Raw genomic sequence first — 57,671 nt, forward strand, 5'->3', positions numbered from 1 at the left:
TTCTACAGCATTACACACTGCTGTCAACACCTCTTTTCTCCGCTTTCGACCGAGAAGATCGAACCGTTGAAAGCACCAGAAAAACCGGCATTTCCAACTCTTTCCAGGCTTCGATGAACTGAAGCGATCTACTATCGAAACCTACTTAACTCATTGAATCTCAAGAAGTTTTCCGTTTCGACTGCGCCGGAAGTGGGGCGAATTATAGAGACTCAGAATTCGCCGTCAACCCCTTATTTCAACTTTACTCAGATTTAAGCGTAATCCGTGCAAAAGCCTTCTTGCCCGCCTGGCAAACGTGGGTTGCGCCCAGTACATATATAAAGGAACGATCAACCACCTCACCATCTACACGCACACCACCGGAAGCCAACAGATCACGAGCAGCCGCAGAGTTCTTCACCAGTCCTGCCTTATTAAGGACAGCAGCAATCGGCATATCCTCGGCAGCAGTCAGTTCGACCTCTGGGAGATCATCCGGCAACTCACCATCCTTCATACGGTTACCCGCACCACGGTGAGCATTGGCCGCAGCCTCTTCACCATGGAAGCGCGCAACAATCTCTTCGGCCAGCTTGATCTTGATATCACGCGGGTTGGCACCCGCTTCAACATCAGCACGGAAAGCATTGATCTCATCCATCGAACGGAAGCTGAGCAACTCGAAGTAGCGCCACATCAACGCATCAGGAATCGAGACCAGCTTGCTGTACATGACACCCGGCGCTTCCTGGATACCGACGTAGTTGCCCAGCGACTTGGACATCTTCTTCACGCCATCCAGACCTTCAAGCAACGGCATCGTCAGGATGCACTGCGCTTCCTGGCCATAACCACGCTGCAGCTCACGCCCCATCAGCAGGTTGAACTTCTGATCGGTACCACCCAGCTCAACGTCAGCGCGCAAAGCAACCGAGTCATAACCCTGCACCAGCGGATAGAGGAATTCGTGAATGGCAATCGGCTGATTGGTGGTGTAGCGCTTATCGAAGTCATCACGCTCGAGCATACGAGCAACGGTGTACTGCGAAGTCAGACGAATAAAGTCCGCCGGCCCCATCTGATCCATCCAGGTGGAGTTGAACGCAACTTCGGTTTTCGCCGGATCAAGAATCTTGAACACCTGAGTCTTGTAGGTCTCGGCGTTTTCCAGAACCTGCTCACGGGTCAATGGAGGGCGAGTGGCGCTCTTGCCGCTCGGATCACCGATCATTCCGGTGAAATCACCAATAAGGAAGATCACCTGATGCCCCAGTTCCTGGAACTGGCGCAGCTTATTAATAAGCACAGTGTGACCAAGGTGCAGGTCCGGCGCAGTTGGATCGAAGCCGGCCTTGATTCGCAGCGGCTGGCCACGCTTGAGCTTTTCGATCAGCTCGGACTCGACCAACAGTTCTTCCGCACCACGTTTAATCAGCGCTAGCTGCTCTTCAACCGACTTCATAACAGACCCGCAAGGCTCAGATTCAAAGGGAACCAACCATACAAGATCGCGCACCAAATACAAGTTTTGCCCGGCACACGGACACCAATCCACGGACAGGGCGTCCGCAGACTTGCTTCAGAGATGATTTGGTTATATTTTATACAGTTATTTCATCTTCATCATGTCATTCATCTTTTCCAATTCATCTTTTTCAAAGTCAAATTACTTATGACCACTGAACCGTCTAAAGCGCCACCGCTTTACCCGAAGACCCACCTGCTCGCCGCAAGTGGTATCGCCGCCCTTCTCAGCCTGGCGCTCCTGGTGTTTCCATCCAGTGATGTTGAAGCCAAAAAGACAACGCTGAGCCTTGAACTGGAAAGTCCTGCTGAACAACTGACACAAGATCAAGACGCTGCCGACGCAGCTCAAGCCACAAATGAGTCCGTAGCCTCCCCTTTCGCGCAGATCGAAAACAGCGCCGAAGAGACGCAGGAAACCGCTCAGACTGCACCAGCGCCGACACCGGTAGCTGAAGAAAAGAAGGCCCCAAATCACAGGGAAGTGATCGTCTCCAAGGGCGATACGCTTTCTACACTGTTCGAGAAAGTCGGCCTCCCGGCCGCGGCCGTCCATGAAGTGCTGGCCAGTGATAAACAAGCCAAGCAGTTCAGTCAGCTCAAACATGGCCAGAAACTCGAATTCGAATTGAATCCACAAGGTCAGTTGACCAACCTGCACAGCAAGATCAGCGACGTTGAAACCATCACCCTGACCAAGAATGACAAGGGTTATGTGTTCAACCGCGTTACCGCCAAACCGACTGTTCGCACCGCTTATGTACACGGTGTGATCAACAGCTCGCTGTCGCAGTCCGCCGCCCGCGCAGGCCTGTCCCACAGCCTGACCATGGACATGGCCAGTGTCTTTGGCTACGACGTCGACTTCGCCCAGGATATCCGCCAGGGTGACGAGTTCGATGTGATCTATGAACAGAAAGTGGTCAACGGCAAAGCCGTTGGCAACGGTCCGATCCTGTCCGCCCGCTTCACCAACCGCGGCAAGACTTACACCGCCGTGCGTTACACCAACAAGCAAGGCAACAGCAGCTACTACACCGCCGATGGCAACAGCATGCGCAAGGCGTTCATCCGTACACCGGTGGACTTCGCCCGCATCAGCTCTAAATTTTCCATGGGCCGCAAACACCCGATCCTCAACAAGATCCGTGCCCACAAAGGCGTCGACTACGCCGCTCCACGCGGTACGCCGATCAAGGCTGCCGGCGACGGCAAAGTGCTGCTGGCCGGCCGTCGCGGCGGTTACGGCAACACCGTAATCATCCAGCACGGCAACACTTACCGTACGCTGTATGGACACATGCAGGGCTTCGCCAAGGGCGTGAAGACCGGCGGCACAGTTAAACAGGGCCAAGTGATCGGTTACATCGGCACCACCGGCCTGTCCACCGGCCCGCACCTGCACTATGAGTTCCAGGTCAACGGTGTCCACGTCGATCCATTGGGCCAGAAGCTGCCGATGGCCGACCCGATCGCCAAATCCGAACGAGCTCGCTTCCTGGCGCAGAGCCAGCCACTGATGGCTCGTATGGATCAGGAAAAAGCCACCATGCTGGCTTCGAGCAAACGTTAAGCCATGGCTCTGTATATCGGCGTGATGTCCGGCACCAGTCTCGACGGGCTGGACATCGCCCTGATCGAGCAATCCTCGGCGATCAATCTGGTCGCCACGCACTACATCCCCATGCCTGACACCCTGCGCGCCGAGCTGCTTGGCTTGTGCGCCAGCGGCCCTGACGAAATCGCCCGCTCGGCGATTGCCCAGCAGAATTGGGTGAAGCTCGCCGCGCAAGGGATCCATACCCTCCTCGAACAGCAACAGCTCAAGCCTGAAGCCATTCGCGCGATCGGCAGCCACGGCCAGACCATTCGCCATGAACCGGCGCGCGGTTTCACCGTACAGATCGGTAACCCCGCCCTGCTCACTGAACTGACCGGCATCACCGTCGTCAGCGACTTCCGTAGCCGCGATGTAGCCGCCGGTGGCCAGGGAGCCCCGCTGGTTCCGGCCTTTCATGAAGCGTTGTTCGAAGAGCGTACAGGTAACCGTGCGGTCCTGAATGTCGGCGGTTTCAGCAATCTCAGTCTGATTGAGCCGAACAAGCCTGTAGCCGGTTTCGACTGTGGGCCGGGGAATGTGCTGATGGATGCCTGGATTCATCAGCGCCGGGGCGAGAACTACGACCGCAACGGGCAATGGGCAGCCAGCGGCAAAGCTGAGCCCACCCTGCTGAAAGCCCTGCTCAGCGATCCGTTTTTCGTGACGCAAGGCCCGAAGAGCACCGGCCGCGAAGTCTTCAACCTGCCCTGGCTGGAGCAACACCTTTCGCGCCTGCCAGTGTTCCCGGCGGAGAACGTGCAAGCGACGCTGCTGGAGCTCACCGCACTGACTATTGTCGACTCACTGCAAAGCGCTCAGTCCGACACTCGGGAACTGCTGGTCTGCGGCGGTGGCGCTCACAACGCCACACTGATGAATCGTCTGGCCGGGCTGCTGCCGAACGCCAAGGTCGCCAGCACGTCGACTCATGGCGTTGATCCGGACTGGGTCGAGGCCATGGCCTTCGCCTGGCTGGCTCACTGCTGTCTGGAAGGCATCGCCGCCAATCGCCCGAGCGTCACCGGCGCCAAAGGCCTGCGTGTACTCGGCGCCATCTACCCCAACTGACAAATTGCAGATAACAAAACGCCGCAGAACCGTGAGGCTCTGCGGCGTTTTATTGTGTTCGGTGAAACGCGATCAGATCGAGAACGAGGAGCCGCAACCACAAGTGGTGGTGGCATTCGGGTTCTTGATCACGAAACGCGAACCTTCCAGACCTTCCTGATAATCCACCTCGGCACCTGCCAGGTACTGGAAGCTCATCGGATCAACCACCAGACTGACGCCTTCGCGCTCGACGATGGTGTCATCCTCGGCCACATCCTCATCGAAGGTGAAGCCGTACTGAAACCCTGAACAACCGCCGCCCGTAACGAATACGCGCAGCTTCAAGCGATCATTCCCCTCTTCATCGACCAGGCTCTTCACCTTGTGCGCGGCACCTTGAGTGAATTGCAAAGCCGTGGGGGTGAAGGATTCGACGCTCATGCTGACTATCTCCCGGCGTTACGCCGCCATAATGCGTGATGACGCGCATTATCCGCTTGTCCTAGAAAATCGGTCAACTATTGTTACGGTATATCAATAAAGCTGATCCACTCACCAGAATGCAAAAAGGCCCGTCAGACGGGCCTTTTTACCAAGCAAGATCGGTCGTTACGGCAGCATGCCAGCGTGGGACAGGCCCAGACGCTCATCCAGCCCGAACAGGATGTTCATGTTCTGCACGGCCTGACCCGACGCGCCCTTGACCAGATTGTCGATCACAGAAAGCACCACCACCAGATCGCCATCCTGCGGACGGTGAACCGCGATGCGGCAGACGTTGGCGCCACGCACGCTGCGGGTTTCCGGGTGGCTGCCGGCCGGCATCACGTCGACGAACGGCTCATTGGCATAACGCTTCTCGAACAGCGCCTGCAGATCCACCGAGCGGTCCACCACGGTCGCGTAGAGCGTGGAGTGAATGCCACGGATCATCGGCGTCAGGTGCGGCACAAAAGTCAGACCGACATCCTTGCCCGCCGCACGACGCAGCCCCTGACGAATTTCCGGCAGATGACGGTGACCTTTGACCGCATAGGCCTTCATGCTTTCCGACGTCTCGGAGTACAGCGAGCCTACGGCAGCACCACGACCGGCACCGCTGACACCGGACTTGCAGTCGGCGATCAGGTGCGAAGCGTCGGCAATACCCGCCTCAAGCAACGGCAGGAAACCCAGCTGCGTCGCGGTCGGATAGCAACCCGGCACCGCGATCAGGCGTGCTTTCTTGATCTGCTCGCGATTGACTTCCGGCAAGCCGTAAACCGCCTCGTCCAGCAGCTCCGGCGCGCCGTGCGGCTGGCCGTACCACTTGGCCCATTCATCGGCGTCCTGCAGACGGAAATCAGCCGACAGGTCGATGACCTTGGTGCCGGCCGCCAGCAGTTCGCCAGCCAGTGCGTGGGCAACGCCGTGGGGAGTGGCGAAGAACACCACGTCGCAAGCGCCCAGGGTCTTGATGTCCGGCACGCTGAATGCCAGACCGTCGTAGTGACCGCGCAGGTTCGGGTACATGTCAGCCACGGCCAGACCGGCCTCGGATCGGGAAGTGATGACCACCACTTCTGCCTGCGGATGCTGTGCCAACAGACGCAGCAGTTCGACACCGGTGTAACCCGTGCCGCCGACGATACCGACCTTGACCATAAACCTGCCCTCAACGAACCCACTGGAAAGCCGTCGATAATAGGGGCCGCGCGCCCCTGCGACAACCGCCAAGGTGACGTGCGGACGCTCAAGCCTCTACTATCCGGCCTACCGTGAATCAGGGAATAACCAAAAATGCTCTATCTGTGGATCAAAGCGCTACATATCGTCAGCATCGTGTGCTGGTTTGCCGGGCTGTTCTATCTTCCGCGACTGTTCGTTTATCACGCGCAAAGTGAAGACACGATCAGCAAGGAACGCTTCAGCATCATGGAGCGCAAACTCTATCGCGGCATCATGGGCCCGGCGATGATCGCCGCGCTGATCTTCGGCGGCTGGCTGATCTACCTGAACCCGAGCATCTTCAGCAGCGGTGGCTGGATCCACGCCAAACTGACCCTGGTCGTGCTGCTGATCGGTTACCACCACATGTGCGGCGCGCAGGTAAAACGTTTTGCCCGTGGCGAGAACACCCGCAGCCATGTCTTTTATCGCTGGTTCAATGAAGTGCCGGTTCTGCTATTGCTGGCTATCGTAATTCTGGTCGTGGTCAAGCCGTTCTAACTTCAACAAATACAACTTTCCGGGGTACTTCCGATGTCGCTGCCCGCTCTGCTCGAACAACGTCTGCGTCTGCCCGTAGTGGCAGCACCGATGTTTCTGATCTCCAATCCTGAACTGGTGCTGGCGTGCTGCCGTAACGGCGTGGTCGGCAGCTTTCCGGCGCTGAATCAACGCGAAAGCAGCGGATTCAAGGCCTGGCTGGAGCAGATCGAAGCGGGACTGGCGACACTGGAGAACCCGGCGCCTTATGCCGTGAATCTGATTGTTCACAAGAGCAATCCACGTCTGGAGGCGGACCTGAACATCTGCGTCGAACACAAAGTCCCCATCGTCATCACCAGTCTTGGTGCCGTGAAGGAACTGGTAGACGCCGTGCACAGCTACGGCGGTCTGGTCTTCCACGACGTGACGACCCGCCGCCATGCCGAGAAAGCCGCCGAGGCCGGTGTCGATGGCTTGATCGCCGTCGCGGCCGGTGCCGGTGGGCACGCCGGGACCTGGAGCCCGTTCTCGCTGATCGCCGAGATCCGCGAGTTCTTCGACAAAACCCTGTTGCTTGCAGGATGTTTGAACCATGGGCATGAGATTCTCGCCGCACAACTGCTCGGCGCGGATCTGGCCTACTTCGGCACACGATTTATCGGCACCACTGAAAGTCATGCGCCTGACGCCTACAAGCAGATGCTGCTGACTGCCAAAGCCGCCGACATCATTCATACTCCTGCCGTGTCCGGTGTACCGGCCAGTTTCATGCGCCAAAGTCTGGAGGCCGCCGGTTTCGACATGGCAGCCCTGCAAGGCAAGGGTGAAGTGAATTTCGGCGACAAGCTCAAGCCGATCAACGACGAAGCCAAGGCCTGGAAAACCGTGTGGTCCGCGGGTCAGGGCGTAGGCCAGATCGACGATCTGCCAAACGTGGATCAACTGGTGGCGCGTCTTGATGCCGAATACCGTCAGGCCCTGGAGCACGCAGCGCAACTGCCGAAACGCTGGCCACGCTGAATGAAACCCGGCCAGTCGCTGTCTGACTGGCTTTAGACTCAATTTATCTCGCGACAAGGATGCCTCGGCCATGAGCGAACCCCGTTACAAGATCGTTTTCGACGGCGCGCTCCAGCCCGGCGTCGATATCACCACGGCCAAGCTCAACCTGGCCAATCTGTTCAAAAGCGATGTTGCCGCCATCGAGCGTCTGTTCAATGGCCGCACCGTCGCGCTCAAGCGTGATCTGTCGCACAGCGATGCGCAGACTTATCTGCAAGCGCTGGGCAAGACCGGGATCGATGCCCGGATCGAAACGGAAACGCCCATCGAACTGAATCTGTCGGATGTCCACGAGCAAGGCGCCGCCGTCACCGAACCCGACTCGCCTTACGCGCCTCCTCGCGCCGCCGTCGGTGAAAGCCTGCCGGCATTCGCGCCTCTAAAGCCGCTCAGCGTCGAAGGCCGGATCGGCCGTTTGCGTTACCTGGCATGGTCGATGGTGTTGAGCCTGGTAGCCCTGCCAATCGTCAGCGTATTCGCGCTGATCGGCCTGGGCCTGGTGAGCGCCGACTCGACCACCGGCCTGATCATCGGCGGCCTCCTCGCCTTCTTCCTGTTTTTGGCCTTCGCGATTGTCGGGATCCTGTTCAGCATCCAGCGCCTTCACGATATTGGCTGGTCCGGCTGGCTCTGGCTGCTGACGCTGGTGCCTTTCGTGGGCAGCTTCTTCCCGCTGGTGATCATGGTCGTGCCGGGCAATACCGGCGCCAACCGCTACGGTCCACCCCCTCCGCCGAACAGTACCGCAGTCAAAGTGCTGTGCTCTTTGTGGATCGTGTTTATCGGGCTGTTTTTCATGGCCGGCATGCTGGGCGGGATTACCGCCATCCAGGAAGAGTACGAAAGCAGTCTTGAAAGCAGCTATGAGAGCGGTTCGGTGACCACCGATGAAATCGAGGTCGAAGTCGAACCCGCCGCGAATTCGGCAGACGATGCAGCCGAAGCCGCCCTCGCCCCTGTAGACTCTGCGAAAGAATGAACAACGCTCCCCGCCGTGACACCTGCGTCGACGGCGCGGCGCTGTTGCGATGGAGATTTGCATGACCCGTTACGCTCTGATCACCGGCGCCTCCAGTGGCATCGGCCTGGCGATGGCCGAAGCCCTGGCGCGCCGTGGCCGCAGCCTGATTCTGGTGGCTCGCCAGCGTGATCAGCTGGAAAGCATTGCGATTGAACTGACCCAACGCTTCGGCGTGGAGGTGCTGTTCCGCGCCTGCGACCTCGGTGAGCCGCTGCGCCTGTCCGGTTTCCTGCTGGAGCTGGAAGAAGGCGACCGGCAGATCGATCTGCTGGTCAATTGCGCCGGCATCGGTACTTGCGGCCCGTTTCTGGCCCAGGACTGGATGACCGAACAGGACCTGATCGAAGTGAACATCCTCGCCCTCACCCGCCTCTGCCATGCCATCGGCAACAGCATGGCGTTGCAGGGCGGCGGGCAGATTCTCAATGTCGCGTCGGTGGCGGCCTTCAACCCCGGGCCCTGGATGAGCACCTACTACGCCAGCAAGGCGTATGTTCTGCACTTCTCGGAAGCACTGCGGGTGGAATTGAAGAAGTGTGCGGTCAAAGTGTCGGTGCTCTGCCCCGGTCCGACCCGCACCGCGTTCTTTCGCACCGCGCAACTGAACAACGACAAACTCAACGCCAGCAAATTGCTGATGAGCCCCGAGGAGGTCGCGCTGTATACCGTGCGCGCCCTGGAGAAAAACCGCGCAATCATCATTCCCGGACGCCGAAACCGCTGGTTCGCCTTTCTGCCACGGCTCGGTTCGCGCTGGCTCAATCGCACGATTATCGGCATGGTCAACAAGGCTTACTGCCCGCGCTGAAAAGTCCTACGGCAAAACACTGGGCGGCCTTATCACCCTATGAGTACACTCAGGCCAGCCCAAACAACGGAGAAAACAGCTGTGGATACTCTGTTCACCAAGATCATCAACCGGGAAATCCCGGCGAAGATCATTTACGAGGACGACCAGGTTCTGGCGTTCCACGATATCGCCCCACAGGCACCAGTGCATTTTCTGGTGATCCCGAAGAAACCGGTGCGCACCCTCAATGACCTGACCGAAGACGACAAGGCACTGGCCGGGCATATCCTGTTCACCGCCCAGCGTCTGGCGCTGGAGCTGGGCTGCGAGGAAGGCTTCCGGGTGGTGATGAACTGCAATGAAATGGGCGGGCAGACGGTCTACCACATTCACATGCACGTTCTCGGTCAACGCCAGATGAACTGGCCGCCGGGCTGATTGAACCCAGAGATCGGTGGGAGCGCCCCGCTCCCACATGACCCAGCGCAAACCTTCCACGGCCGATTCGGTTAAACTGGCCGCCGAGATTCTTCCCGGAGGTCAGCATGACTACCCAACGTCACTACTCGCCCATTGATCGTCTTCTGCTGCAAGCCGATGCCGCGATGCGTACCTTGCTGCCCTTCAGCGGCCAGCCGTACCGTCCGTCGCCAGCGATCGTGCAGCCCGATGTGCAGATGAGCGATGAAGACACCCGCCACGTCGCCGGTCTGATGCGCATCAACCACACCGGCGAAGTCTGCGCCCAGGCGCTGTATCAGGGCCAGGCGCTGACCGCCAAGCTGCCACAGGTGCGCGAGGCCATGGAGCATGCGGCCGAAGAAGAGATCGATCATCTGGTCTGGTGCGAACAGCGCATTCACCAGTTGGGCAGCCACACCAGCGTGCTCAACCCACTGTTCTACGGCATGTCGTTCGGGATCGGTGCAGTCGCCGGGCTGATCAGCGACAAGGTCAGCCTCGGGTTTGTCGCCGCCACCGAGCATCAAGTCTGCAAGCATCTGAACGAGCATCTGGAGCAACTCCCGGCCGAGGACGAAAAATCCCGGGCGATTCTGGAACAGATGCGTATTGATGAAGAGCATCATGCGGAAAGTGCACTGGAGGCTGGTGGTTTCCGCTTTCCGGCTCCGGTGAAGTTCGGCATGAGCCTGTTGGCCAAAGTGATGACCAAGAGCACTTACCGGATCTGAAAAACACCCGTAAAAAAGGCGACTGCCGCAAAGCAGTCGCCTTTTTTTGTGCCCGGATTTCTTAGCTCGGCATATTGCGCGCGTAGAAGATTTCCAGCATTTCGTGCTTCACACGCTCGGCCACCTGAGCGCGTTGCTCGGAAGACAGGTTGCTGGTGGCATCGCCGAACAGGTAGTTGTCCAGTTCGAAGTTCTTCAGCAGCATTTTGGTGTGGAACAGGTTTTCCTGGTACACGTTCACGTCGGTCATCTGGTACGCGTCGCGAGTGTCATCGGAAAGGTAGTTCTGGATCGAGTTGATCTCGTGGTCGATGAAGTGCTTGTTGCCTTCAACGTCACGGGTGAAGCCGCGCACACGGTAATCCACGGTCACGATGTCCGAATCGAACTGGTGAATGAGGAAGTTGAGCGCTTTGAGCGGTGAAATGACACCACAGGTCGACACATCGATGTCCACACGGAAGGTCGCGATACCGGCATCCGGATGGATTTCCGGGTAGGTGTGCACCGTGATGTGGCTCTTGTCGAGGTGGGCCAGGATGATTTCGGGCAATGGGCCCGGGGACTCTTCGATCTGGCTTTCGGTCGGGGTCACCGGCTCTTCCGAGATCAGAATCGTGACGCTGGCACCCTGAGGCTCATAGTTCTGACTCGCAATGTTCAGAATGTTGGCACCAATGATTTCGACAACTTCCGTGAGGATCTGCGTCAGGCGTTCGGCGTTGTACTCTTGATTGATGTACTCGACGTAAGCCTGCTGGTCTTGCGGGGTTTCCGCGTAGCAGATGTCATAGATGTTGAAGCTCAAGGTCTTTGTCAGGTTATTGAACCCGTGGAGCTTGAGTTTGCTTTTCACCGTTAAAAACTCTCTATGTATGCGGCACGGCCGCGTGATCAAGCATGCCCGTCAAGTGCGAACAACGCACCTGCGTAGGACGGTTAACACCTCTTCGCGATGGCGATTTTGGTTATCTGTTCAGGCGGATGACCCGTCGATTGACTGATCACGGCCCTGAAAAAAGTGGCGCATTATGCAGACGTCAGCGGGGGATCGCCAGAGTCTGCACTGCTTTTATGATAGTTGAATGTCGGCTCAGCCGAGTTCAACGATTTCGTAGTCGTGGGTGATCGCTACGCCAGCCGCGCCGAGCATGATCGAGGCCGAGCAATACTTCTCCGCAGACAGTTCGATGGCGCGTTTGACCTGGGCTTCTTTCAGGCCCCGGCCCTTGACCACGAAGTGCATGTGGATCTTGGTGAACACTTTCGGATCTTCGGTCGCGCGTTCGGCATCCAGAAAGGCTTCGCAGCTTTCAACGGCCTGACGGGACTTCTTCAAAATGCTGACCACGTCGAAATTGCTGCAACCGCCGACACCCAGCAGGAGCATTTCCATGGGGCGGACACCCAGGTTACGACCACCGGCGTCCGGCGGACCGTCCATGACCACGACATGACCGCTGCCGGATTCGCCGAGGAACATGGCTTCGCCAGCCCATTGGATGCGTGCCTTCATCGCCAAGACTCCACTGTAGAAAAAAGGGTCGCCAGCTTAGCACAGGGCCCCGCCCGGACAGCGAGCAGGTTCCTAGGACGAATGCACCTTCAGCGTAGGTGATTTCTCGAAATTTCGACGAAGTGTCTGGTAAGCTGGCGCCAATTCACTGGCGCCTTCGCCAGACTGTGTAGCGACCGCCTCAGCGCCTCATATAAAAACCAAATATAACCGTGCAGTCTTTTCGGGATACAACCATGGTTGGTATTACCCCCACACCCAAAATCAAGAACCTCGACAAGCTGCTGATGCATTGCCAGCGCCGCCGTCACGCGGCCAAGAGCAACATCATCTGCGCCGGAGATCGCTCCGACACGCTGTATTTCATCATCCGCGGTTCGGTCACGATCCTGATCGAGGACGACGACGGCCGCGAAATGATCATTGCGTACCTGAATGCCGGGGACTTCTTCGGCGAGCTGGGTCTTTTCGAAGAGGCCGGCCAGGAACAGCAGCGCAGCGCCTGGGTGCGGGCCAAGGTTGAGTGCGAAGTCGCGGAAATCAGCTACGCCAAGTTCCGCGAATTGTCGCAACAGGATCCGGACATTCTTTACGTGCTCAGCGGACAAATCGCACAACGTCTGCGCAACACCACACGCAAGGTCGGCGACCTGGCGTTCTTCGACGTTACCGGCCGTGTCGCTCGCTGCCTGCTGGAGCTGTGCAAGCAACCGGACGCCATGACTCACCCGGACGGCATGCAGATCAAGGTGACCCGTCAGGAAATCGGCCGGATCGTCGGTTGTTCGCGAGAGATGGTCGGTCGCGTGCTCAAGGATCTTGAAGAACGCAACCTGGTGGATGTGAAAGGCAAGACCATGGTGGTCTTCGGCACTCGCTGAGTTCTCAATCTCAGCCGGCGTAGATCTGCGCCAGCATCAAACGAAAGAGTTCATCAAGGCGTGCCAGTGCATGGGGCGCCGGGAATTTTTCGTGCAGAGCGATGTGGCTGGCGGCACGCACCCGCTGCTCCAGGCCACACGCCTCGTTGAATCGGTTGACCGCCGCGACCATCGACTCACGTTCGTCATCCACCAGCATCGCCCCGTGCACCAACCCCACCGGACGCTGACCACCCTGACTCTGGCGCCAGCGCTGAGCGGTGCCGACCATCTTGCGACCGTCGAGATTGACGTTGAAGCGACCGTCGCAAAACGCACCGTCGATTTCACCCAACGACGAAGTGCCGCCCAACTCATCCAGCAACTCACAAATCGGATCACACAGACGCCGGTAACCGGTTTCGATACGGTTCAGATCGCCTTCGCTGCGAGGCGGTGCATAGACCAGTGCAATATTGATGGTCGACGCCGATTGCGGAACCGGTTCGCCACCGGTTTCACGCAGCAACACCGGCCAGCCGGCAGCAGCGGAGACTTCACAGGCGTGATCGAATCCGGGCAATCGATTCAAACGGCGCGGCATGACCAAAGCGCGGTCGCTGGGCTGCCAGAACAGCAGACCGAATTCAGCGTCGCCGGCGCAGACAGAGGCCAGCAGATCCTGTTCGGCTTGCAGGCCGGCTTCGATGGTCAGGGAAACTGGAGTCATAAAGAAGTCCGTTAGACGATCAGTCTGTGGTGAATCTTATGGCCTCTTCGCGAGCAAGCCCGCTCCCACATCAGGAATGCATTTCTCCTGTGGGAGCGGGCTTGCCCGCGAATGAGTCGACTCGGTCTGAATGAATCAGTCGAGGGTCGAACCGCTCACCGGAACGCCGCGTTCAGGGAAGAACAGACGCTGCAGTTCAATGCCCGGGCTTTCGGCGCGCATGAACGCTTCGCCGACCAGGAACGCGTAAACGTCGCTGATTTCCATAAGCTCGACATCGGCACGGTTGAGGATCCCGCTCTCGGTGATGACCAGACGATCGCGCGGGATGCGCGGCAGCAGGTCGAGGGTGGTTTCCAGGCTCACGTCAAAGGTGTGCAGGTTGCGGTTGTTGACCCCGACCAGCGGCGTGTCGAGAGTTTTCAATGCGCGCTCCAGTTCATCGCCGTCGTGCACTTCCACCAGCACATCGAGGCCGACGTCCTTGGCCACCGACGCCAGTTCGGCCATTTTCACGTCATCCAGCGCGGAGACGATCAACAACACGCAATCGGCGCCCAAGGCACGGGCTTCGACGATCTGGTACGGATCGATCATGAAATCCTTGCGGATCACCGGCAGCGAGCACGCAGCGCGGGCCTGTTGCAGGTAGGCATCGGCGCCCTGGAAATAGTCGATATCGGTCAGCACCGACAGGCAGGTCGCCCCGCCCTTCTCGTAGCTTTTGGCGATCTCGGCGGGAACGAAGTTCTCGCGGATCACGCCTTTGCTCGGCGACGCCTTCTTGATTTCGGCGATGACCGCCGGTTGTTTCTTCTTGGCCTGCGCCAGCAATGCCTGGGCAAAACCACGGGGTGCATCGGCCGCCTTGGCCAGACTTTCCAGCTCGCTCAGGCTCACACGAGCGCTACGCTCGGCGACTTCCTGAACCTTGCGGGCCAGAATGTTTTCCAGAACCGTCGGTACACTCATCCCTCATTCTCCACTTTGAATACCGCGGTAAAGGCACCCAACTCCTCGAGTTTTTCCCGAGCAAGACCGGTGTGCAGAGCGTCGTGGGCCAGTGCCACGCCCTCTTTCAGACTTGTCGCCAGGTCGGCGGCGTACAGCGCCGCACCGGCATTGAGCACGATCATTTCGGCAGCCTTCTGGCCGTTCTCGGTCTTGCGCTTGCCCAGTGCATCGCGGATCAGCGCCAGCGACGCTTCCGGGCCTTCGACCGACAGGCCGTGCAGGCTCTGGCTCTTCATGCCCAGATCTTCCGGCTCGACCCAATATTCGGTGATCTGATCGTCCTTCAGCTCGGCGACAAAGGTCGGCGCCGCCAGACTGAACTCGTCCAGACCGTCCTTCGAATGCACCACCAGCACGTGCTTGCTGCCCAGACGCTGCAAGACTTCAGCCAACGGCCGGCACAGCGCCGGGGTGAACACGCCCACCACCTGATGTTTCACACCGGCCGGATTCGTAAGCGGGCCGAGCATGTTGAACAGGGTGCGCAGACCGAGATCGCGGCGCGGGCCGGCGGCGTACTTCATGGCTTTGTGGTGAGTCTGGGCAAACATAAAACCGATGCCGACGTTATCGATGCAGCGCGCCACCTGAACCGGGGTCAGGCTGAGGTAGATGCCGGCGGCTTCCAGCAGGTCGGCACTGCCGCTCTTGCCCGACACCGCACGGTTACCGTGCTTGGCCACGGTGCAGCCAGCAGCAGCGACCACAAAGGAAGACGCGGTCGACACGTTGAAAATATTCGCCCCGTCACCGCCGGTGCCAACCACATCGACCACGCCGTCGAGGGTCTTGAGTTCGACCTTGTCCGCCAGTTCGCGCATCACCGACACGGCGCCGACGATCTCGTCGATGCTCTCGCTCTTCATGCGCATGGCCATCATGAACGCGCCGATCTGCGCGTCCGTGCATTGGCCGGTCATGATTTCGCGCATCACGTCGCGCATTTCATCGGTGCTGAGGTCAAGGTGATCGACGATACGGCTCAGGGCTGTCTTGATATTCATGGGAAGTCCTTAGCGCGTGCCGCCGGTTTGTTTGAGGAAGTTGGCGAACAGTTCATGGCCCTGCTCGGTGAGGATCGATTCCGGGTGGAACTGTACGCCCTCGATGTTCAGGGTCTTGTGACGCAGGCCCATGATTTCGTCGACCGAACCGTCATCGTGCTGGGTCCACGCGGTCAGCTCCAGGCAATCGGGCAACGTTTCGTGTTTAACGATCAGGGAATGATAGCGGGTGACGGTCAGCGGGCGGTTCAGCCCGGCAAACACACCCTTGTCCTCGTGGAATACCGGACTAGTCTTACCGTGCATCACCTGGCGGGCGCGGACAACGTCGCCGCCAAAAGCCTGACCGATGGACTGGTGGCCGAGGCAAACGCCGAGGATCGGCAGTTTGCCGGCGAAGTGCTTGATGGCTTCGATGGAGATACCGGCTTCGGTCGGTGTGCACGGGCCCGGGGATACGACGATGCGCTCAGGTTTGAGCGCTTCGATTTCGGCGATGGTCAGTTCGTCGTTGCGCACCACCTTGACCTCGGCACCCAGCTCGCCGAGGTATTGCACAACGTTGTAAGTAAAGGAGTCGTAGTTGTCGATCATCAGCAACATGGCGTTTCGAACCTCTTGAATTCTGACTTGAAGACAGCCTTCGGATGACTTGCCAGGGCGCTGCACACGGTCAGACGCGCAGGTCGCGTCGGCACAGCGGCATTTCAAACGGGCAAGGAAGGCAAAGCGATACAGATCCGGCGGGGCCGGCAGAATAGATTCAGGCGCGCCAACGCCAGCGGGCGTGTGCCTTGATGACTTGATCCAGAAGTTTGCTGGTGATCAACACGGGGAAGGTCTCGTTCATACGTTTCGGCACAGTAACTTAGCTGGGCGGAGCGTGCAATATGGCCGGGGCCGTGGGGGATAAAACAATGGGAGGGTTGACGACCGATGGCAAATCGCCGGAAGTTTTTGGTACTGTCGTTTCGTTCACTACAACAATAAATAAACGGACTTGCTCATGATCAAACAGAAGTTGTTTGTACCGCTCGCCGGATGCTTGCTCGCGATGGCCTGCGCCCAGGCGAACGCCGCACCCAATCCTTATTCGAATTTCGTGGTCTTCGGCGACAGCCTCAGCGATGCGGGGACTTTCACCGACAGCGGCGGCCCGGCCGGCGCCACCGAACGCTACACCAACCGTACCGGTCCGAACTATCAGGACGGCAGCGGTGAGTTCTACTCGCTCAACGCCACGCAATTGCTCGGTGGCCGCCTCGGCTTCACCCCCGATCAAACCGCCTCCTCGTCCTCAGCGGTACGTGCCGGCCAAGGCCAGCCGGACGGTAACAACTGGGCTGTGGGCGGCTACCGCACCGACCAGATTCTCGACTCGATCACCAGCCAGTCCGCCACTGGCGAACGTACCCGCGCCGGTTATCTGCCGTCGAACGGTTTCCGTGCCGACCCGAATGCCCTGTATTACCTGACCGGGGGCGGCAACGACTTCCTCCAGGGCCGTGTCACCAGCCTGCCTCAGGCGAATGCCGCTGCTGATCGACTGGTCGACAGCGTACGCACACTGCAAGGTGCCGGCGCCCGCTACATCATGGTCTGGCTGTTGCCGGACATCGGCCTGACGCCAGCCATCAACGGTTCGCCGCTACAAGCCTTCACCTCGCAACTCAGCGCCCAGTTCAACACCGAACTGGTCAGCCAGTTGCAGAGCGTCAATGCCAACGTCATCCCGCTGAACGTCCCGGTTCTGCTCAAAGAGGCATTCGCCAATCCGGCGCAGTTCGGTCTGGCGACCGACCAGAATCTGGTCGGCACCTGCTTCAGCGGCAACAGTTGCACGGAGAACGCGCGGTACGGGATCAACAGCGCCACCCCGGATCCGACCAAGCTGATCTACAACGATGCCGTCCACCCGACCGAAGCCGGGCAGCGCCTGATTGCCGATTACGCCTACTCGCTGCTGGCCGCACCATGGGAAGCGACCCTGTTGCCGCAAATGGCCCAAGGCACCCTGCGCTCGCATCAGGATGAACTGCGCAACCAGTGGCTGGCGGATTGGCAAAACTGGCAGGCCGTTGGCCAATGGCGGGCGATTGTCGCCGGCGGCGGCCAGCATCAGGACTTCGACAGCCAGCGCAGCGGCGCCAGCGCCGACGGCAACGGTTACAACCTGAACATCGGCGGCAGCTACCGCCTCAACGACGCATGGCGCGTGGGCGTGGCGGCCGGTTTCTACAACCAGAAACTCGAGGCCGGCGACAACGACTCGGACTACAAGCTGAACACCTACCTTGGCACCGCGTTCGCCCAGTACCAGCAGAACCGCTGGTGGGGTGACGCCGCCGTGACCGCCGGGCATCTGGATTACGACAGCCTCAAACGCAAATTCCAGCTGGGAGTCAACGAACGCGGCGAGAAAGGCGATACCGACGGCTATGTTCTGGCCTTCAGCGGACGCGTGGGCTACGACATTGCGCCAGAAGCGAGCAGCCCATGGCACCTGTCGCCATTCGTCAGCGCCGATTTCGCCAAGGTTGAAGTCGATGGCTACTCGGAAAATGGCGCCGACTCCACGGCACTGACGTTCGATGACCAGTCGCGCATTTCCCGGCGTCTCGGCCTCGGGATCCAGGGCAAGTACCAGATCACCTCGCAGACCCAGGTGTTCGGCGAACTGGCCCATGAGCGCGAGTACAACGACGACACCCAGCATGTGACGATGAACCTCAATGGCCTGCCGAACAACCGCTACACCCTGGCCGGCTATGCCCCGCAGACCAACCTGAACCGCCTGAACCTCGGCGTGAGCCACAACCTCACCAAGGATCTGGCATTGCGCGCCAGCTACGACATCCGCAAGGATGACGACTTCACCCAGCAAGGGATCAACGTCGGCGTAGCGCTCGACTTCTGATTCGCAGGCCATAAAAAAACGCGGCGCCCTCACAGGCGCCGCGTTTTTTTTGGCTGAATCAGCAATCACTCAGTCCGGGGTTTGCTCGGCCAGTGCAACAGCGCGGAACATCGCCCGGCGCTTGTTGATGGTTTCTTCCCATTCCAGCGCCGGCACCGAGTCAGCGACGATGCCGCCACCGGCCTGCACGTGCAGTTCGCCGTTCTTGATCACTGCGGTACGGATCGCAATCGCGGTGTCCATGTTGCCGTTCCAGGCGAAGTACCCGACCGCGCCGCCATACACGCCACGCTTGACCGGCTCCAGCTCGTCGATGATTTCCATCGCACGGATCTTCGGCGCGCCGGACAAGGTGCCCGCCGGCAGGATCGCCCGCAGTGCGTCCATCGCCGTCAACCCGGCCTTCAACTGACCGGTGACGTTGGACACGATGTGCATCACGTTGGAATAACGCTCGATCACCATCTTCTCGGTGAGCTTCACCGAGCCGATCTCCGATACGCGCCCGGTGTCGTTGCGACCGAGGTCGATCAGCATCAGGTGCTCGGCGATCTCCTTGTCGTCGGACAGCAGGTCTTCTTCCAGCGCCACGTCCGCCTCTTCGGTGGCGCCGCGAGGACGGGTGCCGGCAATCGGGCGCACGGTGATCAGGTTGTCTTCGACCCGCACCAGCACTTCCGGAGAACTGCCGACGACGTGGAAATCGCCGAAGTTGAAGAAGTACATGTACGGCGTCGGGTTGAAGCAACGCAGTGCGCGGTACAGATCGATCGGAGCAGCCTTGAAGTCGATCGACATACGCTGGGACGGCACGACCTGCATGCAGTCACCGGCGAGGATGTATTCCTTGATGGTGTCGACGGCTTTTTCGTAGTCGTCCTGAGTGAAGCTGGAACGGAACACCGGCTCGGCCGCCTGCGGCTTGCTGAAATCCAGGCCACGGCGCGGGGTGATCGGCTGACGCAGTTTTTCCAGCAGTTGCTGCAATTGCGCCTGGCCCTGCTCGTAGGCATCGGCCTGCGTCGGGTCGGCCAGCACGATCGCGTGCATCTTGCCGGCGAGGTTGTCGAACACCACCACCGCATCGGAGACCATCAGCAGAATGTCCGGCACACCCAGCGGATCCGGGTTCGGGCATTTGCCGAGGCGCTTCTCTACATAACGCACGCAGTCGTAACCGAAGTACCCCACCAGACCGCCGTTGAAGCGCGGCAGACCGGCAATGGTCGGCACGTTGTAGCGGGCCTTGAAGGTTTCGACGAAGGCCAGCGGGTCTTCGACGTCGTGGCTTTCGGTCTCGACGCCATCGACGGTGATACTCACGTGATGGTCGTGAACCCGCAGCACGGTGCGGCACGGCAGGCCGATGATCGAGTAACGGCCCCATTTCTCGCCGCCCTGCACCGATTCGAGCAGGTAGGAGTTGGGCTGGTCGGCCAGTTTCAGGTAGATCGACAGCGGGGTGTCGAAGTCGGCCAGGGTTTCGCAGGCCAGCGGAATGCGGTTGTAGCCGTCAGCGGCCAGACGCAGGAATTCTTCGCGGATCATAGGGTGCCTCGTGGTGTGAGGGGCAAATCAGTCAGGTGTGCAAACGCGCCGGCAGGCCGGCCAGGAACAAGTCAGGCGCGCCAACGCCAGCGGGCCAGGGCCTTGATGACTTTCATCCAGAGTTTGCGGGTGACCACCACGATGGCGTTTCCAGAAGGGGATTGAGAAGCGTCGGGCAACGTTATCTCAGCGGCCGTATCCAGGCAACCGGGAATTAGCTTGCGCAGGTCGTCGATCACCAGCGCCGGGGATTCCTCGGCAATCGGCCGGCCATGGTTGTAGCCATAACTGAGCCCGACGCATTTGACCCCCGCCGCTTTCGCCGCCAGCACGTCGCTGCGCGAATCACCGACGAACAGCGATTGCGAGGCCGGGATACCGGACATCTTCATCACGAAGAACAGCGCCGCCGGGTCAGGCTTCTTCTGCGGCAGGGTATCGCCGCCGATGATCCACTTGAAGTAGCGGCCGATCTTCATCTGATCCAGCAGCGGTGCGACGAAGCGCTCCGGCTTGTTGGTGATCAGCGCCATGGCCACGCCCTGCTTGTGCAGCCATTTCAGGGTGTCGCGCACGCCGGGATAGACCACGGTCAGCTCATGGCTGGCGCCGTAGGCCTCCATGAAAACCTCCAGCGCATGCTCGGCTTCGACGTCATCCACGGAGGAATGATCGATACCGCCGGCCAATGCGCGGCGCACCAGCACCGGCGCACCGTTGCCGACCCACTCGCGTACCGACTCGATTCCGGCAGGCTTGCGCCCGAGCGAGAGCAGCATGTTATCCACAGCCGCCGCCAGGTCGGGTACCGAATCGATCAGCGTGCCATCCAGATCGAACATCACCAACCGCGGCAGTTGCCCCGGGAACAGCTGCTCAAAACCGCTCATGGGCGAGCCAGCGCCAATTCGGAACGCATCTTGTCGATGACTTCCTGATAGTTCGGCGCATTGAAGATCGCCGAGCCGGCCACGAAGGTGTCGGCGCCAGCGGCAGCGATTTCGCGGATGTTGTTGACGTTGACGCCGCCGTCGATTTCCAGGCGGATGTCACGGCCCGAGGCATCGATGATCGCCCGCGCTTCGCGCAGCTTGTCGAGGGTGCCGGGGATGAATTTCTGTCCGCCGAAGCCCGGGTTGACGCTCATCAGCAAGACCATGTCGACCTTGTCGATCACGTACTTGAGCACATCCAGCGGGGTCGCCGGGTTGAACACCAGGCCGGATTTGCAGCCGCCTTCACGGATCAGTTGCAGGGAACGATCGACGTGCAGTGTGGCTTCCGGGTGGAAGGTGATGTAGGTGGCGCCGGCCTCGATGAAGTCGCCGACGATGCGATCCACCGGGCTGACCATCAGGTGGGCGTCGATCGGCGCGGTCACGCCGTACTTGCGCAGCGCGGCGCAGACCATCGGGCCGATGGTCAGGTTCGGTACGTAGTGGTTGTCCATGACATCGAAGTGGACGAAGTCGGCACCGGCGGCCAGAACGTTGTCCACTTCCTCGCCCAGGCGGGCGAAGTCGGCGGAAAGAATCGACGGAGCAATAACGAAGGGCTGCATGACGCACCTTTTCTGAGCTAAATCACGATGGCGCGCATTGTATACCTCAAGTTTCCGCGCGCGCACCGTGACCGCGATGATTGGGTTGTGCCATGACCGATGACCGGCGGGTTCTCAGTACGCCGCCCGGTAGATCTTCTCGATGTCGGCGGCGCTGAGCTTGCGCGGGTTGTTGCGCATCAGGCGCTCGATTCCCGCGGCCTCTACCGCCATGGCCGGGATCGCTTCTTCAGGCACGCCGAAACTGCGCAGACCCAGCGGGATTTCCACCGCCGCGCACAGTTCGGTCATCGCCGCGACGGCGCTATCGGCGGCTTCATTGAGACTCAGATGAGCGGTCTTTACTCCCATGGCTTCGGCAATATCCTGCATCCGTTCGACGCAGGCCATCTTGTTCCAGGTCATGACATACGGCAGCAGCAAGGCGTTGCTGACACCATGGGCAATGTTGAAGCGCCCGCCCAGCGGATACGCCAGCGCATGCACCGCGCCGACCCCGGCATTGCCGAACGCCATGCCGGCCATCAGGCTGGCGGTGGCCATGTCCTCTCGGGCTTGCAGGTTGGAGGGATTGGCGTAGGCCTTGGGCAAGGATCGGGCGATCAACTTGATTGCGCCGATGGCCAGCGAATCGGTGATCGGCGAGGCATTCAGTGACAAGTAGGATTCGATGGCATGCACCAGCGCATCGACGCCACTGGCGGCGGTGACACTGCGCGGGCAGGTCAGGGTCATTTGCGGACTGACCAGCGCCACATCCGGCAACAGGTAGTCGCTGACGATGCCTTTCTTCAGTTGGGCGACCTTGTCCGAAAGGATGGCGACGTTGGTCACTTCAGAACCGGTGCCGGCCGTAGTCGGGATGGCGATCAGCGGCGGGCCTTTGCGCGGCACCTGATCGACGCCGAACAGATCCTCCAGTGCGCCGTGATAACCGGCGTACGCCGCGACGCTCTTGGCGATGTCGATGGCACTGCCGCCACCGAGGCCAATCAGACCGTCATGCCCGCCCTCTCGGTAGACGCGCATGCAATCCTCGACAATGGCGATTTCCGGGTCCGGCAGCACGCGGTCGAAGATTTCGTACTCGCGCTCGCCGATCTGCGCCAGCGCCAGCTCCACCGTGCCGGACTTGACCAGCGCGGCATCGGTGACGATCAGCGGGTTGTCGATATCCAGCCGCGTGAGTTCGGCCGCCAGTTGCTCGATGGCCCCGGCGCCGGTGATCAGTTTGTGAGCGATCTTGAACGAGGAAAGACTCATCGTGCGCAGCCTCTTATAGATGTGGGAGCTGAGCACAAGCGTAGCTGGGGAAATCAGGTTGTCTGTCATTCAGCGCATGAATGGCAGACAACCCGGATCTTGCAGTCGTCAGACTTGAGCAGTGCGCAGTTTTTCACTCCGCCCACGCAACCATTCCAGCGTCAGCAACAGAATCACCGAGAAGGCAATCAACAACGTCGCAGCCGCAGCAATCGTCGGACTCAGGTTCTCGCGAATCCCGCTGAACATCTGCCGTGGCAGCGTCGCCTGCTCGGGACCTGCAAGAAACAGCGTCACCACCACTTCATCGAACGAGGTTGCGAAGGCAAACAGCGCCCCGGAAATTACCCCCGGCGCAATCAGCGGCAAAGTCACCCGGCGGAACGTGGTCAATGGCGAAGCACCAAGACTGGCCGCCGCCCGCACCAGGTTATGGTTGAAACCCTGCAGCGTCGCCGACACCGTGATGATCACGAACGGCACACCGAGCACCGCGTGCACCACGATCAGCGAGAAGAAACTGTTGCCCAGGCCCAGCGGCGCGAAGAACAGGTAACTGGCCACACCGATGATCACCACCGGCACCACCATCGGCGAAATCACCAGCGCCATCACCAGCGCCTTACCGGGAAAGTCGCCACGGGTCAGGCCGATGGCCGCCAGCGTGCCGAACACCATCGCCAGCACGGTCGCGGCCGGGGCGACGATGATGCTGTTCTTCAACGCGCGCATCCATTCCGCCGAGGCGAAGAAATCCTGATACCAGTGCAGCGAAAAGCCCTGCAGCGGATACACCAGGAAACTGCCCGAGTTGAACGACAGCGGCACGATCACCAGCACCGGCAGGATCAGGAACAACAGGATCAAGCCGCAGAGGATCCGCAAGCTGTAGAACCACACCCGCTCGATGGGCGACATATAAGGACTCAGCATTTCAAATTCCCCTTAGCTCAGGCGCAGGCGACTGGCGCCCACCAGCCAGCTGTAGATCAGATAAAGCACCACAGTCGCCAGCAGCAACAGCCCGCCCAGTGCGGTGGCCATGCCCCAGTTGATGCTGGTGTTGGTGTAGAACGCGACGAAGTAGCTGACCATCTGATCGTTCGGGCTGCCCAGCAGCGCCGGGGTGATGTAGTAGCCGATGGCGAGGATGAACACCAACAGGCAACCGGCGCCGACACCTGCGTAGGTCTGCGGGAAGTACACCCGCCAGAAACTGGCGAACGGATGGCAGCCAAGGGAAATCGCGGCACGCATGTAAGTCGGCGAGATGCCTTTCATCACGCTGTAGATCGGCAGGATCATGAACGGCAGCAGGATGTGCACCATCGAGATGTAAACCCCGGTGCGGTTGAACACCAGCTCCAGCGGTTTATCGATGATGCCCATCGCCATCAGCGCGCTGTTGATCAGCCCGCCGGATTGCAGCAACACGATCCACGCGGCGACCCGCACCAGGATCGAAGTCCAGAACGGCAGCAGCACCAGAATCATCAGCAGGTTGCTTTGACGCGACGGCAGGTTGGCCAGCAGGTAGGCCAGCGGATAAGCGAGCACCAGGCAGATCACGGTGATGATCAGGCCCATCCAGAAAGTCCGGGCGAAGATGTCGAGGTAGATCGCCTGATCCGGAGTCGCCGGGGCAATTTCGCCGAGGTCGTCGATGCGGTGATCCACCGCCGCCAGCAGATAGAACGGGGTGATGCTGCTGGTGTTGCGCTTCACCGCTTGCCAGTAGGCCGGATCGCCCCAACGCTCGTCGAGGCCTTCCAGTGCTTCTTTATAAGAGGCCGGTTCGCTGGCGAAGGGCAGCGAGCGGGCGGTTTTGGTCAGCAGGCTGCGATAGCCGGCCAACTCCATGTTCAGGCGCTTGGACAGATCGCCCAGGGTCTGGTTTTTGCGCGCTTCGGCGAGGTCTTCGCTGGCGGCTTTATAAACCGGTTCTGCGGGCAGGCCTCGGCCGTCCCACGCAGCAATCGCGGTTACGGTGCGCGGCATGCCGCCGACCACTTCCGGGTTGCCGACACTTTTATAGAGCAGCGCCACGATCGGCACCAGGAACACCAGCAACAGAAACAGCACCAGCGGCGCGATCAGCGCCTGGGCCTTCCAGCGGTTGACCCGCTCGGCGTGCTTGAGCCGCTGCTTCAAGGTGGGGCTGTTGCCCTCGTTCAGGGGAACGGCGATGGCCATGACGTACTCCGCAAATCTTTGATCGTTACAGAGGCGGCAAGCCACCTCGAACTTTTAATGTGGGAGCGGGCTTGCTCGCGAAGGCGGCGTGTCAGTCGACATCAATGTGAATGTGCTGACGCTTTCGCGAGCAAGCCCGCTCCCACAGGAGGGCAAGCCCTCTGGTTACTTCGCAGCCCAGGAATTGAAGCGCTGCTCCAGTTGCTCGCCGTTGTCAGCCCAGAAGCTGACGTCGATCTGCACCTGGTTGGCGATGTTTTCCGGGGTGGTCGGCATGTCTTTCAGGATCGCCTTGTCCAGCAATGGCACTGCCTGAGAGTTGGCCGGGCCGTAGGCGATGTTTTCCGAGTAGGTCTTCTGCTGTTGCGGCTGCACCGAGAACGCGATGAATTTCTTCGCCGCTTCGGCGCGCTTGGCGTCCAGACCTTTCGGGATGGCCCACGCATCGAAGTCGTAGATGCCGCCGTTCCACACCACTTTCAGATTGGATTCTTTCTGCACCGCAGCAATACGACCGTTGTAGGCCGAGCTCATGACCACGTCACCGGAAGCGAGGTATTGCGGCGGCTGGGCGCCGGCTTCCCACCACTGGATGTTCGGTTTCAGCTCATCCAGTTTCTTGAATGCGCGATCCTGACCGCCCTTGCTGGCCAGTTCCTTGTACACGTCTTTCGGCGCAACGCCGTCGGCCATCAGTGCGAATTCGAGGGTGTACTTGGCGCCTTTGCGCAGGCCGCGCTTGCCCGGGAATTTTTTCGTGTCCCAGAAATCCGCCCAGCTGGTCGGTGCGGTTTTCAGCTTGTCGGCGTTGTAGGCCAGCACGGTCGACCACACGAAGAAGCCCACGCCGCACGGCTGGATCGCGCCTTTGACGTAGTCTTCGGACTTGCCGAACAGCGCAGGATCGAGTTGCTCGAACATGTCTTCGTCGCAGCCACGGGACAGCTCCGGCGATTCAACCTCTACCAGATCCCAGGACACGCTCTTGGTGTCGACCATGGCTTTGACCTTGGCCATTTCACCGTTGTACTCACCAGCGACGATCTTGCCGTTGCCCGCCGCTTCCCACGGTGCGTAGAAGGCTTTGACTTGCGCCGCCTTGTTCGCCCCGCCAAACGACACCACGGTCAGATCCGGCCCAGCGGCCATTGCGCTTGCCGCACCCATCAGGCCCAGGGTCAGGGCTGTGAACTTCAGGGATCTCAACATTTATTGTTCTCTCCACGTGCAGGGTTGGTGTTGGTATTGCCGGGGCGCTTAATGCGCCTCTAGAAGTGGATCGAGCGCGCGAACGTGCTCGACCTGCCAGCCAAGCGGAACCACGTCGCCGACCGCGAGCGCTGGATCGAGCTCGGCAATCGGTTGTTTCACGAAGAAGTCGGTCTTGCCGCAGACTTCAAGGCGCACCCGGACGTGGTCGCCCAGATAGATGAATTCGGCCACCCGCCCGGAGAAGCGGTTGACGCATTGGTCGCTCGAACCGTTGAGGCTGACGCGCTCGGGGCGGATCGACAGGGTGACCGGTTCGCCGGTCCGGCCGATGTTGACCGCCAGCGCCTCGACCTTTTCCCCGCGCCCCAGCTCGACCACGCAGCGCTCGCCGCTTTGGCTGAGCAGGCGACCGTTGAGGCGGTTGTTCTCGCCGATGAAGTTGGCGACGAAGGTGTTTTTCGGTTCTTCGTAGAGGGTGCGCGGCGGGGCGATCTGCTGGATCTCGCCCTGGTGGAACACGGCCACGCGGTCGGACATGGTCAGGGCTTCGCCCTGGTCGTGGGTCACGTAGACCACAGTCACGCCGAGACGCTGGTGCAGGTGTTTGATTTCCATCTGCATGTGTTCACGCAGTTGCTTGTCGAGGGCGCCGAGGGGTTCGTCCATCAACACCAGTTGCGGCTCGAACACCAGCGCGCGGGCCAAAGCCACACGTTGTTGCTGACCGCCGGACAATTGCGCCGGATAACGCGATGCGAACGCATCAAGCTGGACCATGCTCAGGACTTTCTTGACCTTGTCGCTGACGTCGCTCTTGTTCAGGCCACGCACGGTCAGCGGAAACGCCAGGTTTTCAGCGACGGTCATGTGCGGGAACAGCGCGTAGTTCTGGAACACCATGCCGATGTCGCGTTTGTGCGGCGGCACGTTGTTGATCGCCCGCCCGGCGAGGAGGATTTCACCGGCGGTCGGCGTTTCGAAACCGGCGAGCATCATCAGGCTGGTGGTCTTGCCCGAGCCGGACGGCCCGAGCAAGGTGAGGAATTCGCCCTTGCGAATGTCCAGGTTGAGGTCTTTGACGATCAGGTTCTCGCTGTCGTAGCTCTTCTGCACTCCACGAAAGCTGACCAGCACATCGCTGGCCCCTGCGTTTGATTCGACCTGGCTCATACCCACACCTTTGTTATTGATGACTGCTGTGGGATTAAGCCTAGTGGCTGCTTGCAGTCACGCAAATCGGGGCGCAGGAGAGAATCGCCTCAGCCGGATGGAAGGCCGGGGGTAGGGATTGCCCTACAAGGATGGCGCGTTTTGGCAAACCCGACGCATGGGTCGGGGCTCAAGCCGTCAGAACCGGCAAAAGCGCCTGTCGCTATTGGATATGTCGCTCAGAGGAGCTTGTGTTCCATCGCGTACTTCACCAGCTCGGCGAGCGAAGTGATGTTGAGTTTCTGCATCAGCCGCGCCTTGTGGGTGCTGATGGTCTTGCTGCTCAGGGCCAGTTGCTGGGCGATGTCGTTGACGTTGGCGCCTTGCGCCAGGCGTTCGAACACCGAGAATTCGCGCTCCGACAGCAACGAGTGCAGTGGTCGCGCATCGGTCAGGCCGACTTCGAAGACCATGCGGTCGGCCAGCTCCGGATCGATGTAACGCCCGCCCGCCGCGACCTTGCGAATGGCCGTCAGCAGCAGCGCCGGATCGCTGTCCTTGGTGGCATAACCGGCGGCGCCGACCTTCAGCGCCCGGGCGGCCATTTGTGCTTCGTCGTGCATCGACAGCACCAGAATCGCCGGCGGATGGTTCAGCGCGCGGATTCGTGGAATCGCTTCGAGCCCGTTGACGCCGGGCATCGAGATGTCCAGCAACACCACTTCGCAGGGCACATTGCGCAGGGCTTCCAGCAATTGCTCGCCGTTGCTCGCCTCCCCCACCACCTGCAGATCCTTGGCCAGGCCGATCAATTGCTTGATGCCTTCGCGAACGATGGTGTGGTCTTCGGCTACCAGTACACGGATCACTTACTTCTCCTCATCCAGTGGCACCCGCACGCTCAGCGTGGTGCCCTCGCCCGGCTCGCTGTCGAGTGACAGCTGCCCGCCCATGATCAACACCCGCTCGCGCATGCCCACCAGTCCAAAGGATGTCGGCCTGCCGGCAGCGGCGACAAATCCTACGCCATCATCGCTGACCGTCAGACACAATTCGTTGCCTTCCTGCGTCAGCGTCAGTTCCACAGTATGCGCCTGAGCATGGCGCATGACGTTGGTCAACGCCTCCTGAAGAATACGGAACAGGCCGATGGCCTTGGCGTCGCTGAGGGGCGCAAGGTTGTCCGGTACCTGCACCAGACACGGAATCTGCGTGCGCGCCTCGAACCGCCGCGCCTGCCACTCGATGGCCGAGGCGATCCCGGCATCGAGAATCGGCGGGCGCAGCGCCGTCGCCACATCCCGCACCAGCTGGAACAACTGGGCAATCAGGCGCTTCATGCTGTTCAAGCGCTCGTTCAGACCCGGATCAAGTTGCGCGTAGGCCAGTTCGCACATCGACGTTTCCAGTTTCAGCACCGTCAGCATCTGCCCCAGTTCATCGTGAACCTCCCGGGCGATGCGCGCCTTTTCCTCTTCCCGCACGCTTTCCAGGTGCGCCGACAGTTCGCGCAGTTGTTCGCGGGAGGCCGCCAGCTCCAGTTCGATGCGTTTACTTTCGGTGATGTCCCAGACAATGCCGTCCCAGACATAGGCACCGCCCTCCAGCTGACGGGTGATGGCTTTGATCTCAGCCCAGCGCTGCTCGCCCTGGCGCGTGAGAATCCGGCCCTGCCACGACCAGTCGCTGTCGGTGTCCAGCGCCTGGTCCTGAGTCTGGTGATAAGCGGCCCGGTCATCCGGATGCACCAGACTGCGAAGTCCCATGTCGCGATGGGCGATGGCGGCCGGCGCATAGCCGACCAGACTTTCGCTGCCCTCGCTGATGTAGGCAAAGTCGATCTGCCCGGTTACCGGTGCACGCTCGAGACGGAACACCAGCCCCGGCACATTGGCCGCGATGCCTTGCAGCCGCGCCTCGCTTTCTTGCAACGCAGCCAGGGCACGACGGCGTTCGGTGACATCGGTGAGGTAAACCACCAGATACTCGCCATCGCGAAAACGCAGAAAACTCAGCGACACGTCCGCCGGCAGCACACTGCCATCGGCCCGCACACAATTGGTTTCAAAGCTCAGCGGCCCTTCTTCGCTGGCTCGGGCGCGTTTCCACAGGTTGAGCCAGCGATCCATGTGCAGGCCCGGTTCGAAGTCGATCAACGGTCGGTCGATGATGGCGCCCTGTGGATAACCGAGCATGTTTTCTGCCGCACGGTTGGCGTAGCGCACATGGCTGTCCCAATTGACCCAGAGAATGCCGACGGTGCTCTGATCGATGGAAAACTGGGTCAGGCGCAAGGCCTCTTCGCTGGCGGCGCGCAGGGCGATGTCTTCACGCGCGTCGAGCAGGCGCTGTTCAAGACTGCGCTGCTGGCGGCGCTGCCAGAAGACGATGGCCACGCAACTGAGCAGTAGCACCGCGAACAACAGACTCAGGTTCTGCCAGAAGCCCGGCGATTCGGAGAGTCGCGGATATTTGGGTTGCAGCCATTGCGCATGCAGGCGCTCCAGATCCTTGGCCGGGATTGCGCGCAAGGCACTCTCGACGATCCCGGCCAGCTCCGGCCAGTCACGACGGGTGCCGATGCGCAGCAGTTGCGGCAGACCGATGTCACCGACCACCACCAGCCCGGCAAACTCCGGTTCCGCCGACAGCCGCCCGAGCTGCGCCTCATCGACCACCGCGTAGGACGCCTGCTGACTCAGCAACAGTTGCAGCGCCTGGCGCTCCATCGGTACGCCTTGCAGATTCAGGTGCGGATAGTTGCCGCGCAGATAATCGGCGGTGACGCCGGGCATGCGCACGGCGACGCGGGTCTGGCTGTCGAGTTTTTCCAGCTCCACGGTCGCGCTGCTTTTCTGGTCGCTGACCACCAGTTGCGGCACACGCATGTACGGGTCGGAGAACTGCCACAGACGCAGCCCGCCCGGGGTCTGGGTCAGACCCGGGGCAATGTCGATTTCGCCGTCCCGGGCGGCGGCCTCGAGTTGGGCCAGATCCTGAAAATTGCGCCAGCTCAGTTCGACATTCAGCGCTCTGGCCAATGCCTTCATCACTTCGACATTGGCCCCCGACAGCCGCTGCAAGCGCCGGTCGTATTGCGCGTACGGCGCCTGCAGCACCAGACCGACACGCAACTCATTGTGCTGCGCGAGCCACTGCTGCTCGCTCGCCGACAACCGCGCGAGGTGGCTCGGTGGCGCAGGCGCTGCCCAGCCCATCAAGGGAAACGCCAGACAGCCGATAACCCACAGGCAGCAAAAACGCATCATTGAAGTCTCATACACTGACAAATTCTGACCAACCCATTAGGCTGCCGGGATAACTTCTGGCCTGGAATAACCGATGCCCCCTGTCTATCGCCTGGCAATGCCAGCATTGTGCCTGTCGCTGATCCTGCCTTGTGCGTTTTCCGTCGAAGCTGCGGATCCGGCACCTGCCCCCGCCGCAGAAAAAGCCGCCGAAGAAAAACCGGTCGAACGCCAGCCACTGCTTGAGCGTAGTCAGGAAGAAGCCGCGGCACTCGAACGCAAGGTTCCAGCCCAGGAACAACAGCAACTGCAAGCGGGCAGCGACACCTTCCTTGCCCTGTGGAAACCGGCCAACACCGCCGAACCCAAAGGCGCGGTGATCCTCATTCCCGGTGCCGGCGAAACCGCTGACTGGCCCCAAGCGATCGGCCCGTTGCGCCGCAAGTTGCCGGACGTCGAGTGGAGCAGCCTGAGTATCACCCTGCCCGATCTGCAAAGCGATGCCATCGCCCCGCGCGTGGTCGAAGCCCCCGCCGCAGCGAAAACCGCTGACCCCGGCAGCAAGGATTCGACCACCGCCGAGCCGATCGAACAAGCCGCCGGCGGCGAAGCCGACGTGGCCGACAAGGTCGTTGCCGAAACCACCGAGGAGCAGTCCAAGGCCGATGCCGAGCGAATTTTCGCCCGCATCGACGCCGCGCTGGCCTACGCCGAACAACAGAGCGCGCGCAGCATCGTCGTCCTCGGCCATGGCACCGGTGCTTACTGGGCGGCGCGCTACATGAGCGAGCGACAAAGCTCGCAGGTCGAGAAGCTGGTCCTGGTAGCCGCGCAGACCCCGGCCAAGGCCCAACCGCAACTGGTGGAACTGACGCCGACCCTGAAGCTGCCGACCGCGGACATTTTCTACATGGATAAAGCGCTGGACCGCAACGCGGCACTGGAGCGCATGCAGGCGAGCAAGCGACTGAAGACCTCCGCGTTCAGTCAGGTCGCACTCAAGGCTTTGCCGGACAACAAGGCCGAGCAGGAGCAGTTGTTCCGCCGGGTGCGGGGCTGGTTGAATCCGCAGAGCCCGGACTGACAAAGCGCAGAAAAAAAATCGCAGCCCAACGCTGCGATTTTTTTATGCCTAGCGAAAATCCCGCCGTTCGCGAATCAACGTGTAGGCATTGTGCAATTCGCGGGTCCTGTCGGTGGCCTCACGCACCTGCGCCGGCGTGGCCCCCGTCCCGGCCACCTTGTCCGGGTGATGCCGGCTGAGCAGACGCCGATAGGCGCGTTTGATCTGTGCCGGTTCGCTGGTGGCTGAGACGCCGAGCAGGCGCATCGCTTCCTGATAGCTCACCGCCGCGCTGACGATCGGACGCTTGTGTGGCTCGTAGTCCGCCGCCAGCGCCTGGATCTGCTGGGTCGTCCAGCCCAGCCACTTGCCCCACTGCGCCAGCAATTCCCGCTCGCTGACGCCGGCCCGACCATCGGCGAAGACCATTCGCCAGCAGGCGCGCAATACACCTTCAGCCGCGTGAGGTTGAGTGCTCAATCGACGCAGATAACCGCGCAGATTGTCGTTGCCGGACTTGCCGCGATTGAACGCGGCAATCGCCCGGCGCTGCGCCGGCTCGCTCATTTCCAGCGCGCGCATCTCATGCCGCGCCTGCTGGATGTGACCGTCCGTGACCCGCCCGTCGCTCTTGGCCAGACGCCCGAGCAACACGAATAACAGTTCGTCGTTGCGCAGCATCGGCCGCCCGCCGAGTTTTTCCCGCAAATGCCCCCAGCTCTGCAAATGCAGGCGCCGATCCAGCGCCTGCCCCAACAAAGCCCCAAGCATGGCCCCCGGAATGCTCGCGATAGCAAAACCCGCTCCGGCTCCAATCAGAGTCCCTGGCCACAACATATCAGCGACTCGCTTCTATCAAGGCTTCGGCTTCGGCCAGACGCTCGTGGGTACCGACATCGACCCAGTGACCTTTCAGTCGCTCGCCGGTCACCTGCCCGTCCGCCATGGCTTTACGCAGCAGCGGCGCCAGTTTGAAGGCACCGTTGCTGCAGCCATCGAACAACTGCGGGTGCAGCACGGCGATGCCGCTGTAGGTCAGGGTCGCCGCGTCAGCCTGGCCATCACGCACCTGGCCGTCGGTCAGGGTGAAGTCGCCTGTCGGGTGATGGGCCGGGTTGTCCGCCAGCACCAGATGCGCCAGCCCGGTGATCGGCTGATGCAGCACGCTGAAGTCGTAATCCGTCCAGATGTCACCGTTGACCACCAGAAACGCGTCGTCGCCCAACAGCGGCAAGGCGCGGAAAATGCCGCCGCCGGTTTCCAGTGGCTCGCCCTCCGGCGAGTACTGGATCGACACGCCGAACTGCGAACCATCGCCCAGATGATCTTCGATCTGCTGGCCGAGCCAGGCATGGTTGATCACGATCTCATTGAAACCGGCTGCGGCCAGGGCACGCAGGTGATATTCAATCAGCGGCACCCCACCGGCTCGCACCAGTGGTTTGGGGGTGGTCAGGGTCAGCGGGCGCATGCGCTCGCCTTTGCCGGCCGCCAGAATCATTGCCTTCATGCCGTCACTCCACCACGCAGGCTGGCGAGCAGTGCCTGCAGATCCGCCAGCTCGGGACGGCGGGCGACGACCGCTTCTATATAAGAGAAGAAACGCGGCACATCACCGAGGTAACGCGGCTTGCCGTCGCGATGGCAGATACGGGCGAAGATGCCGATGACTTTCAGATGACGCTGCACGCCCATCAGATCGCTGGCGCGCAGAAACTCTTCGAAGTCCGGCTGCACCGGGATGTTCAGTGCTGACGCCTGCTGCCAGTAGCTTTCCAGCCAGCCGCGCACACGCTCTTCTGGCCAGCTGAGGAAGGCGTCCTTGAACAGGCAGGTCACGTCGTAGGTCACCGGGCCATACACCGCGTCCTGGAAATCCAGCACGCCGGGATTCGGCTCGCTGAGCATCAGGTTGCGCGGCATGTAGTCGCGGTGCACCAGCACTTTCGGCTGGGCCAGGGCGCTGTCGATCAGCAGCTCGCTGACCTTTTGCCACTGCTGCTGTTGGGTTGCATCGAACTCGACGCCCAACTCGCGTTTCACGTACCACTCGGGAAACAGTTCCAGCTCGCGGCGCAACAACGCGACGTCATAGCTCGGCAGCGGTGCCACCATCGGCAACTGCTGAAAAGCCAGCAGCGCTTGCAGGGCATCGCTGAATAACGCGTCGGCATTTTCGCTGTCGATCACGTCCAGATAGGTCTGGTTGCCCAGGTCATTGAGCAAAAGAAAGCCACGTTCGAGGTCTTCGGCATAAATTTTCGGCACGTTGATACCGGATTTCGCCAGCAAAAAGGCGATATCCACGAACGGTTTGCAGTTTTCCTGAGGCGGCGGCGCGTCCATCACGACGAAGCTGCGACCCGCGCCTTCCCAACGGAAATACCGGCGGAAACTCGCGTCGCTGCTGGCCGCGGTCAACGTGGCCGGGGGTACGGCTCCCCAGCCCTGATCTGCAAAAAGGGTTGCCAACTGTTCATCGAGCCAAACTTTCAGGTGTTGCAAGCGTACATCTTGATCAGGCATTGCAAGGGTCTCCGACGGCGCTAGCCGTCAAGCGGGTCATGCTTTATTATCCAGCATCTTTTTCAGACCATCGAGAGGCGTGCGGCCCACACCGCGGGCAGATGGCACGCAGGAAGCCCGGACTAATAAGATGGCATTGAAATCCCCCGCGTTTCGTAAAAAATTTCCGTTGTTGGTAACCGGCAGTCTGCTGGCTATGCAACCTCTGGCCAGTTCATTCGTTGTTGCCGCCGAGCAGTATGACTGCGCCGTCTCGGCAACGGGTGGCTGGGCCTGCTCGCCGAAGACGCCGGCCGCTGCCTTGCCGCCGCGTCCCGTGCATGACGGCAGTGCCGTCAGCGCCGCTGGCGAAGCCCCGGCCGAGAGCGGCTCCACTGCGGAGTCCGGGCCCAAGCCGGTACTGGTTACCGAGTCCAAGGGCCGTGGCCTGAAATCCCGTAGCGAAGACTACAGTCACCTCGACTGGGTTCCGCGCGAGAAGCTAACTGCCGCCCAACTGGCCGAGACCGGTCCTTACTGCTCTGGTTCCTATATCGAACCGATTCGTCCTGGCATGAATGACAAGACGAATAAAAGTGATGCCCCGACCTTCATCGGCGCCAAGGCGTCGCGTTATCAGCAGGATTCGCAGGTTGCGAGTCTGGCCGGTGACGTGGTCATGCGTCAGGGCAGCATGCAGGTCGAAGCCGACGAGGCCAACCTGTATCAGGCCGAAAGCCGTGGCGAACTGGCGGGCAACGTGCGCATTCGCGACAACGGCGCGCTGATCGTCGGCGACCACGCCGACGTGCAGCTCGACACCGGTGAAGCCAAGGTCGACAACGCCGAATACGTCATGCACAAGTCGCGCATTCGCGGTAACGCGCTGTACGCCAAGCGTGCCGAGAACGCGATCATCCGTTTGAAGGACGGCACGTACACCACGTGCGAACCGAACAGCAACGCCTGGCAGCTCAAGGGCAACAACATCACCCTGAACCCTGCCACCGGCTTCGGTACCGCGACCAACGTGACGCTGCGGGTCAAGGACATTCCGGTCCTTTACACGCCGTACATCTATTTCCCGATCGACGATCGTCGTCAGTCGGGTTTCCTGCCGCCGACCATCGGCACCGGCAGCGACACCGGCTTCATGCTGGTCACCCCGTACTACTTCAACCTGGCGCCGAACTACGATGCCACGTTGTATCCACGTTACATGGCTAAACGCGGCCTGTTGATGGAAGGCGAATTCCGCTACCTCACCAAGTCCAGCGAAGGTCAGTTCGGTGCGGCTTACCTCAACGACGAGGAAACCGAGCGCAGCAAACAGACCGACTACCAAAAGAATCGCTACATGTACAACTGGCAACACAAGGGCGGTCTCGACTCCCGCGTGTTCACCCAGGTTGACTACACCAAGATCAGCGACCCCTACTACTTCCAGGATCTGCAGACCGATCAGATCGGCGTGAAAAGTGCCGACTTCGTGAACCAGCAGGGCTCGGTCACCTATCGTGGCGACAGCTACACCGCCCGCTTGAACGCCCAGGCGTACCAACTGGCAACCGTGTCGAACATCACCCCGTATGACCGCCTGCCGCAGATCACCTTCAATGGTCAGCTGCCGTATCATCCGGAGGGTCTGAACTTCGATTACGAGACCGAGATCGTTCGGTTTGACCGCGATCTGAAGGACGGCAATTTCGTCAACGAAGACGGCACGATCGAGCGCCGCCTCGATAACAACGTGTTCGGCCTGGCTCGCGCCAACGGTGACCGTCTGAATCTGAAACCAGGCGTCAGCCTGCCGATGAACTGGACCTATGGCTTCTTGAAGCCGTCGCTCAAGTACCAGTACACCCAGTACCAACTGGATCTGGATGGTCAAGGCAAACGCGACATTGCGACGCAAAATGCCGAGCAAAACAAACTCAACGGCACCTTCGACAGCAACCAGAGTCGCGGCGTCCCTATCGCCAGCGTTGACGGTGGCCTGTACTTCGACCGCAATACGTCCTTCTTTGGCAAGAACTACCGCCAGACGCTTGAACCGCGCATGTTCTATCTCTATGTGCCGAAGGTGGATCAGGAAGACATTCCGGTATTTGACACCAGTGAATACACCTTCAATTACGCGTCGCTGTTCCGTGACAACCGTTTCTCCGGCTCCGACCGTGTCGGCGACGAGAACAAGCTGTCGCTGGGCGTGACCAGTCGCTGGATCGAAGACGACGGGTTCGAGCGTCAACGCATCAGCGTCGGCCAGGCTCTGTACTTCAAGGATCGCGAAGTCCAACTGCCAGGCATCGCGTTCAACGACCGCGACGACGCCAAGGCCAATGTTTCGCCTTACGCGCTGGAATACGAATACCGCTGGAACCGCGACTGGCGCACCACGGCCGATTACAACTGGGATCCGGACAGCCGCAGCCCGCGTTCCGGTAGCGCGATGTTCCACTACCAGCCTGAAGACAACCCGAACAAGGTGGTCAACGTCGGCTATCGCTATCGCAACGACCAGGTCCGCTACGACCAGAACACCGGTAAATGGGCCGTTGGCGGTGGTGACTACGGCACGCCTGGCCAGCCTGGCTACGTGAAGGACTACTACAAGATCCAGCAGCATGATTTCTCGGTCATCTGGCCGATCGTTCCGCAGTGGAGCGCGATCAGCCGCTGGCAGTACGACTACAACCGCAACCGCACGCTGGAAGCCTTCGGTGGTTTCGAATATGACAACTGCTGCTGGAAACTGCGCCTGATCAACCGTTACTGGGTCAGCTATGACGAATTCAGTCAGAACGCCCCGGAAAACGAAAAAGGCGACCACGGCGTCTTCCTCCAAATTGTTCTGAAGGGACTCGGCGGCCTCACCGGCGCCAAGGTAGAGAGCTTCCTCGACAAAGGCATCCAAGGTTATCGTCAACGTGAAGACCAAGCTTTCTGATTGTCTGCGCCCGCTGATGCTGGGCGCGCTGTTCCTGGGTACCGCGGCCAACGCCGCGGTGCAGTCCATCGACAAGGTTGTGGCCATCGTCGACAACGACGTGGTCATGCAGAGCCAGCTGGATCAACGCGTCCACGAAGTTCAGCAAACCATCGCCAAGCGTGGCGGCGGTCTGCCGCCTCCGGGCGTGCTGGACCAACAGGTGCTCGAGCGCCTGATCGTCGAAAACCTGCAATTGCAGATCGGCGAACGTTCCGGCATCCGCATCACCGATGAAGAACTGAACCAGGCGGTTGGCACCATTGCCCAGCGCAACAACATGACCCCGGAGCAGTTCCGCATCGCCCTGTCCCGCGATGGCCTGTCCTATGAGGACGCTCGCGAGCAGATCCGTCGTGAAATGATCATCAGCCGTGTACGCCAGCGCCGCGTGGCCGAACGCATTCAGGTCTCGGAACAGGAAGTGAAGAACTTCCTCGCCTCCGATCTGGGCAAGATGCAACTGTCCGAAGAGCTGCATCTGGCCAACATCCTGATTCCGACCCCGGAAAGCGCCAACTCCGAAGCGATTCAGAGTGCTGCTCGCAAGGCAATGGACGTTTACCAGCAGCTCAAGCAAGGTGCCGACTTCGGCCAGATGGCCGTGGCCAACTCCGCCAGTGACAACGCCCTGGAAGGCGGCGATATGGGCTGGCGTAAAGCCGCTCAACTGCCACCACCGTTCGACCGTGAACTGAGCAGCATGACACCGGGTGACATCACCCAACCGGCACGCACTCCAGGTGGTTTCATCATTCTGAAGCTGCTGGAAAAGCGTGGTGGCGAGAGCCAGATGCGCGACGAAGTGCATGTGCGCCACATCCTGGTCAAGCCGAGTCCGGTTCGCGACGAAGCCAAGACCAAGGAACTGGCTCAGTCGCTCTACAACCGCATCGAAGCCGGTGAAGATTTCGCCGAACTGGCCAAGAAGTATTCGGAAGACCCGGGTTCTGCCCTCAACGGCGGCGACCTGAACTGGATCGACCCGAACGCACTGGTACCGGAATTCCGCGCCGTGATGGCCAAGTCCCCGCAGGGTCAGCTGTCCAAGCCGTTCCAGACCCAGTACGGCTGGCACGTTCTGGAAGTCCTTGGCCGTCGCGCCACCGACAGCACCGAACAGGCCCGTGAGCAGCAAGCAATGACCGTACTGCGTAACCGCAAATACGACGAAGAGCTGCAAACCTGGCTGCGTCAGATCCGTGACGAAGCGTACGTAGAGATCAAACTCCCTGGTGCAGACCAGGCAGCGCAGTGAAACCCAAGCGTTTCGCGCTGACACCCGGCGAACCGGCCGGCATCGGTCCCGACCTGTGCCTGCTGCTCGCCTCGCAAGCCCAGCCACACCCCCTGATTGCCATCACCAGCCGCGACCTGCTCCAAGAGCGGGCCGCGCAGCTGGGGCTGGCCGTCAGTCTGCTGGAAGTCGCACCAGGCAACTGGCCGGACGCTCCGGCGCCCGCCAACAGCCTGTACGTCTGGGACACCCCGCTCAGCGCCCCCGTGGTCGCCGGGCAACTGGACAAGGCCAACGCCGCATTCGTCCTCGAAACCCTGACCCGCGCCGGCAATGGCTGCCTGAACGGTGATTTCGCCGGGATGATCACCGCCCCGGTTCACAAAGGCGTGATCAACGAATCGGGTATCGCGTTTTCCGGTCACACCGAATTTCTCGCCGACCTGACCCACACCGCCCAAGTGGTAATGATGCTCGCCACCCGCGGTTTGCGCGTGGCGCTGGTCACCACTCACCTGCCCTTGCGCGACATCGCCGATGCGATCACGCCGGAGCGGCTGGAACGGGTCACGCGGATTCTGCACGCCGACCTGCAACAAAAATTCGGCATCGCCCAACCGCGCATCCTGGTCTGCGGGCTCAACCCGCACGCCGGTGAAGGCGGACACCTGGGCCATGAAGAAATCGACATCATCGAACCCACATTGGAGCGCCTGCGCGGCGAGGGCATGGACCTTCGTGGCCCGCTGCCTGCCGACACTCTGTTTACCCCCAAATATCTGGAGCACTGCGACGCGGTGCTGGCGATGTACCACGACCAGGGCCTGCCCGTGCTGAAATACAAAGGCTTCGGCGCTGCGGTCAACGTGACCCTGGGCCTGCCGATCATCCGCACATCGGTCGACCACGGCACCGCCCTGGATCTGGCCGGCAGCGGCAGGATCGACACCGGCAGCCTGCAAGTCGCCCTGGAAACCGCCTACCAGATGGCCGAGACCCGTTTATGACCGAGCAATACCAACACAAGGCGCGCAAACGCTTTGGCCAGAATTTCCTGCACGATGCCGGCGTCATCGACCGCATCCTGCGCTCCATCAGTGCCAAGGCCGGCGACCGCATGCTGGAGATCGGGCCGGGCCAGGGCGCATTGACCGCCGGCATCCTCAACTCCGGCGCACAGCTGGACGTGGTGGAGCTGGACAAGGACCTGATCCCGATCCTCAACCAGCAGTTCGCCGGCAAGAGCAATTTCAACCTGCATCAGGGCGATGCGCTGAAGTTCGACTTCAACAGCCTGAACGCTGCGCCGAACAGCCTGCGCGTGGTCGGCAACCTGCCGTACAACATCTCCACGCCGCTGATTTTCCACCTGCTGAACAACGCCGGCATCATTCGCGACATGCACTTCATGCTGCAGAAAGAAGTGGTCGAGCGTCTGGCCGCAGGTCCGGGTGGTGGTGACTGGGGTCGGTTGTCGATCATGGTTCAGTACCATTGCCGCGTAGAGCATCTGTTCAACGTGGGGCCGGGAGCATTCAACCCGCCACCGAAAGTCGACTCGGCCATCGTTCGCCTGGTGCCGCACGCGGTTCTGCCGCACCCGGCCAAGGATCATCGCCTGCTCGAACGCGTGGTTCGCGAAGCTTTCAACCAGCGCCGCAAAACCCTGCGCAACACCCTCAAACAACTGCTCAGCAACGCTGAAATCGAAGCCGCCGGCGTTGATGGCAGTCTGCGTCCCGAGCAACTGGATCTGGCGGCATTCGTACGTCTGGCCGACCAGCTCGCGGTACAGGTCCCGGCAACCCCCGCCGCCGACTGACAGCCGATGAACGCTATCGGGCAGGACGCCACTCTGGTTTACTGCCCGATACTTGCCTAGACTGATTCCCCATCAGCTACGCCTCGCGTTCCGCTTCGTTTAAGGCCCTTTTGCATGTCCGATCCTCGTTATCAGGTCGATGTCAGCGTCGTTACCCACTATCTGGCAGACCAATCGCAACCCGAGCACGACCGCTTCGCCTTCGCCTACACCATCACCGTGCAGAATAATGGCGAGCAGCCCGCACGCCTGATGTCGCGTCACTGGGTGATCACTGACGGCGACGGCCATGTCGAAGAAGTCCGCGGCGCCGGTGTCGTCGGCCAGCAACCACTGATCGATTCAGGCAAAAGCCACACGTACAGCAGCGGCACGGTCATGACCACCAAGGTCGGCACCATGCAAGGCACTTACGAAATGGTTGCCAGCGACGGCAAACATTTCGACGCAATCATCAAGCCCTTCCGCCTCGCCGTCCCCGGAGCCCTGCACTGATGGCGACGTATGCCGTGGGGGACCTGCAAGGCTGCCTCGAACCGCTGAAATGCCTGCTCAAGCAGGTTGCGTTCGATCCGGCGATCGATCGGCTGTGGCTGGTCGGCGACCTGGTCAACCGTGGCCCGCAATCGCTGGAAACCCTGCGTTTTCTATATGGCATGCGTGAATCGCTGGTTTGCGTGCTGGGCAATCACGACCTGCACCTGCTGGCGGCCGCTAAAAAGATCGAGCGCCTGAAAAAGTCCGACACCCTGCGCGAGATTATCGAAGCCCCCGACGGCCCGGTGCTGATGGAGTGGTTGCGTCAGCAAAAGCTGATGCACTACGACGAAGTGCGTGATGTCGCCATGGCCCACGCCGGCATCCCGCCGCAATGGTCGCTGCGGCGCGCTCTGAAGTGCGCCGCCGAAGTCGAAACCGCCCTGCGCGACGACAATCTGTTTCCCGCCTACCTCGACGGCATGTACGGCAACGAACCGGCGAAGTGGGACAACGATCTCAAAGGCGTCACCCGCCTGCGAGTCATCACCAACTATTTCACGCGCATGCGCTTCTGCACCGCCGAAGGCAAGCTTGACCTCAAGAGCAAGGAAGGCCTCGACACCGCGCCACCGGGGTATAAGCCCTGGTTCCAGCACAAGGAGCGCAAGACCAAAGGTCTGCGGATCATCTTCGGTCACTGGGCGGCGCTGGAAGGCAATGTCCATGAGCCAGGCATCTGCGCACTGGACACCGGTTGTGTCTGGGGCGGCAGTCTGACCCTGATGAACGTCGACAGCGGCGAACGCCTGTCATGCAAATGCGATGAGCATGGTGGCCTTGCCCCGACCGTCGCACCACTTATCCCCGAAACTTCGCCAGTCAGCGTCCCGCGTTAGACTGCGCTATCAGCCGAGCAACAGGAACCCGCCATGAGCGAATTCAAACGTATTCCCCCGGAGCAGGCCCAGGCCCTGCGCGAGCAAGGTGCAGTCGTGGTCGACGTTCGCGACCCGGCGACCTTCGCCGCCCTGCACATCAGCGGCTCGAAGCATCTGGATAATCATTCCCTGCATGCTTTCATCCAGGGCGCCGACCTCGATGCTCCGACCGTCGTGGTCTGCTATCACGGCAACTCGAGCCAGGGTGCTGCGGCGTACCTCGTGAGCCAGGGCTTCTCCGACGTCTACAGCATGGACGGCGGCTTCGAACTGTGGCGTACGACTTTTCCTTCGGAAACCGCGCAAGGCACCTCCGAATAATTTTTTTGTAACGCGCAGGCCCCGGCTCCCGTGGGCCTGCGCCGGCAGACGAACGGTCTTGCCACAACTAATTACGTATCTCGCCTTTACCTCCCGAATTCCCAACTATCCTTAAGCCCAGGCCATCCAAAACAGGGGAGAGCCGGTACACCGGCGCACGGGTCATCGGGAGTGACTTTCAAGGTTGTCGACCGCGAAAGTGTTCTGGGGGGTAAACAATCAGCTGCCACAGCGGCTGCTTGCCAGCATCGACTGAGTGATCCGGCGTCGGCTCCACGTATCGAGCGAGGTGACGTCATGAGTATCTTTAGCCACTTCCAACAACGCTTCGAGTCCACACGCCAGGAAGAATTCTCCCTGCAGGAGTACCTGGAACTGTGCAAAAAGGATCGCAGTGCCTACGTTTCCGCCGCCGAGCGTCTGTTAATGGCCATCGGCGAACCGGAACTGCTCGACACCTCGACCAACTCGAGGCTGTCACGCATCTTTTCCAACAAGGTGATCCGCCGCTATCCGGCCTTTGAAGACTTCCACGGGATGGAAGAATGCATCGACCAGATCGTGTCGTATTTCCGGCATGCGGCCCAGGGCCTGGAAGAGAAGAAACAGATCCTTTACCTGCTCGGCCCCGTCGGCGGTGGTAAATCGTCCCTGGCCGAGAAGCTGAAACAACTGATGGAAAAAGTGCCCTTCTATGCCATCAAGGGCTCGCCGGTATTCGAATCGCCTCTGGGCCTGTTCAACGCCACCGAAGATGGCGCGATCCTCGAGGAAGACTTCGGCATTCCACGGCGCTACCTGAACACCATCATGTCGCCATGGGCCACCAAGCGCCTGGCCGAATTCGGCGGCGACATCAGCCAGTTCCGCGTGGTCAAGCTGTACCCGTCGATCCTCAACCAGATCGCCGTGGCCAAGACCGAACCGGGTGACGAAAACAACCAGGACATCTCCGCACTGGTGGGCAAGGTCGATATCCGCAAACTCGAAGAGTTTCCGCAGAACGACGCCGACGCCTACAGCTACTCCGGTGCGCTGTGTCGGGCCAACCAGGGCCTGATGGAGTTCGTCGAGATGTTCAAGGCACCGATCAAGGTGCTCCACCCGTTGCTGACCGCCACTCAGGAAGGCAACTACAACAGTACCGAAGGCCTGGGCGCAATTCCGTTCACCGGGATTTTGCTGGCCCACTCCAACGAGTCGGAGTGGCACACCTTCCGCAACAACAAGAACAACGAAGCCTTCATCGACCGGATCTACATCGTCAAGGTGCCGTACTGCCTGCGGGTCAGCGACGAAGTGAAGATCTACGACAAGCTGCTGTTCAATAGCTCCCTGTCCAAGGCCCATTGCGCGCCGGACACCTTGAAGATGCTGGCGCAGTTCACTGTGCTGTCACGCCTGAAAGAGCCGGAAAACTCCAACATCTACTCCAAGATGCGCGTGTATGACGGCGAAAACCTCAAGGACACCGATCCGAAGGCCAAGTCGATCCAGGAGTACCGCGATGCAGCGGGCGTCGACGAAGGCATGAACGGTCTGTCGACCCGGTTCGCGTTCAAGATCCTGTCCAAGGTCTTCAACTTCGATCCGCACGAAATCGCCGCCAACCCGGTGCACCTGCTCTATGTGCTGGAGCAGCAGATCGAACAGGAACAGTTCCAGGCCGAAACCCGCGAGCGCTACCTGCGCTACCTGAAAGAATACCTGGCGCCGCGTTATATCGAATTCATCGGCAAGGAAATCCAGACCGCCTACCTCGAGTCTTACAGCGAGTACGGCCAGAACATCTTCGACCGCTACGTGCTGTATGCGGACTTCTGGATTCAGGATCAGGAATACCGCGATCCGGAAACCGGCGAGATCCTCAACCGCGTTGCCCTCAACGAGGAGCTGGAAAAGATCGAAAAACCGGCCGGCATCAGCAATCCGAAGGATTTCCGCAACGAGATCGTCAACTTCGTGTTGCGTGCCCGGGCCAACAACAACGGCAAGAACCCGACCTGGCTCAGCTACGAAAAACTGCGGGTGGTCATCGAGAAGAAAATGTTCTCGAACACCGAGGACCTGCTGCCAGTCATCAGCTTCAACGCCAAGGCCAGCAAAGAGGATCAACAGAAACACAACGACTTCGTTACACGAATGGTCGAACGCGGCTACACCGACAAACAGGTACGACTGCTCTCCGAGTGGTATCTGCGGGTCCGGAAATCGCAGTAAAGCAGCTGCAAGCTACAAGCTTCGAGCTGCAAGTAAAAAGCGCATGAGCCTGATGCCAGGGCATATGCCTGCACTTGCGGCTCGCAGCTCACTACTTGAAGCTGCCCGGAGGGCCTCCTATGAGCTATGTGATCGACCGACGTCTCAATGGCAAGAACAAGAGCACGGTGAACCGTCAGCGCTTCCTGCGGCGTTACCGTGACCACATCAAGAAGGCTGTCGAAGAGGCGGTCAGCCGGCGTTCCATTACCGATATGGAGCACGGTGAGCAGATCAGCATTCCCGGTCGCGATATCGACGAGCCGGTGCTTCACCATGGTCGCGGCGGCAAGCAGACCGTGGTCCATCCCGGCAACAAGGAGTTCACCGCCGGCGAACATATTGCCCGTCCGCCGGGAGGCGGAGGTGGCCGTGGGCCAGGCAAGGCTGGCAACTCCGGCGAAGGCATGGACGAGTTCGTCTTCCAGATCACCCAGGAAGAATTCCTTGAATTCATGTTCGAGGACCTCGAACTGCCCAACCTCGTCAAGCGCAACCTGACCGGCACCGACACCTTCAAGACGGTACGTGCGGGGATCAGCAACGAGGGCAACCCGTCGCGGATCAACATCATCCGTACCCTGCGTTCGGCTCATGCACGGCGCATTGCGTTGTCGGGCAGCAGCCGCGCCAAATTGCGGGAAGCCAAAGAGGAGTTGGCTCGGCTGAAACGGGAAGAGCCGGACAACTTCGGCGATATCCAGGATCTTGAAGCAGAAATCGAGCGACTCAGTGCGCGTATCCATCGCGTGCCGTTTCTCGATACCTTCGATTTGAAATACAACCTGCTGGTCAAGCAACCCAATCCCAGCTCCAAAGCCGTGATGTTCTGCCTGATGGACGTTTCCGGCTCCATGACCCAGGCGACCAAGGACATCGCCAAGCGCTTCTTCATCCTGTTGTACCTGTTCCTCAAGCGGAACTACGACAAGATCGACGTGGTGTTCATCCGCCACCACACCAGCGCCCGGGAAGTGGACGAAGAAGAGTTTTTCTATTCCCGCGAGACCGGCGGCACCATCGTTTCCAGTGCACTCAAGCTGATGCAGGAGATCATGGCCGAGCGCTACCCGAGCAACGAGTGGAACATTTACGCCGCCCAGGCTTCCGACGGCGACAACTGGAACGACGACTCGCCGATCTGCCGCGACATCCTGATCAACCAGATCATGCCATTCGTGCAGTACTACACTTACGTGGAGATCACCCCGCGCGAACATCAGGCCTTGTGGTACGAATACGAGCGCATCGCCGAAGCCTTTTCCGACACTTTTGCCCAGCAACAACTGGTCTCGGCCGGGGATATCTATCCGGTCTTCCGTGAACTCTTCCAGCGCAGGTTAGTGACATGACCGCCAAAGAGCAGAAGCGCCAACCCATTTCCACCGGCTCGGAATGGACATTCGAGCTGATCCAGACGTACGACCGTGAAATCGCCCGTATCGCGGCCCGCTATGCCCTGGATACCTATCCCAACCAGATCGAAGTGATCACCGCCGAACAGATGATGGACGCCTATGCGTCGGTCGGCATGCCGCTGGGCTATCACCATTGGTCCTACGGCAAGCACTTCCTCAGCACCGAAAAATCCTACAGTCGCGGGCAAATGGGGCTGGCGTACGAGATCGTGATCAACTCGGACCCGTGCATCGCCTACCTGATGGAAGAAAACACCATCTGCATGCAGGCGCTGGTGGTTGCGCATGCCTGCTACGGCCACAACAGCTTCTTCAAGGGCAACTATCTGTTCCGCACCTGGACCGACGCCAGTTCGATCATCGATTACCTGGTGTTCGCCAAGCAGTACATCATGCAGTGCGAAGAGCGCCACGGCATCGATGCGGTGGAGGATCTGCTCGACTCCTGCCATGCCCTGATGAACTACGGTGTCGACCGCTATAAACGTCCGTACCCGATTTCCGCCGAAGAAGAGCGGCGTCGGCAGAAGGATCGCGAAGAACACCTGCAGAAGCAGATCAACGACCTGTGGCGCACCATCCCCAAAGGCGCAGACAAGTACAGCGACAAGGACAACGCACGCTTCCCGGCCGAACCGCAGGAAAACATTCTGTATTTCATCGAGAAACACGCCCCGCTGCTGGAACCCTGGCAGCGCGAGATCGTGCGGATCGTGCGCAAGATCGCCCAGTATTTCTATCCACAGCGCCAGACCCAGGTGATGAACGAAGGCTGGGCGACGTTCTGGCACTACACGCTGATGAACGATCTGTACGACGAAGGCCTGGTGACCGACGGCTTCATGATGGAGTTCCTGACGTCCCACACCAGCGTGGTGTTCCAGCCTGGGTTCGACAGCCCGTATTACAACGGCATCAACCCGTATGCCCTGGGCTTTGCCATGTATCGCGACATCCGGCGCATGTGCGAAGAACCCACGGAGGAGGACCGCCGCTGGTTCCCGGACATCGCCGGCAGCGATTGGTTATCGACCATCAAGTTCGCCATGAGCAGCTTCAAGGATGAGAGTTTCATCCTGCAATACCTGTCACCCAAGGTGATCCGCGACCTTAAGCTGTTCAGCATCCTCGATGACGACCAGAAGGACGATCTGCTGGTGCCCGCGATCCACGACGAGGGCGGCTACCGGATCATTCGCGAAACGCTCGCGGCGCAATACAACCTGGGCAACCGCGAACCGAACGTGCAGATCTACAGCATCGACCGCCGCGGCGACCGCTCGCTGACCCTGCGCCACCAGCAACACGACCGCAAACCGCTGGGCGACTCCACCGAGGAGGTCCTGAAACACCTGCACCGGCTGTGGGGCTTCGACATTCATCTGGAAACCCTGCAGGGCGACCAGATCATGAAGACCCATCATGTTCCGCCCCGCAGCGAACACAGCGAGGGGGACTACGGTCGACTCGACCTGGCCGTCATTCATCTTTGATCCCGTTCAGGCCTCCGAAAGTCCGGCGCAAGGGTTATCCTGTCGGGCCAACGGAGGTTTTTTATGCAGATTTACAAGGTCGGCGGTGCGGTACGTGATCGCCTGCTGGGCAAACCGGTCACCGATATCGATTGGGTGGTGGTCGGCGCGACCACGGAAGAAATGCTTGCCAAGGGATTTCGCCCGGTCGGCGCGGATTTCCCGGTGTTTCTTCACCCGAAAAGCGGCGAGGAGTACGCCCTCGCCCGCACCGAGCGCAAGAGCGGTCGCGGTTATGGTGGCTTCACCTTTCACGCCAGCCCCGAGGTCACGCTTGAAGAGGACCTGATCCGCCGTGATCTTACGATCAACGCCATGGCCGAAGACGATCAGCAAAACCTGACGGATCCCTATCATGGCCAGCGCGATCTCGAAGAACGGATTCTGCGTCACGTTTCCCCGGCGTTTGCCGAAGATCCGCTCAGGGTTCTGCGTGTTGCGCGCTTTGCTGCCCGCTACGCGGAGCTCGGTTTCAAGGTGGCGCCCGAGACCCTGGAGCTGATGCGTCAGCTCAGCGAATCGGGCGAACTGGAAGCCCTTACCGCCGAACGCAGCTGGAAAGAGATTTCCCGCGCACTGATGGAAGATCAGCCCCAGGTTTTCATTCAGGTGCTGCGCGATTGCGGCGCCTTGAAGGTGCTGATGCCAGAGGTCGATGCCTTGTTCGGCGTGCCGCAACCGGAAGCCCATCACCCGGAAATCGACAGCGGCATTCACACCCTGAGCGTGCTCGAGCAATCGGCCCTGCACAAGCAACCGCTGACCGTGCGCTGGGCCTGCCTGCTGCACGACCTCGGCAAAGGCCTGACGCCAGAGGCGGAATGGCCACGACATATCGCCCATGAGCACAAAGGCCTGACATTGATCAAAGCGGTCAACGAACGCTTCAAGGCACCGAAGGACTGTCAGGAGTTGGCCTTGCTGGTCGGCCAATATCACACCCACGGGCATCGCGCCCTGGAGTTGAAAGCGTCGACTTTGCTTGAGTTGCTGCAAAGCTTTGACATTTACCGTCGACCACAGCGTTTCGAAGAATTTATCGCCGCGTGCGAGATGGACGCCCGAGGCCGCAAAGGGCTTGAGCAGCGCAGTTATCCACAGGCCGATTACCTGCGCGGTGCGGCTAATGTGGCGCGCAGCGTGGCGGTACAGCCGTTGCTGGAGAAGGGATTCAAGGGCCCGGAACTGGGCGAGGCACTCAAGCGCGAACGGCTAAAGGCGCTAAAGGCTTACAAGGAGTCGGCAGCGTTCTGAAATCAGGTGATCCGCCCTTGCGAGGACGGATCAGGCAGTTCAACGCATGCCCGAAGGCGTGAGCTGAGTACCGCGCCACTCAAATCCGACCGGTGCAAGCACCTGATCGATCTGCGCCTCAGCCCACAATGTCGCAAAGCTTTTTCCCACACCAGGATGCACCCGATCCGGCGCAATCAAAGACAGCGGCCACAGCACAAAGGCATTTTTCAGGATTTCCGCCCGAGGCAGGACCAGTCCATCGAAGTTGCCCGCCAGATCGCCGTACAGCAGCACGTCGATATCCAGCGGCAAGCCCTTGCGATCCGGCGCATAACGACCGTTGTCCGCTTCAATGAACTTCAAGCGGCGATCCAGCTCGATCAACGGCAGATCCGTAAAAGCCGACACCACGAAGTTGAAGAACGGCCCGCTCTTGATCCCCACCGGCTGGCTTTCGAACACAGGCGAACAGCGGATATCCACCAGAAACGTGGACAAGGCATCCAGACCGGCCTGCAAATGGGTTTCGCGCTCGATATTGCTACCGAGCCCGAGATAGACCTGGGTCAGCGACATCCGCGCTCGATCTCCACACCCACGCCACCCTTGGCGGCCGGTACGGCACCTGGCTTGGTCAGCTTCAGGCGCACCCAGGTGATCTTGAATTCACTCATCAGCGCTTCAACCAGACGTTCGGCGAAAGTCTCGACCAGTTGATACTGGGATTGCTCGGCAAAGGCCTGGATCCGCGTGGACACACTGGCGTAATCGAGCGCCAGGGTCAGGTCGTCACCGGCGGCGGCCGGCCGATTGTCCCAGGCGAAGCTCAGATCAAGACGCAGGCACTGTCGGATGCCGCGCTCCCAGTCGTAGGCACCGATCACGGTGTCGACTTCCAGGCCCTCGATAAACACTCTGTCCAAGCACTTCTCTCCGCTGCACGACAAGGGCGCAATGCGCCGTTAGAATCAGGGCGTCCTCGCCCGGAATAGTTAGCATGTTTTGGTTACTGGCGATCCTCGCCTACCTGCTCGGCTCTCTGTCCTTCGCCATTTTGCTCAGCCGCCTGACCGGAAATCCGGATCCGCGAATGAGTGGCTCGGGTAATGCCGGCGCCACCAACATGCTGCGCCTGGCCGGACGCAAACTCGCGATCCTGACCCTGCTGGGTGATCTGTGCAAAGGCCTGCTGCCGGTGCTGATCGCTTCGGCTGTAGGCCTTTCGCTGCAGGATCAGGCGTGGATCGGCGTCTGCGCCGTGATCGGTCACCTGTTCCCGTTGTACTTCCGCTTTCGCGGTGGCAAGGGCGTTGCCACGGCGGCCGGCATGCTGCTGGGACTGTATCCACCTGCCGCGTTGCTGGCCGTGTGCGCCTGGCTGCTGACGTTCTACCTGACCCGCACCAGCTCGCTGGCGGCGTTGATCGCCACTCCGCTGACCCTGCCGTTACTGGCCTGGCAGGAACCGGCGGCGCTGTTGCCGATGAGCACGCTGACACTGCTGATCGTCTGGCGCCACCGGGGCAATCTACGCGACCTGTTCGCCGGGCGCGAACGGCATTTTTAAATACCGCACGTGAGCGCCGCTCATCACAGCGCCGACAACTGCTCCATCGGCCAGCGCGCCTGCACGCTGATCGCCAGACTCTCTTGCTGACCAGCCTGCAAACGCTGGCAGCCGGCAAACGCGATCATCGCGCCGTTATCGGTGCAAAACTCGGGACGGGCATAAAACACATCGCCCTTCATGTCGCCGAGCATTTTCTCCAGCGAAACACGCAACGCCTTGTTGGCACTGACGCCGCCGGCGATCACCAGACGTTTCATGCCGGCCTGCTTGAGGGCACGCTTGCACTTGATGGTCAAAGTCTCCACCACGGCCTGCTGGAACGCCAGCGCGATGTCGCAACGGGCTTGCTCGCTGTCGTCCCCGGCGCTGACGCATTGCTGCCAGGTGTTGAGGGCGAAGGTCTTCAGGCCGCTGAAGCTGAAATCCAGGCCCGGGCGATCACACATCGGACGCGGGAAGGTGAAACGTCCTGCGACGCCCTTCTCTGCCAGCTTGGCGATTTCCGGTCCGCCCGGATAATTCAGGCCCATCATTTTTGCGGTCTTGTCGAACGCTTCGCCCGCGGCATCGTCCAGCGTCTCGCCGAGCAGGCTGTATTGGCCGATGCCATCGACCTGAACCAGCTGCGTATGACCACCGGAGACCAACAAAGCGACGAACGGGAATTCCGGCGGTTTTGGCTCCAGCATCGGCGCCAGCAAATGGCCTTCCATGTGATGCACGCCGAGCGCCGGAATGCCCCAGGCAAACGCCAGCGCCTGGGCGCACGAAGCTCCCACCAGCAGCGCCCCGACCAGGCCAGGACCCGCGGTGTAGGCGATGGCATCGATCTCGGTCGGCACGCAGTCGGCCTCGGCCAACACCTGACGAATCAGGGGCAGCATGCGCTTGACGTGATCGCGCGAGGCGAGCTCCGGCACCACGCCGCCATAGACGCGGTGCAGGTCGATCTGGCTGAACAGCGCGTCGGCCAGCAGACCGCGCTCACTGTCGTACAAAGCGACGCCGGTTTCGTCGCAGGAAGTTTCTAATCCCAGTACTAGCATGGGTTTGCGCCTTGTTTAGGCTGAATTCGAAGGCGCGCATAATAGTCGCCGCGTGATGCCCCGACCAGCGGTTTTCGATCAGAGGCTTTGCATTCCGAGCGATGAGGGGTTAACATCCGCAACCCTTAAAAACCGACGTCTTCAAGTGCTCTTTTGCCGCGAGGATGTTGACCCCGGTAATGAATGAAGGTAGCTCTGGATGCCAGCCGTCAAAGTTAAAGAGAACGAACCCTTCGACGTAGCTCTGCGTCGTTTCAAGCGCTCCTGCGAAAAAGCCGGTGTACTGGCTGAAGTTCGTAGCCGCGAATTTTACGAGAAGCCAACTTCTGAGCGTAAGCGCAAGGCAGCTGCTGCTGTTAAGCGTCACGCCAAGAAAGTTCAGCGCGAACAGCGCCGCGCCGTTCGTCTGTACTAATACACAGACGATCGTAGCAAGCTTCTGCCAAGCCCGGCCCTCAGCCGGGCTAATGGCATTTGCGTAAAACGCTTGATGCTTCACCGTCGAAGCCGCAGATGCGACCGAGACAAACCCGCTTCACCGCGTCAGGCCTGGCTCTTTTGCCAGCGGTGCACGTCTTTTCTGACGAGCCTTTCAAGGCTACTGACGAGCACACCCACTGATTCCTCTTACGACGATCAGCCCAAGGCACCTGCTTGCGTGCCCGCTTCATGAGCTATCCGAGGCCGATTACCAGCCGTCAGCGGATTCAGCGCAACATTTTCGAATAGTCGAAGACTGATGATTACTAACGTCAGTGGATTTTCGGCAGATACACTTCCCGACAGCGATTACGCAAACGACACCGGTCGAGCCGCCCCACGTGCGCGCATCACTCATTGACCCGCGTCTGGCCGCCTTTCGCATCGGATCCATTACAGCGCAGACGAGAACGCCATGGCCGGGCTGATTCCCCAGAGCTTCATTGACGACCTTCTGAACCGCACCGACATCGTCGACGTGGTCAGCTCGCGCGTGCAATTGAAGAAGGCCGGCAAAAACTACACCGCCTGCTGCCCGTTCCATAAAGAGAAAACCCCGTCGTTCAGCGTCAGCCCCGACAAACAGTTCTATTACTGTTTCGGCTGCGGCGCCGGCGGCAACGCCCTCGGTTTTCTGATGGATCACGATAACCTGGACTTCCCCCAGGCCGTCGAAGACCTCGCCAAAGCCGCCGGCATGGAAGTCCCACGGGAAGAAGGCGGTCGCACGAACAAACCGCGCCAGCCGACCGACTCGCCACTTTATCCACTGCTCACCGCCGCCGCCGACTTTTATCGACAGGCGCTCAAGAGCCATCCGGCACGCAAGGCGGCAGTGGATTACCTCAAGGGGCGCGGCCTGACCGGCGAAATCGCCCGGGACTTCGGCCTCGGATTCGCCCCACCGGGTTGGGACAACCTGTTCAAACACTTGAGCAGCGACACCTTGCAGCAGAAAGCCATGATCGATGCCGGCCTGCTGATCGAAAACGCCGAAACCGGCAAACGCTACGACCGCTTTCGCGATCGCGTGATGTTCCCGATCCGCGACACCCGCGGGCGGATCATCGCTTTCGGCGGCCGAGTGCTCGGCGACGACAAGCCAAAGTACCTGAACTCGCCGGAAACCCCCGTGTTCCATAAAGGCCAGGAACTCTACGGCCTCTACGAAGCACGCAAGAACAATCGCAACCTCGACGAAATCATCGTCGTCGAGGGCTATATGGACGTCATCGCCCTGGCCCAGCAAGGCCTGCGCAATGCCGTCGCGACATTGGGCACCGCCACCAGCGAAGAACACCTCAAGCGCCTGTTTCGCGTCGTGCCGAACGTACTGTTTTGCTTTGACGGCGACCAGGCTGGCCGCAATGCCGCCTGGCGCGCACTGGAAGCCACACTGCCCTGCCTGCAGGACGGTCGCCGTGCACGCTTTCTGTTTCTGCCGGAAGGCGAAGACCCGGATACGTTGATTCGCGCCGAGGGCACTGACGCCTTCCGCGCCCGGATCAATCAGCACGCACAGCCGCTGGCGGACTACTTTTTCCAGCAACTGACCGAAGAAGCCGACCCGCGCTCGCTGGAGGGCAAGGCCCACATGGCCACGCTCGCAGCACCGCTGATCGACAAGGTCCCTGGCGCCAACCTGCGCATCCTGATGCGTCAGCGCCTGAGCGAGATCACCGGCCTGAGCAGTGAAAGCGTCAGCCAGCTGGCCCAGAGCGCGCCGCAGGAAGCACCGCCGGCCTACGACCCGGGCATCGACTATGACGCCATGCCGGACTACAGCGACTACCATCAGCCGCAGGCACAGGACATGTATGTGCCGCAGCAGGAATGGACGCCGAAGAAACCCGGTGCCGGCGGCAAGAAATGGGACAAGAAACCGTGGGACAAGAATGGCAAGCGTGGCGGCGATCGCGACCAGCCCCGTGCCCCACGCGTGCCGGCCGCCGTCGAACCACCGACCCTGGCCGCCCTGAGAACCTTGCTGCATCACCCGCAACTGGCGGAGAAAGTCGAGGACGCCGGGCACTTCGCGGACGAGACCCAGACCAACGCACAACTGCTGGTGGCGCTGCTCGAAGCCGTACAGAAGAATCCCAAGCTAAACTCATTTCAGTTGATCGCGCGATGGCACGGAACCGAACAGGGCCGCTTGCTAAAGGCGCTGGCGGAAAAGGAATGGCTGATTGACGGAGACAACCTTGAACAACAGTTTTTCGACACCATTACTAGCTTGTCAGCCCGCCAACGCGAGCGAAATCTGGAACAACTGCTCAGGAAAGCGCGTCAAAGCGAACTGAGCGCCGAAGAGAAAAATCAACTGCGCGACCTTTTAAGTCGCAATGTTTCCGCATCAAACCCGACCTCAACTGGCGCGTGAGGTCATAGCTCAGGTATAATCCTCGGCTTGTTTTTTGCCCGCCAAGACCTTCAGTGGATAGGGTGTTATGTCCGGAAAAGCGCAACAGCAGTCTCGTATTATTGAGTTGATCAAACTGGGTCGTGAGCAGAAGTATCTGACTTACGCCGAGGTCAACGACCACCTGCCCGAGGATATTTCAGATCCGGAGCAGGTGGAAGACATCATCCGCATGATTAACGACATGGGGATCCCCGTACACGAGAGTGCTCCGGATGCGGACGCCCTTATGCTGGCCGACGCCGATACCGACGAGGCCGCTGCGGAAGAAGCAGCCGCTGCGTTGGCGGCGGTGGAGACCGATATCGGTCGCACCACCGACCCGGTGCGCATGTACATGCGTGAAATGGGTACGGTCGAGCTTCTGACTCGTGAAGGCGAAATCGAAATCGCCAAACGCATCGAAGAAGGCATCCGTGAAGTGATGAGCGCCATCGCGCACTTCCCTGGCACGGTTGACCATATTCTCTCCGAGTACACTCGCGTCACTACCGAGGGTGGTCGCCTGTCCGACGTTCTGAGCGGTTACATCGACCCGGACGACGGCATTGCGCCGCCTGCCGCCGAAGTGCCGCCGCCGATCGACGCGAAAGCGGCGAAAGCCGAAGAATCAGACGACGATGACGACGCCGAAGCTTCCGATGACGAAGAAGAAGCCGAAAGCGGTCCGGATCCGGTCATTGCCGCACAGCGCTTCGGTGCTGTCGCCGACCAGATGGAAATCACCCGCAAGGCCCTGAAAAAGCACGGTCGTCACAACAAGGCGGCAATTGCCGAACTGTTGGCCCTGGCCGAGCTGTTCATGCCGATCAAACTGGTGCCGAAGCAATTCGAAGCCCTGGTCGAGCGTGTTCGCAGTGCCCTGGATCGTCTGCGTCAGCAAGAGCGCGCGATCATGCAACTCTGCGTACGTGATGCACGTATGCCTCGCGCCGACTTCCTGCGCCAGTTCCCGGGCAACGAAGTCGACGAAAGCTGGTCCGACGCCCTGGCCAAAGGCAAGAGCAAGTACGCCGAAGCCATTGCTCGCGTGCAACCGGACATCATCCGTTGCCAGCAGAAGCTGACCGCGCTGGAAACCGAGACCGGTTTGACCATCGCCGAGATCAAGGACATCAACCGTCGCATGTCGATCGGTGAGGCAAAAGCCCGCCGCGCGAAGAAAGAAATGGTTGAAGCGAACTTGCGTCTGGTGATCTCCATCGCCAAGAAGTACACCAACCGCGGCCTGCAATTCCTCGATCTGATCCAGGAAGGCAACATCGGTCTGATGAAAGCGGTGGACAAGTTCGAATACCGTCGTGGTTACAAGTTCTCGACTTATGCCACCTGGTGGATCCGTCAGGCGATCACTCGCTCGATCGCCGACCAGGCCCGCACCATCCGTATTCCGGTGCACATGATCGAGACGATCAACAAGCTCAACCGCATTTCCCGCCAGATGCTGCAGGAAATGGGTCGCGAACCGACCCCGGAAGAGCTGGGTGAACGCATGGAAATGCCTGAGGACAAGATCCGCAAGGTATTGAAGATCGCCAAAGAGCCGATCTCCATGGAAACCCCGATCGGTGATGACGAAGACTCCCATCTGGGCGACTTCATCGAAGACTCGACCATGCAGTCGCCAATCGATGTCGCCACTGTTGAGAGCCTGAAAGAAGCGACCCGCGAAGTACTGTCCGGCCTTACTGCCCGTGAAGCCAAGGTACTGCGCATGCGTTTCGGTATCGACATGAACACCGACCATACGCTCGAAGAAGTCGGCAAACAGTTTGACGTGACCCGCGAGCGGATCCGTCAGATCGAAGCCAAGGCGCTGCGCAAGCTTCGCCACCCGACGCGAAGCGAGCATCTGCGCTCCTTCCTCGACGAGTGATACCAGAACCCCCGGCCCAGGCCGGGGGTTTTGTTTATAGGGCAGATTAAATACTCAGCTCCGCCCTCCCCCGCGCACAGCCCGTCTACACTCGAAACATTCCCCCCGAGCCATAACGAGACCGTTATGCCCAGACTGGCGTCCGTGCTTTTTTTGCTGCCACTGATGATCTGGACCGCAACGGCTGACGCGCTGACTCTGAACGATGAAGAACGTAGCTGGCTGGCGGCTCACCCGGACCTGCGCCTGGGTGTCGATGCATCGTGGCCACCCTTCGAGTTCCGCGACGACCAGAATCGCTATCAGGGCCTGGCGGCGGACTATATCGATGTGATTCGCCAACGCCTGGCGATCAAACTCACGCCCATTGAGCCGGTGAGCTGGACCGTAGTGCTCGAACAGGCGAAAAACGGCAAGATCGACCTGTTGCCGGGCATCATGTCCACCCCGGAACGCCAGAGCTACCTGTCGTTCACCCGCCCTTATCTCGACTTTCCGATCGTCATCCTCGCCCACGTCGGCGGCCCACAACCGCGCAAGCTCGAGGAGCTTTACGGCCTGAAAATCGCCGTGGTGGAAAACTACGCGCCCCACGAACTGCTGCGCACCCATCATCCCGACCTGAACCTGGTGGCGATGCCCAACGTCAGCTCTGCGCTGCAGGCCCTGGCCACCGATGAAGTGGACGCCGTGGTCGGCGATCTGGCCTCCAGCGTCTGGAGCCTGCGCCAGCTCAAACTGGATGGATTGTATGTCAGCGGCGAAACCCCTTATCGCTACCAACTGGCGATGGGCGTCCCTCGGGACAACAAAATGCTGGTGGGGATTCTGGACAAGGTGCTTGCCGATATGTCCCCGGAGGAAATCAGCAGCATTCAGGAACATTGGGTGGGCAACGTCCTCGATCACCGGACATTCTGGTCGGATCTGCTGGTTTACGGTGTACCGGGGCTCTCGCTTCTGGTCATCGTACTGGCGGTGGTGATCCGCATCAACCGCCGCCTGAGTTCGGAAATCGCCCGGCGTATCGACCTCGAACAGGAACTGCGCAGCAGCGAATACCACTATCGCGGACTGGTGGAGAGTCTTTCGGCCATCGCCTGGGAAGCGCGGATCAGTGACTTCACCTACAGCTATGTTTCGCCCCACGCCGAAGATCTGCTCGGTTATCCGCTGTCTCACTGGCTGATTCCGGGCTTCTGGCGCAACATCATTCACCCGGCGGATCTGACCCGCGCCCAGAGCTTCTGCGATCACGAAGTCTTGGCTGGACGCGACCACAGCCTCGATTACCGGGTGATCACCGCTGACGGCCGCTGCCTGTGGGTGCGCGACATCGTCAGCCTGATCGAACACGGCCATGAACCGGTAATGCGCGGCCTGATGATCGACATCAGTGAAACCAAACGCACTGAAGAGGCGCTGCGCCTGTCGGAACAGAAGTTCGCGTCGGTATTCCAGCAATGCCCGGACATCCTGGTCATTGCACGGCTCTCCGACGGCTGCCTGCTGGAGGTCAACGAAGCCTTTGAGGAGCAGATCGGGCTCAAGGCCGAAGAAGTCATCGGCCAGACCGCCACCGAACTCAACATCTGGGGCATTCCCGGTGTTGGTCCCGGCCTGCTTCAGCGACTGCAGGCCGGCAGCATTCGCAACCTGGAGATGCCCTTTCGCCGCAACAATGGTCAGGTGTTCACCGGGCTGATTTCCGCAGAACCCTTCGAGCTCGATACCACACCGGCACTGGTCGTGGTGGTGCGCGACATCACCCAGCTCAAGGAAACCCAACAGCAACTGCAAACCTCCGAAGAAAAGTTCGCCAAGGCTTTCCACGCCTCGCCGGACGGTCT

At 60.4% G+C, this 57,671-nt stretch carries 52 protein-coding genes (1 of these 52 running past the window's edge); 27 read left to right on the plus strand and 25 right to left on the minus strand.

Going from position 1 to position 57,671, the window contains the following annotated elements; translation table 11 throughout:
* Positions 1 to 244: 244 nt before the first annotated feature.
* On the minus strand, positions 245 to 1,444 hold the full coding sequence (gene tyrS / locus CAG25_RS21825) for a tyrosine--tRNA ligase (RefSeq protein WP_011336180.1): 1,200 nt from the start codon (positions 1,442 to 1,444) through the stop codon (positions 245 to 247).
* 210 nt (positions 1,445 to 1,654) lie between these two features.
* Between tyrS and CAG25_RS21830 the strand changes: the two genes are divergently transcribed.
* Positions 1,655 to 3,079, plus strand: coding sequence for a peptidoglycan DD-metalloendopeptidase family protein (locus CAG25_RS21830; RefSeq protein WP_085612903.1), 1,425 nt, complete (start codon positions 1,655 to 1,657; stop codon positions 3,077 to 3,079).
* A 3-nt stretch (positions 3,080 to 3,082) separates the two neighbouring features.
* Positions 3,083 to 4,174, plus strand: a complete 1,092-nt coding sequence (locus CAG25_RS21835) for an anhydro-N-acetylmuramic acid kinase (RefSeq protein WP_064599798.1) — start codon at positions 3,083 to 3,085, stop codon at positions 4,172 to 4,174.
* Positions 4,175 to 4,246: 72 nt separating this feature from the next.
* Here the strand turns inward: CAG25_RS21835 and erpA are convergent, their stop codons facing one another.
* A complete protein-coding gene (gene erpA / locus CAG25_RS21840; protein ID WP_003228776.1) occupies positions 4,247 to 4,597 on the minus strand; it encodes an iron-sulfur cluster insertion protein ErpA in 351 nt (116 codons plus the stop codon).
* A 168-nt stretch (positions 4,598 to 4,765) separates the two neighbouring features.
* The gene (gene argC / locus CAG25_RS21845; protein ID WP_064599800.1) at positions 4,766 to 5,800 is read right to left on the minus strand and encodes an N-acetyl-gamma-glutamyl-phosphate reductase; all 1,035 of its coding nucleotides are present in this window, start codon (positions 5,798 to 5,800) and stop codon (positions 4,766 to 4,768) included.
* Positions 5,801 to 5,935: 135 nt separating this feature from the next.
* Between argC and hemJ the strand changes: the two genes are divergently transcribed.
* From hemJ to coq7, 6 genes are all read left to right on the plus strand, one after another.
* Positions 5,936 to 6,364, plus strand: a complete 429-nt coding sequence (hemJ, locus tag CAG25_RS21850; protein ID WP_011336184.1) for a protoporphyrinogen oxidase HemJ — start codon at positions 5,936 to 5,938, stop codon at positions 6,362 to 6,364.
* A 33-nt stretch (positions 6,365 to 6,397) separates the two neighbouring features.
* Positions 6,398 to 7,366 carry a nitronate monooxygenase family protein gene (locus CAG25_RS21855; RefSeq protein WP_085612905.1) on the plus strand — a complete coding sequence of 323 codons (969 nt, stop codon included), beginning with the start codon at positions 6,398 to 6,400 and terminating at the stop codon, positions 7,364 to 7,366.
* A gap of 70 nt (positions 7,367 to 7,436) precedes the next feature.
* Positions 7,437 to 8,387, plus strand: coding sequence for a DUF805 domain-containing protein (locus CAG25_RS21860; protein ID WP_085612907.1), 951 nt, complete (start codon positions 7,437 to 7,439; stop codon positions 8,385 to 8,387).
* A 61-nt stretch (positions 8,388 to 8,448) separates the two neighbouring features.
* Positions 8,449 to 9,237 (plus strand): SDR family oxidoreductase, encoded by a 789-nt coding sequence (locus CAG25_RS21865; RefSeq protein ID WP_064599806.1) that lies wholly within the window; start codon positions 8,449 to 8,451, stop codon positions 9,235 to 9,237.
* Positions 9,238 to 9,318: 81 nt separating this feature from the next.
* Positions 9,319 to 9,657, plus strand: a complete 339-nt coding sequence (locus tag CAG25_RS21870) for a histidine triad nucleotide-binding protein (protein ID WP_007956318.1) — start codon at positions 9,319 to 9,321, stop codon at positions 9,655 to 9,657.
* A gap of 107 nt (positions 9,658 to 9,764) precedes the next feature.
* Positions 9,765 to 10,412: a 2-polyprenyl-3-methyl-6-methoxy-1,4-benzoquinone monooxygenase gene (gene coq7, locus CAG25_RS21875; RefSeq protein ID WP_007956317.1), complete on the plus strand. Its 648-nt coding sequence runs from the start codon at positions 9,765 to 9,767 to the stop codon at positions 10,410 to 10,412.
* A 61-nt stretch (positions 10,413 to 10,473) separates the two neighbouring features.
* On the opposite strand, the gene speD is transcribed toward coq7, so the two are convergent.
* Both speD and CAG25_RS21885 read right to left on the minus strand, forming a co-directional pair.
* A complete protein-coding gene (gene speD, locus CAG25_RS21880; RefSeq protein ID WP_085612909.1) occupies positions 10,474 to 11,268 on the minus strand; it encodes an adenosylmethionine decarboxylase in 795 nt (264 codons plus the stop codon).
* Positions 11,269 to 11,505: 237 nt separating this feature from the next.
* The gene (locus CAG25_RS21885) at positions 11,506 to 11,928 is read right to left on the minus strand and encodes an OsmC family protein (RefSeq protein ID WP_016772921.1); all 423 of its coding nucleotides are present in this window, start codon (positions 11,926 to 11,928) and stop codon (positions 11,506 to 11,508) included.
* Positions 11,929 to 12,164: 236 nt separating this feature from the next.
* Here CAG25_RS21885 and crp point away from each other — a divergent pair, with 236 nt between their 5' ends.
* Positions 12,165 to 12,809, plus strand: coding sequence for a cAMP-activated global transcriptional regulator CRP (gene crp / locus CAG25_RS21890; RefSeq protein WP_011336190.1), 645 nt, complete (start codon positions 12,165 to 12,167; stop codon positions 12,807 to 12,809).
* 10 nt (positions 12,810 to 12,819) lie between these two features.
* On the opposite strand, the gene CAG25_RS21895 is transcribed toward crp, so the two are convergent.
* From CAG25_RS21895 to CAG25_RS21910, 4 genes are all read right to left on the minus strand, one after another.
* Complete coding sequence (locus CAG25_RS21895; RefSeq protein ID WP_085612911.1) at positions 12,820 to 13,518, minus strand: lipoate--protein ligase family protein; 699 nt, start codon at positions 13,516 to 13,518, stop codon at positions 12,820 to 12,822.
* Between the two features lie 135 nt (positions 13,519 to 13,653).
* Positions 13,654 to 14,490: an indole-3-glycerol phosphate synthase TrpC gene (gene trpC, locus CAG25_RS21900; protein ID WP_039768100.1), complete on the minus strand. Its 837-nt coding sequence runs from the start codon at positions 14,488 to 14,490 to the stop codon at positions 13,654 to 13,656.
* Positions 14,487 to 15,536 carry an anthranilate phosphoribosyltransferase gene (gene trpD, locus CAG25_RS21905; protein ID WP_085612913.1) on the minus strand — a complete coding sequence of 350 codons (1,050 nt, stop codon included), beginning with the start codon at positions 15,534 to 15,536 and terminating at the stop codon, positions 14,487 to 14,489. Before trpD ends, trpC begins: the two co-directional genes overlap by 4 nt.
* Before the next feature lie 9 nt (positions 15,537 to 15,545).
* Positions 15,546 to 16,139: an aminodeoxychorismate/anthranilate synthase component II gene (locus tag CAG25_RS21910; protein WP_085612915.1), complete on the minus strand. Its 594-nt coding sequence runs from the start codon at positions 16,137 to 16,139 to the stop codon at positions 15,546 to 15,548.
* A gap of 403 nt (positions 16,140 to 16,542) precedes the next feature.
* Here CAG25_RS21910 and estP point away from each other — a divergent pair, with 403 nt between their 5' ends.
* Positions 16,543 to 18,453, plus strand: a complete 1,911-nt coding sequence (gene estP / locus CAG25_RS21915) for an esterase EstP (protein WP_085612917.1) — start codon at positions 16,543 to 16,545, stop codon at positions 18,451 to 18,453.
* A gap of 69 nt (positions 18,454 to 18,522) precedes the next feature.
* Here the strand turns inward: estP and trpE are convergent, their stop codons facing one another.
* The 10 genes from trpE to CAG25_RS21965 form a co-directional block, all read right to left on the minus strand.
* The gene (gene trpE / locus CAG25_RS21920) at positions 18,523 to 20,001 is read right to left on the minus strand and encodes an anthranilate synthase component I (RefSeq protein ID WP_085612919.1); all 1,479 of its coding nucleotides are present in this window, start codon (positions 19,999 to 20,001) and stop codon (positions 18,523 to 18,525) included.
* A 71-nt stretch (positions 20,002 to 20,072) separates the two neighbouring features.
* A complete protein-coding gene (locus CAG25_RS21925) occupies positions 20,073 to 20,891 on the minus strand; it encodes a phosphoglycolate phosphatase (RefSeq protein ID WP_007956306.1) in 819 nt (272 codons plus the stop codon).
* The gene (gene rpe, locus CAG25_RS21930; RefSeq protein ID WP_007918813.1) at positions 20,888 to 21,562 is read right to left on the minus strand and encodes a ribulose-phosphate 3-epimerase; all 675 of its coding nucleotides are present in this window, start codon (positions 21,560 to 21,562) and stop codon (positions 20,888 to 20,890) included. Before rpe ends, CAG25_RS21925 begins: the two co-directional genes overlap by 4 nt.
* A 114-nt stretch (positions 21,563 to 21,676) precedes the next feature.
* On the minus strand, positions 21,677 to 22,825 hold the full coding sequence (locus CAG25_RS21935; protein WP_011336197.1) for an iron-containing alcohol dehydrogenase: 1,149 nt from the start codon (positions 22,823 to 22,825) through the stop codon (positions 21,677 to 21,679).
* A 108-nt stretch (positions 22,826 to 22,933) separates the two neighbouring features.
* Complete coding sequence (locus tag CAG25_RS21940) at positions 22,934 to 23,758, minus strand: ABC transporter permease (protein ID WP_085612921.1); 825 nt, start codon at positions 23,756 to 23,758, stop codon at positions 22,934 to 22,936.
* Between the two features lie 12 nt (positions 23,759 to 23,770).
* A complete protein-coding gene (locus CAG25_RS21945) occupies positions 23,771 to 25,018 on the minus strand; it encodes an ABC transporter permease (protein WP_007959935.1) in 1,248 nt (415 codons plus the stop codon).
* A gap of 165 nt (positions 25,019 to 25,183) precedes the next feature.
* On the minus strand, positions 25,184 to 26,227 hold the full coding sequence (locus CAG25_RS21950) for an ABC transporter substrate-binding protein (RefSeq protein ID WP_007959933.1): 1,044 nt from the start codon (positions 26,225 to 26,227) through the stop codon (positions 25,184 to 25,186).
* A 48-nt stretch (positions 26,228 to 26,275) separates the two neighbouring features.
* Positions 26,276 to 27,400: an ABC transporter ATP-binding protein gene (locus CAG25_RS21955; RefSeq protein ID WP_085612923.1), complete on the minus strand. Its 1,125-nt coding sequence runs from the start codon at positions 27,398 to 27,400 to the stop codon at positions 26,276 to 26,278.
* A 218-nt stretch (positions 27,401 to 27,618) separates the two neighbouring features.
* Positions 27,619 to 28,248 carry a response regulator transcription factor gene (locus CAG25_RS21960; protein ID WP_085612925.1) on the minus strand — a complete coding sequence of 210 codons (630 nt, stop codon included), beginning with the start codon at positions 28,246 to 28,248 and terminating at the stop codon, positions 27,619 to 27,621.
* Positions 28,249 to 30,648, minus strand: a complete 2,400-nt coding sequence (locus tag CAG25_RS21965; protein ID WP_085612927.1) for a PAS domain S-box protein — start codon at positions 30,646 to 30,648, stop codon at positions 28,249 to 28,251. It abuts the gene before it with no gap.
* A gap of 73 nt (positions 30,649 to 30,721) precedes the next feature.
* On the opposite strand from CAG25_RS21965, the gene CAG25_RS21970 reads away from it, so the two are divergent.
* Entirely contained in the window at positions 30,722 to 31,711 is a 990-nt protein-coding gene (locus CAG25_RS21970) for an alpha/beta hydrolase family protein (protein ID WP_085612929.1), read from the plus strand.
* Positions 31,712 to 31,759: 48 nt separating this feature from the next.
* Here CAG25_RS21970 and CAG25_RS21975 read toward each other — a convergent pair whose 3' ends face one another.
* The 3 genes from CAG25_RS21975 to CAG25_RS21985 are packed head-to-tail and all read right to left on the minus strand — an operon-like array spanning position 31,760 to position 34,216.
* A complete protein-coding gene (locus CAG25_RS21975) occupies positions 31,760 to 32,527 on the minus strand; it encodes a TerB family tellurite resistance protein (RefSeq protein ID WP_085612930.1) in 768 nt (255 codons plus the stop codon).
* A gap of 1 nt (position 32,528) precedes the next feature.
* The gene (gene murU / locus CAG25_RS21980; protein WP_085612931.1) at positions 32,529 to 33,200 is read right to left on the minus strand and encodes an N-acetylmuramate alpha-1-phosphate uridylyltransferase MurU; all 672 of its coding nucleotides are present in this window, start codon (positions 33,198 to 33,200) and stop codon (positions 32,529 to 32,531) included.
* Positions 33,197 to 34,216, minus strand: coding sequence for an aminoglycoside phosphotransferase family protein (locus CAG25_RS21985; protein WP_064599829.1), 1,020 nt, complete (start codon positions 34,214 to 34,216; stop codon positions 33,197 to 33,199). Before CAG25_RS21985 ends, murU begins: the two co-directional genes overlap by 4 nt.
* A gap of 130 nt (positions 34,217 to 34,346) precedes the next feature.
* Between CAG25_RS21985 and CAG25_RS21990 the strand changes: the two genes are divergently transcribed.
* From CAG25_RS21990 to CAG25_RS22040, 11 genes are all read left to right on the plus strand, one after another.
* Positions 34,347 to 37,145, plus strand: coding sequence for an LPS-assembly protein LptD (locus CAG25_RS21990; protein ID WP_085612932.1), 2,799 nt, complete (start codon positions 34,347 to 34,349; stop codon positions 37,143 to 37,145).
* Positions 37,126 to 38,442 carry a peptidylprolyl isomerase SurA gene (gene surA, locus CAG25_RS21995; protein WP_143491785.1) on the plus strand — a complete coding sequence of 439 codons (1,317 nt, stop codon included), beginning with the start codon at positions 37,126 to 37,128 and terminating at the stop codon, positions 38,440 to 38,442. The genes CAG25_RS21990 and surA overlap by 20 nt, the downstream gene beginning before the upstream one ends.
* On the plus strand, positions 38,439 to 39,428 hold the full coding sequence (gene pdxA, locus CAG25_RS22000) for a 4-hydroxythreonine-4-phosphate dehydrogenase PdxA (protein ID WP_085612933.1): 990 nt from the start codon (positions 38,439 to 38,441) through the stop codon (positions 39,426 to 39,428). Before surA ends, pdxA begins: the two co-directional genes overlap by 4 nt.
* A complete protein-coding gene (gene rsmA, locus CAG25_RS22005) occupies positions 39,425 to 40,243 on the plus strand; it encodes a 16S rRNA (adenine(1518)-N(6)/adenine(1519)-N(6))-dimethyltransferase RsmA (RefSeq protein ID WP_064599835.1) in 819 nt (272 codons plus the stop codon). Before pdxA ends, rsmA begins: the two co-directional genes overlap by 4 nt.
* A 114-nt stretch (positions 40,244 to 40,357) precedes the next feature.
* Complete coding sequence (gene apaG, locus CAG25_RS22010; protein ID WP_039768081.1) at positions 40,358 to 40,738, plus strand: Co2+/Mg2+ efflux protein ApaG; 381 nt, start codon at positions 40,358 to 40,360, stop codon at positions 40,736 to 40,738.
* Positions 40,738 to 41,619, plus strand: a complete 882-nt coding sequence (locus CAG25_RS22015) for a symmetrical bis(5'-nucleosyl)-tetraphosphatase (protein WP_085612934.1) — start codon at positions 40,738 to 40,740, stop codon at positions 41,617 to 41,619. The genes apaG and CAG25_RS22015 overlap by 1 nt, the downstream gene beginning before the upstream one ends.
* A 33-nt stretch (positions 41,620 to 41,652) precedes the next feature.
* Positions 41,653 to 41,982 carry a thiosulfate sulfurtransferase GlpE gene (gene glpE, locus CAG25_RS22020; protein WP_007959911.1) on the plus strand — a complete coding sequence of 110 codons (330 nt, stop codon included), beginning with the start codon at positions 41,653 to 41,655 and terminating at the stop codon, positions 41,980 to 41,982.
* 297 nt (positions 41,983 to 42,279) lie between these two features.
* Positions 42,280 to 44,202: a PrkA family serine protein kinase gene (locus CAG25_RS22025; protein WP_064599839.1), complete on the plus strand. Its 1,923-nt coding sequence runs from the start codon at positions 42,280 to 42,282 to the stop codon at positions 44,200 to 44,202.
* A gap of 119 nt (positions 44,203 to 44,321) precedes the next feature.
* Positions 44,322 to 45,593, plus strand: a complete 1,272-nt coding sequence (locus CAG25_RS22030; RefSeq protein WP_064599841.1) for a YeaH/YhbH family protein — start codon at positions 44,322 to 44,324, stop codon at positions 45,591 to 45,593.
* The gene (locus tag CAG25_RS22035) at positions 45,590 to 47,152 is read left to right on the plus strand and encodes a SpoVR family protein (RefSeq protein WP_064599843.1); all 1,563 of its coding nucleotides are present in this window, start codon (positions 45,590 to 45,592) and stop codon (positions 47,150 to 47,152) included. Before CAG25_RS22030 ends, CAG25_RS22035 begins: the two co-directional genes overlap by 4 nt.
* 63 nt (positions 47,153 to 47,215) lie before the next feature.
* Positions 47,216 to 48,445, plus strand: coding sequence for a multifunctional CCA addition/repair protein (locus CAG25_RS22040; protein WP_085612935.1), 1,230 nt, complete (start codon positions 47,216 to 47,218; stop codon positions 48,443 to 48,445).
* A gap of 39 nt (positions 48,446 to 48,484) precedes the next feature.
* Here CAG25_RS22040 and folK read toward each other — a convergent pair whose 3' ends face one another.
* Positions 48,485 to 49,003, minus strand: a complete 519-nt coding sequence (folK, locus tag CAG25_RS22045; RefSeq protein WP_085612936.1) for a 2-amino-4-hydroxy-6-hydroxymethyldihydropteridine diphosphokinase — start codon at positions 49,001 to 49,003, stop codon at positions 48,485 to 48,487.
* A complete protein-coding gene (folB, locus tag CAG25_RS22050) occupies positions 48,994 to 49,350 on the minus strand; it encodes a dihydroneopterin aldolase (RefSeq protein WP_085612937.1) in 357 nt (118 codons plus the stop codon). Before folB ends, folK begins: the two co-directional genes overlap by 10 nt.
* Positions 49,351 to 49,424: 74 nt before the next feature.
* Between folB and plsY the strand changes: the two genes are divergently transcribed.
* Complete coding sequence (gene plsY, locus CAG25_RS22055; RefSeq protein ID WP_064599851.1) at positions 49,425 to 49,994, plus strand: glycerol-3-phosphate 1-O-acyltransferase PlsY; 570 nt, start codon at positions 49,425 to 49,427, stop codon at positions 49,992 to 49,994.
* Positions 49,995 to 50,017: 23 nt separating this feature from the next.
* Here plsY and tsaD read toward each other — a convergent pair whose 3' ends face one another.
* Positions 50,018 to 51,043, minus strand: a complete 1,026-nt coding sequence (tsaD, locus tag CAG25_RS22060; RefSeq protein ID WP_039768071.1) for a tRNA (adenosine(37)-N6)-threonylcarbamoyltransferase complex transferase subunit TsaD — start codon at positions 51,041 to 51,043, stop codon at positions 50,018 to 50,020.
* A 199-nt stretch (positions 51,044 to 51,242) separates the two neighbouring features.
* On the opposite strand from tsaD, the gene rpsU reads away from it, so the two are divergent.
* From rpsU to CAG25_RS22080, 4 genes are all read left to right on the plus strand, one after another.
* Entirely contained in the window at positions 51,243 to 51,458 is a 216-nt protein-coding gene (gene rpsU / locus CAG25_RS22065) for a 30S ribosomal protein S21 (RefSeq protein ID WP_002551877.1), read from the plus strand.
* 480 nt (positions 51,459 to 51,938) lie between these two features.
* Entirely contained in the window at positions 51,939 to 53,906 is a 1,968-nt protein-coding gene (dnaG, locus tag CAG25_RS22070; protein ID WP_085612938.1) for a DNA primase, read from the plus strand.
* Positions 53,907 to 53,973: 67 nt separating this feature from the next.
* Positions 53,974 to 55,821, plus strand: coding sequence for an RNA polymerase sigma factor RpoD (gene rpoD / locus CAG25_RS22075; protein WP_039768067.1), 1,848 nt, complete (start codon positions 53,974 to 53,976; stop codon positions 55,819 to 55,821).
* 126 nt (positions 55,822 to 55,947) lie between these two features.
* Positions 55,948 to 57,671, plus strand: partial view of a bifunctional diguanylate cyclase/phosphodiesterase gene (locus tag CAG25_RS22080; protein ID WP_085612939.1) — the beginning only. The gene runs 2,023 nt beyond the window's last position; only the first 1,724 of its 3,747 coding nucleotides appear in the window; it begins with the start codon at positions 55,948 to 55,950; its stop codon lies off the right edge, out of view.

Origin of the sequence: Pseudomonas sp. B16(2017) (assembly GCF_002113205.1) — a bacterium.
GTDB classification, from domain to species: domain Bacteria; phylum Pseudomonadota; class Gammaproteobacteria; order Pseudomonadales; family Pseudomonadaceae; genus Aquipseudomonas; species Aquipseudomonas pharyngis.

Coding starts and splice junctions, on each gene's coding strand:
- tyrS (WP_011336180.1), bottom strand. CDS start 1,444: ATGAAGTCGGTTGAAGAGCAGCTAGCGCTGATTAAACGTGGTGCGGAA.
- CAG25_RS21830 (WP_085612903.1), top strand. CDS start 1,655: ATGACCACTGAACCGTCTAAAGCGCCACCGCTTTACCCGAAGACCCAC.
- CAG25_RS21835 (WP_064599798.1), top strand. CDS start 3,083: ATGGCTCTGTATATCGGCGTGATGTCCGGCACCAGTCTCGACGGGCTG.
- erpA (WP_003228776.1), bottom strand. CDS start 4,597: ATGAGCGTCGAATCCTTCACCCCCACGGCTTTGCAATTCACTCAAGGT.
- argC (WP_064599800.1), bottom strand. CDS start 5,800: ATGGTCAAGGTCGGTATCGTCGGCGGCACGGGTTACACCGGTGTCGAA.
- hemJ (WP_011336184.1), top strand. CDS start 5,936: ATGCTCTATCTGTGGATCAAAGCGCTACATATCGTCAGCATCGTGTGC.
- CAG25_RS21855 (WP_085612905.1), top strand. CDS start 6,398: ATGTCGCTGCCCGCTCTGCTCGAACAACGTCTGCGTCTGCCCGTAGTG.
- CAG25_RS21860 (WP_085612907.1), top strand. CDS start 7,437: ATGAGCGAACCCCGTTACAAGATCGTTTTCGACGGCGCGCTCCAGCCC.
- CAG25_RS21865 (WP_064599806.1), top strand. CDS start 8,449: ATGACCCGTTACGCTCTGATCACCGGCGCCTCCAGTGGCATCGGCCTG.
- coq7 (WP_007956317.1), top strand. CDS start 9,765: ATGACTACCCAACGTCACTACTCGCCCATTGATCGTCTTCTGCTGCAA.
- CAG25_RS21885 (WP_016772921.1), bottom strand. CDS start 11,928: ATGAAGGCACGCATCCAATGGGCTGGCGAAGCCATGTTCCTCGGCGAA.
- crp (WP_011336190.1), top strand. CDS start 12,165: ATGGTTGGTATTACCCCCACACCCAAAATCAAGAACCTCGACAAGCTG.
- CAG25_RS21895 (WP_085612911.1), bottom strand. CDS start 13,518: ATGACTCCAGTTTCCCTGACCATCGAAGCCGGCCTGCAAGCCGAACAG.
- trpC (WP_039768100.1), bottom strand. CDS start 14,490: ATGAGTGTACCGACGGTTCTGGAAAACATTCTGGCCCGCAAGGTTCAG.
- trpD (WP_085612913.1), bottom strand. CDS start 15,536: ATGAATATCAAGACAGCCCTGAGCCGTATCGTCGATCACCTTGACCTC.
- CAG25_RS21910 (WP_085612915.1), bottom strand. CDS start 16,139: ATGTTGCTGATGATCGACAACTACGACTCCTTTACTTACAACGTTGTG.
- estP (WP_085612917.1), top strand. CDS start 16,543: ATGATCAAACAGAAGTTGTTTGTACCGCTCGCCGGATGCTTGCTCGCG.
- trpE (WP_085612919.1), bottom strand. CDS start 20,001: ATGATCCGCGAAGAATTCCTGCGTCTGGCCGCTGACGGCTACAACCGC.
- CAG25_RS21925 (WP_007956306.1), bottom strand. CDS start 20,891: ATGAGCGGTTTTGAGCAGCTGTTCCCGGGGCAACTGCCGCGGTTGGTG.
- rpe (WP_007918813.1), bottom strand. CDS start 21,562: ATGCAGCCCTTCGTTATTGCTCCGTCGATTCTTTCCGCCGACTTCGCC.
- CAG25_RS21935 (WP_011336197.1), bottom strand. CDS start 22,825: ATGAGTCTTTCCTCGTTCAAGATCGCTCACAAACTGATCACCGGCGCC.
- CAG25_RS21940 (WP_085612921.1), bottom strand. CDS start 23,758: ATGCTGAGTCCTTATATGTCGCCCATCGAGCGGGTGTGGTTCTACAGC.
- CAG25_RS21945 (WP_007959935.1), bottom strand. CDS start 25,018: ATGGCCATCGCCGTTCCCCTGAACGAGGGCAACAGCCCCACCTTGAAG.
- CAG25_RS21950 (WP_007959933.1), bottom strand. CDS start 26,227: ATGTTGAGATCCCTGAAGTTCACAGCCCTGACCCTGGGCCTGATGGGT.
- CAG25_RS21955 (WP_085612923.1), bottom strand. CDS start 27,400: ATGAGCCAGGTCGAATCAAACGCAGGGGCCAGCGATGTGCTGGTCAGC.
- CAG25_RS21965 (WP_085612927.1), bottom strand. CDS start 30,648: ATGATGCGTTTTTGCTGCCTGTGGGTTATCGGCTGTCTGGCGTTTCCC.
- CAG25_RS21970 (WP_085612929.1), top strand. CDS start 30,722: ATGCCCCCTGTCTATCGCCTGGCAATGCCAGCATTGTGCCTGTCGCTG.
- CAG25_RS21975 (WP_085612930.1), bottom strand. CDS start 32,527: ATGTTGTGGCCAGGGACTCTGATTGGAGCCGGAGCGGGTTTTGCTATC.
- murU (WP_085612931.1), bottom strand. CDS start 33,200: ATGAAGGCAATGATTCTGGCGGCCGGCAAAGGCGAGCGCATGCGCCCG.
- CAG25_RS21985 (WP_064599829.1), bottom strand. CDS start 34,216: ATGCCTGATCAAGATGTACGCTTGCAACACCTGAAAGTTTGGCTCGAT.
- CAG25_RS21990 (WP_085612932.1), top strand. CDS start 34,347: ATGGCATTGAAATCCCCCGCGTTTCGTAAAAAATTTCCGTTGTTGGTA.
- rsmA (WP_064599835.1), top strand. CDS start 39,425: ATGACCGAGCAATACCAACACAAGGCGCGCAAACGCTTTGGCCAGAAT.
- apaG (WP_039768081.1), top strand. CDS start 40,358: ATGTCCGATCCTCGTTATCAGGTCGATGTCAGCGTCGTTACCCACTAT.
- CAG25_RS22015 (WP_085612934.1), top strand. CDS start 40,738: ATGGCGACGTATGCCGTGGGGGACCTGCAAGGCTGCCTCGAACCGCTG.
- glpE (WP_007959911.1), top strand. CDS start 41,653: ATGAGCGAATTCAAACGTATTCCCCCGGAGCAGGCCCAGGCCCTGCGC.
- CAG25_RS22025 (WP_064599839.1), top strand. CDS start 42,280: ATGAGTATCTTTAGCCACTTCCAACAACGCTTCGAGTCCACACGCCAG.
- CAG25_RS22030 (WP_064599841.1), top strand. CDS start 44,322: ATGAGCTATGTGATCGACCGACGTCTCAATGGCAAGAACAAGAGCACG.
- CAG25_RS22035 (WP_064599843.1), top strand. CDS start 45,590: ATGACCGCCAAAGAGCAGAAGCGCCAACCCATTTCCACCGGCTCGGAA.
- CAG25_RS22040 (WP_085612935.1), top strand. CDS start 47,216: ATGCAGATTTACAAGGTCGGCGGTGCGGTACGTGATCGCCTGCTGGGC.
- folK (WP_085612936.1), bottom strand. CDS start 49,003: ATGTCGCTGACCCAGGTCTATCTCGGGCTCGGTAGCAATATCGAGCGC.
- plsY (WP_064599851.1), top strand. CDS start 49,425: ATGTTTTGGTTACTGGCGATCCTCGCCTACCTGCTCGGCTCTCTGTCC.
- tsaD (WP_039768071.1), bottom strand. CDS start 51,043: ATGCTAGTACTGGGATTAGAAACTTCCTGCGACGAAACCGGCGTCGCT.
- rpsU (WP_002551877.1), top strand. CDS start 51,243: ATGCCAGCCGTCAAAGTTAAAGAGAACGAACCCTTCGACGTAGCTCTG.
- dnaG (WP_085612938.1), top strand. CDS start 51,939: ATGGCCGGGCTGATTCCCCAGAGCTTCATTGACGACCTTCTGAACCGC.
- rpoD (WP_039768067.1), top strand. CDS start 53,974: ATGTCCGGAAAAGCGCAACAGCAGTCTCGTATTATTGAGTTGATCAAA.